This is a genomic window from Thalassotalea coralli, assembly GCF_055786205.1.
In genome coordinates this window covers 57,672-114,622 of record NZ_JBVVBK010000005.1, presented here as the reverse complement: position 1 = coordinate 114,622, position 56,951 = coordinate 57,672, and the positions used below count along the sequence as shown (strand labels likewise).

Below are 56,951 nucleotides of genomic sequence, written 5' to 3'. Positions count from 1 at the left end.
GCACATTATAATAACGAAGAGTATGTTGAACTCTATAAATAAAAGTCACCAGACTTGCTGGTGACTTTTAGTAAACATATTAGCTTTCGTATTTACGCTTCCTAACAAACAACCCGACCAACCCCAAGGTCACGATTGAAAGCGTTGTTGGCTCAGGAATAAAGTTAGTCGCATCTTGAGTTTTGAGCCCTGCATAGGTTACTTGTGATTGCGAAAAGTTGTAAAAACCAAATGCGCCATCTGAAAAAGTGCCAATTTCGTCAATTTCTTTGACGCCGTCAACGAATACTTGAATATTGGTTGATGTAAAAACTAAGTCAAAAGTATATTCTTGCCCATTTACCCAACCACTTGAACCTAAACTACTTCCTCGTGCAAGTTCGGTGACTTTATTATTATGAACCCATGCTGAAGCGTTATCTAAAGCACCATTGACCCGTGACAAAGACAAGCCAGCTTTACCCGTCCCACCATACGGGCTCCAAAATTGGTCGCGTTGCTTCCAGTCTATTAACCAATATTCGGCAGTCGCAGAAGTAAGCTCTCCACTTTGAAAGCCTAATACAAAGCCTATAAAGTCGTCATCTCCTGCATTGTTTACTTCGATGGTTCCACTCAGTGCTTGTCCTTGTGCTAAAGAACCTGACTCGAAAAAAACAGTAGGATCTCCATTAATTGTTTGTAAAACAGAGTTGTTGTCGCCTGCGACGTTCCAACTAGAACTACCACCTTGAGCTCCCCAAGTACTGAGGTCAACTGGAATAATTGAGCTTGATGCGTGGAACGGAATTAAAATAAGTGAAACACATGTGAAAACTATTTTTCGTAGTGCCATATCGATCCCTCACTAAATAAAATGAATGAGTTTTATCCTTTACGGTTACGCATAATATATGCCGACTTTTAACATGCTGATTTTTAGTTATTAATTAGTTAGTAATAAAGTTAAGTGTAAAAATTTCTGACACTTGTGCTAACACGCAGTACTAATTTTCTGCGCATCAGCAATAAATCAACAAAACATAAGGAAAGTTGTTTGTTTTTAAATTGAGCTAGTGTGAGCATTGCTCCCATATATAGTAGGGAGTTTGCCATGTTAAAATTGTTATTCAGCGTTTCGTTAGTTTTGCTCAGTTTTAGTAGCTTTAACTTAGTTGCACAGGAAAGCCTAAAAGTACTCAACAGAGAAGATACTGACATCACTAAAATTTTCGGAGCACGAGTATTTATTGAAAGTGAAATATTGCAAGAAAAGAGAGAATTACTAATACACACGCCCAAAGGCTATAAAAAGAATACTAACCGTTATCCTGTCATTTATGTTTTAGATGGTCAGCGTCACTTTTTCCATACCGTTACTGCCGTTCAATTTTTGGTTGATGCCGAAAAATTGCCTCCGAGTATTGTTGTTGGTATTTCGAATAATACGGGTCAACGAATGCGAGACACTAATTCAGGTCAAGCGAACTTTCAACGATTTTTGCGCTTAGAGGTGAAGCCATATATTAATAAGCGGCTTCGAACATCTGACGTTAGTACATTGTTTGGTCATTCAGCTATGGGGACAGTTGCTCTCAATACTGTTGCTTTGAACAAACAGATCTTTTCACGTTTTATTGTTTCTAGTGCCGCAATAGATGCAAACCAATCCGCACTAAATCAATCTCTTACTGCCAGTTTACAACAACAGGGTACTGATGCATCAATCTATTTGTCAGCAGGTGCTGCAAACAGAGAAGGCTCTGGTTTTGTCGAAGGTTTACAAAATATTGTTCAAGTATTAAACGAACATGCAAACAAGAATGTTAAATGGAAACATGAACGATTTTATGAGCAAAATCATTCGAGCGTTGCTTATTCGGCAATGTTTAACGGCCTTAGCTTTTTATTTGCTGACTTTGAAGCGCCGGCGATAACTGATTTTAAACAATTTCAAGCATATGGTGGACTATCCGCGCTAAAACAGTTTTTTAGCGTACGAGGGGAAAGGTATCAAAGTGATAAAAATATTCCTATTTCCATGATAACTAGACTGGCTTTTGCTTTTTGGGCAGAGCAAAAAACAGAAGAAGCAATTACGTTATTAAATACAAGTCTTGCCGCTTATAAAGATCCCACTCGTATCTATGGTGCGCTGGCGTTTATCTATGAACAACAAGCCGAGCTAGCTGATGCATTGGCTATGTATCAAAAGGCGCTTGAGTTTTCGGTGATCAATTCAATAAATCAAGAGAGTACCCAGTACTATCGTAATAAAACTATAGAATTAACAGGAGGCTAGATTGATAAGTCTTCTGTTGAGGAAACTGTTCATTTTTCTTCAATAAGCGTTACTGTTGAGTGGAGCGATTTAGCGTTTTCTCTTCTATACTTATCGATAGTTAGGAGAAAGTTAAAAGGATTTAATAATGAAAATTCTTGTTGTTGATGACATGGCCTCAATTCGCAACGTACTGCTTACCATGCTAAAAAGCATTGGATATACCGATAACGATGAAGCAACCAACGGAATTCAAGCGCTAAATCTCATGCGGAAGAATCAATATGATCTCTTGATTACCGATTACCACATGCCCAAATTAAATGGTATCCAGTTACTTAAACGAGTTAGGGAAGATGAGCAGTTAAAGCATACTCGCGTCTTGATGGTTACGTGTGAAGGTCAGCGTGAGAAAATTCAATCTATTATTGCCGCGAAAGTAAATGGTTTTATCCTAAAGCCATTTACCACCAATACCCTGAAAAATCAGCTTAGCAAAATTTCAAACAAGGCACCCGCTTAATTGGTAAACATAGCGCTTTTGTCATAATACGCACTTTGGTAATTTCTTTACTATAATCTTAGCAATATCCTTATGTTAGGAATGATAATGAGTGCCGATAACATTGTAGAGTTTCGATTTCTCGCCGAGCCCACCGATGTAAACTTTGGTGGCAAGGTTCATGGTGGTATGGTGATGAAATGGATAGATCAAGCATCATACGCTTGTGCAGCACAATGGAGTAAAAAATATTGTGTGACGGTTTCAGCCAATGGCATTCGATTTATTCGTCCTATCCTTGTAGGTCAGATGATAACCGTGACTGCACGTATTGTTTATACTGGCAAAACCAGCATGCATATTTATGTCGTTGTTCATGCAGGTAATTTGAAAGAAAGTAAACCTGTAGTGACTAATCGTTGCTTTATCACCTTCATGGCTATTGACGAAAGCGGCTTTCCTGTAAAAGTGCCAGAATATAAACCAACATCAAAAGAAGATGAATTATTAGCAGAAGTCGCTTCACATGCAAAAGAGTTTGCTAAGAAGTTAGATAGCGACTTTGAACATACTCTTGGCTGGAAATAAGGTAATACTCTAGCTTAATACTGAACCGCACAAGGTTGAGTAACTGTACCTTCTTCTTCCAGCTATTGGGCTATAAGTTACCGTGTTTATTAGTTTATAAAGCAGCACAGTACAATATAAGGAACGAGGAAAAATACCCAAATAAACAACTTATAGCCAGCAAGAAAATAGAAATAAGCTTTCCTTAAATCTTTTTCTTCAAGGCTGAATAATTTACCATGAATACCGACCATAAACTTGTCTGCCACTATCATCAACATAGTGGTAACGGCCAGCAACCCGATATGTATTATCGTTGCGTATCCTAAGAAGCTCTGTAGGGTAGTTAACTCCATAACATCCTCCATTTCGTTTATACATAAATAGCGAACTCGGTATTAGCCTAGCGTATTTTGTGATTAACAATGATAAGCTAGATCAAATTCCTATTAATTCACCTCGTTTTTATCGATTTAACATACATGGCTAAACCTAACAAAAAGTTACCAGAACGATCAGTCGCGATTATATGCACTAAATGCCGTTACAAACTGTTAGATTATAAAAAGGGCGGAAAGGGCGCTTTAATTAAGTGTTTCATTGCACGCATTACTGCAGATCATACTAACGAAGCAGGATACTGCCCTAGTTGCCATCAACAATTTGCTCGAGAGGCGATGGTAAGAGGGATGCCGGCATTAAAAATTATTGGCAATAAGGCTGTGGCAAAGTAACTAGTTTGCTGAAAAAATATGCAAGTTGCTGTTATCGGAACAAATTCTTACAAGATTAATGCCCAAGCATAGTGACCATAAATAGATCTGTGGTATTCTCACTGTCAGTTAAATTCGTGGTTACTTTAATTGTTAGCAGATAGATATCATTGACCACGCTAAATGTCAGCGCGTATTCGGAAAATACATGTTTCAACCCGTTAGTTTATTTATTGGATATAGGTATAGTCGAAGCCGCAATCGTTCTGGTTTTGTCTCCTTTATTACTTTTTTCTCAGTTGCTGGCATTATGTTAGGTGTTGCCGCCTTGATAACCGTTGTGTCGGTAATGAATGGCTTTGAAGGAGAGTTGAAGAAACGCATATTAGGCATAGTACCGCATGTTGTTGTTAGCGTAGACAAGCCAAGTTTCAATAAAACTAATCGCGACTCATTACTCGCAGCTGAGAAAATACTTGAAAAAGACCCGCAAACATTATCAATAACGCCGTTTATCGAGCAGCAAGCGCTAGTGGTTTCTAATACGAGTCTATTAGGTGTGCAACTTCAGGGAATTCAAGCTGACAATGTGCCTTACAATATGGCCAAGCACAATATGGTTGCAGGAAGTTTTGAACAACTTGCACTTGAATCATACACAGCGGTAATTGGGGAATCTCTTGCGCGGAAATTAGATATTAGAGTCGGCGAGTCCATTCGATTAGTACTACCAGCTACAACGCGCTTTACGCCAATGGGGCGCATTCCCGCACAACGGGTTTTTAAAGTAGTGGGCTTTTTTAATGCCGGTTCGCAAGTAGATGATAGTGTCGTCTATGTTGATCACGCCAGTGCAGCTAAATTGTTAAGGCGAAAAGGTGACGGATTTCAAAAATTTCGCGTTTACTTGTACGACGCATTTGAGGCGAGTCATTATATCCAAAGAAACCAGAGCGTTATGCCTGATGGCATTGATATGAATTCCTGGCAAAAATCTCAAGGCACGTTATTTTCTGCGGTAAAAATGGAAAAAAACATGATGCGCTTGATGTTAAGTTTAATTGTTGCCGTTGCTGCATTTAATATTGTTTCTGCTTTGGTAATGGTGGTCATTGATAAGCGTGGTGAAATAGCGATTTTGAGAACCTGTGGAATGAGCAGAGGAGCGATTACCCGAGTGTTTATTAGTCAAGGTGTGATTAATGGCGTTTGGGGTACAATATTAGGCGTGATTTTTGGCATTTTACTCGCTACTTTTTTGAATCCGCTATTGTCCATGTTCGGCCTAAATATTCTAGGGGCTGGTTATGCTAGCCAGCAGCTGCCAATGGATTTACGTAGTTTAGACGTCGTTATCATTGCGCTAGCGGCGTTAACCATGACATTTCTAGCAACCTTGTATCCTGCATATCAGGCATCAAGAACACAACCCGCTGAGGTATTAAGAAATGAGTAGCAGTTTACAATGTCTGCAAATCGAAAAGACTTATGTACAAGGTAAACAACAAACCTCGGTATTAACGGGTTTAAATTTGACTGTTCAATCTGGCGAATTGTTAGCTATTGTCGGAAGTTCAGGTTGCGGTAAAAGTACCTTTTTGCATATTGCTGGCGGTTTGGATTCACCTTCATCGGGACGGGTCATTATTGAAGGGCAAGATATTCATGACCTAAATGATAAGCAGTTAGCGGATTTTCGTAATCAACACATAGGATTTATTTACCAATTTCATCATCTCATGATGGAGTTCAGTGCGATAGAAAATGTTGCAATGCCTTTGCTTATCAGAGGCCTTAAGCCCAAAGAAGCTCAAGCTAAAGCTGAAGCAATGTTGGCAATGGTGAAGTTGTCGCATCGTTTGGAACATAGGCCAGCTGAGTTGTCGGGTGGAGAACGCCAACGGGTTGCAATCGCGAGAGCCTTAGTAACTGAACCATCACTAGTCCTAGCGGATGAGCCAACAGGCAATTTGGATTTTGATACTGCCGAGCAAATTTATCAATTGCTAAGAGAGTTGAATAATTCGCTAAATACCAGTTTTGTTATTGTGACTCATGATAGAGCCCTAGCGAATAGAATGGATAGACAATTGCAATTAGATCACGGACAGCTAACGCCATTAGTTGCTAGTGAGAGTTGATAGCATGCAATCTAATTTGAGTTTATTTATTGTTGGTCGATACCTCGCGCACCGTCGCGGAAAGGGTTTTTCTTCTTTTATATCGGCTTCATCCACCATAGGCATTGCTATTGGCGTGATGACCTTGATTATTGTCTTAAGCGCAATGAACGGCTTTGAGAAAGCGTTAGCCAAAAACTTTTTGTCGGCTGTACCACACGCTGAACTTATTGGCGTTAATCAACCCGTTAGTCAATGGCAAACCATGGCAGCACAAGTACAAACATTAGAACATGTTTCCTCAGTAGCGCCATTAATAAAAATGCAAGGCATGCTGCAAAAAAGCGACAAACTTATAGGTAGTGAAGTAAGAGGGGTTGATGCTTCTCTTGAATCAAGGGTGTCTTCAATACCCAATTATATAACTAAGGGGAGTTGGCAAGACATCGAAGAAGAAAGAGCTGTGGTATTAGGGGCAGGCATTGCTGATAAGTTAGGAGTGTCAATTGGTGATACCGTGCAACTTTTATCGCCTCCGCAAGGAGATAGTTCTGTTAACGGATTTGTCCGTGCTTTAAAAAAACATAACTTAGAAGTTGCTGCTATTTTTACCTTTGGCGGTGAACTTGATAACAGCCAAGCCTTTGTTTCTTTGCAAACGGCTCGAGAGATCAAAGGTTTGATTAATAATCAAGTCGACGGGATCAGACTACAAGTTGACGATGTCTTTATGGCGCCTAAAGTTGCTTCAACTGCGGCTTATTCTCAAGACCACTACGTTTATATTCATAATTGGACCCACAGCCAAGGCCATTTGTACAATGATATTCAATTAGTGCGAATGATCATGTTTATTGTTTTGGTGATTGTGATAGCCGTTGCTAGCTTTAACATCGTATCTACTTTGATCATGGTGGTTAACGAGAAAAAAAGCGATATTGCGATTTTAAAAACCATGGGCGCTCACCGTCGAACAATTATGTTTACTTTTATCTTTCAAGGTTTGACTAACGGCATAATGGGAACCGCTATTGGCGGCGGCTTAGGTGTTTTAATTGCCGCTAACTTAACCGCTATTATTAGTTGGGTAGAAGGATTTTTCGCTATTTCTGTGCTATCTGCAGATATCTATTTTATCGACTACATTCCTAGTGAAGTTTATACAGGTGATGTTGTATTAACCTTGTGTACTGCATTGTCTTTATCGTTAATTGCCACCATATATCCGTCATGGCAAGCAACCAAGCTAAACCCAGCAGAATTATTGGGTCAAGTGTAAGCACTTAAATCATATAATTCGCGTCGTGATGTAATCCTTTATTGCAATAGCTTCGTATAAGTTTCTAATTTGCGAATTCAAAAGTTAGAGACTTATATGTGGTTAAATTTAATAGGTTTTAATCTTTGCTGGCTAGGGTTAGTCCTACTTGGCAATAATTTCATTCCCATCGCATTCGTCTGGTTAGTTGCTCACCTTTATCTTGTAAAGCAACCGTTTAAAGAAATAACCGTTATATTATCGGTTGCAACCATTGGAATCGTTGTCGACAGCTTTTTAACGCTGATTGGTGTTTTTGATTTTTCGAGCGCTAACCACACAGCTATTTTACCCTTTTGGCTGATGATGTTATGGCTGTGCTTTGCCGCAACTATAGATCACGGTTTGAAATTTCTTAAGAAAAGTAAACTACTCATTAGTGGCGCAGCTTTACTCGGACCCCCGTTAAGCTATTTGGCGGGGCAAAAGCTATCAGCAGTATCGTTTGGCTTTTCTCATGCGAAGACCATGCTGACCTTGGCATTAGTTTGGCTGGCTCTTTTGCATCTATTCTTTGCTTTATCAAACAAAATCGTTAAACACGAGGTTATTTATGAACAAAGTTAGCTTTTACTTAGTTTTACTTATAACCACATTAGCACTTCTGCCACACTCAATTTATGCGAAGAACGTCGAGTTTCTCAATACTGTTGTTGAGCAGCAATTAAGTAACACAGCGTTTAAAAAGGTAGGAGAAGCGAAATTTCGGGTGCTGTTCTGGGACATATATAAAAGTCGTTTGTTAACCTCAAATGGCACATATTCTGAAAAGGCACCTCAGGTCCCAGTATTGTTTGAAATTCGATATCTGCGCGACATAACGAGCAAAGATCTAATCGAAAGAACGGTAGAGCAGTGGCAGCATGTTGGCAAAAAAGAGCCGGAATACAGCGAATTTGTTCAACAACTTGAGGAGTTATGGCCGAATATAAAAAAAGGTGATCAGTTATCTTTACTCGCCGGAAATAACGGCAGCGAGTTTTTCTATAATGGTGAGTCGATAGGCGTTATTGAGTCTCGAGAGTTCGGGGCGTTGTTCCTCTCTATTTGGCTATCAGAAAAGACCAGTCAACCCAAATTACGTAAGCAACTGTTAGGTAAAACGAGCTGATGAAAAACTATTTATACTCTGTATTTTTTACGTTTACTTTAGTGGTGTTCTTAAGTGGATGCAGTAGCGACTTGCGAGACTACGAAGCGACGACGCCTAAATTTGATATTAAAAACTACTTTACTGGTATCGTCGTCGCTTGGGGAATGTTGCAAGATAGACAACAAAAAGTTACTCGAAGGTTTTGCGTAAATATTGTCGGAAGCTGGCAGGGCGATAAAGGCATTTTGGATGAAACTTTTTATTTCGACGATGGTGAACGACAAACAAGAATATGGCAATTGGAAAAGCTGCCAGATGGGCGATATCAAGGAACAGCTGGCGATGTTATCGGGACAGCAAGTGGTGCACACAAAGGATTCGCGTTTTTTTGGCAATACACCTTGTCTGTGCCTATTGATGGAGAGCAATGGCAATTTACGCTAGACGATTGGATGTATCAAATGGATGAAACCCGTCTTTTTAATCGTACTAAAATGAAAAAGTTTGGTCTTACGGTTGCTGAAATTACCTTGTTTTTTGAGAAAAAAGATACATTAACATCTTGCTCTGAAAAATCTTTCTCTTGAGGATAGACCTCTAAAATAAACAGTTAACGGTCGAATAACTGGTGAAGAGCACCAGGCAACTCTGTATATTGGAAGGTAAAGCCATTTGCCAAAAGGACTTTAGGTACTACGTGTTGACCGAAAAGTAGTAAATCAGACATTTCGCCAAAAACAAGCTTCAACACCCAAGGTGGTGTTATCATGAAACTTGGTCTGTTCAGGGTTCGGGCTAAAGTTTGGCTAAACTCTTTATTAGATACCGGTGTTGGAGCCGTCATGTTAATAGGGCCGCTTATGTCGCTATCCATAGCAAACATAATGGCACTTACCATATCATCTATATGAATCCACGACATTATTTGCTCTCCTTGCCCAATAGGGCCACCTAGCCCTAACTTGAAGGGGAGCAACATTTTTCCTAAGGCACCTCCGGTTTCGGCGAGAACGACTCCTGTTCTCAATAAACATACACGAGTTACTGTAGATGCTTGAAGGGCTATACTTTCCCATTTTTCACACACCTCACGACTAAACTCTTGATGAAAATCGGTAAAGTCTTCGTCAACGACTTTTACCCCTTGTCGGCCGTAAATACCTATGGCACTTCCTGACAAAAACGATTTTGGTGGAGAAGGTGAGTGTAGGATCAACTCCGTCAACTTTTCAGTAATGCGCCACCTGCTATCGCAGATCCTTTGTTTTTGATTTGTACTCCACCTTTTATCCGCAATAGGTTCGCCAGCAAGATTGATAATGCAATTTTGTTGGTTGATTAAGTCTTGTGATAGCTCGGTAACAATATTGATGCGGGTCCCAAATAGAGATTGAGCTTTGCTTGGCGAACGGGTAAGAACCGTGATGAGTGAATCATTTTTTGCCAGTAGTGCATTGATCAGTACCTGGCCAATTAACCCTGTACCACCAGTAATAAGCAATTTGTTCATGAATACCTCCAAAACTTAGCTTTTGCTAACGTCAACTTCAGGAAATTAAACCTAAAACCTATCTGTTTTCTCTGATATTTGTTGTACACAAACTAGTCTAATACGCCTAACTTTTAAGTGTAGATCACTAGAAAAAAATAAAGTTACTTTTACTCAAAACGTATGATCTGTGTACGAAAAGTAGCCGTAACTTCCGATGAACATTTAATTAGAAGGACAGGCACGTGAAGAATATTAAACTGATAATTTTTACAACGATTAGCATGCTGTTTTTACAAGCATGTGGTAGTGATGACGACAACCATAACGATATAGTCGTTACTCCTACTCCAGCAGAACCAACAACTATTGTCGACGCGGCAGTAGCCAATGGAAGTTTCACAACGTTAGTGGCTGCACTGCAGGAAACCGGCTTAGATGATACCCTTGCAGATACAAACAGTACTTATACTGTTTTTGCGCCAACAGATGATGCGTTTGCGTTGCTAGGACAAGATACAATTGATGCTTTATTGGCAGACCCAGACACGTTATCCAATATTTTAACTTACCATGTGATTTCTGGCTCAGTGGATGCGGCAACAGCTATCGGCGCTGCTGGAACCACGATTGAGATGGTCAACGGTGACATGGTGGGATTGTCGCTTTCTGGCGATTCTTTATTAGTGAACGGCTCTACTGTGATTACAACTGATTTACAAACCGATAATGGCATTATTCATGTAATCGATGCTGTATTAATGCCACCTGCAGCAAAAGGTGAACCAACGATGAACATCGTTGAAACTGCGCTTAGCAACCCTGAATTTTCTACTTTAGTGAGTTTACTTCAGGCGACAGACCTTGTTGATGCATTATCTGACATGTCAGCAATGTTTACTGTTTTCGCACCAACTAATGCCGCTTTTGCGATGATAGACCAGTCAACACTCGATACACTTGCTGCTAACCCAGAAGTGCTAAAAAGTATTCTTTTACAACATGTGGTTCAAGGTGAAGTACCGTCATATACGGCATACTCTCTTAATGGACAGTCTGCAACTACCTTGTCGGGCGCCGACATTGCTATCGCGATAAACCCTGACACAGACATGTTGAGTTTTGGTGGCGCACCAATTTCAGCAGCTGACATTTATACGTCAAATGGTGTTATTCACGTCATTGATTCTGTTGTTATTGGCGATGTTGAAATTCCTGCAATGGAGACTACTGTCGTAGATATTGCCGTTGGCAATGAGAACTTTACAACATTGGTAAGTCTGTTGCAGGCGACAGAACTTGATGCAGTATTAGCTAACCCAGATGGTACTTTTACTGTATTTGCTCCAACTAATGCCGCATTTGACCAAGTTGATCCTGATTTACTCGCTGCCTTAGCAGCGGACCCAGAGATGTTGTTTCAAGTACTACTGTACCATGTGATTACAACAGGCAAAATTATGAAAGATGGAGCCGTCGCAGCAGCAAGTTCTGCAGAAAACATGGTGACCATGGCAAGCGGTGACATGGTTAGTTTATCGCTAACAGGTGAAACGTTATTTGTTAACCAATCAGCTGTATCAGCGACAGATCTTATGGCTGATAATGGCGTGATACACGTTGTTGACCAAGTCATTTTACCACCACAAATGAAAGGTGGTGAAACCATGAATGTTGTAGAAACAGCAATTGCTATTCCTGACTTTTCTACCTTAGTAACAGCTGTATCTACAGCTGGCCTAGTAGATACTTTATCTGATGCAGATGCTTCATTTACTGTATTTGCACCAACTAACGCTGCTTTCGATAAAGTTGATGATATGGCGCTAAGTGGTCTTTTAGCTGATAACACAGCCTTGACGGGTGTATTGCTAAAACATGTTGTTGCTATGGAGATCAATTCAATCGCAGCCTATGCGGCCAACGGTAAAATGGTAGAAACTGTAGGTGGTGACATGTTGTCTGTTGATATCGTCAATTTTGCCGGCACAGCAAACGAAGCAGGTGACGAAGTTGCTTACCACGCTGAAATGCAAATGTTAATTGGCGGTATGAACTCAGGCGACCATGCAGGCAAAACTCTGTATGTATTTGATGATGATTTAGGGATGACTGGTAGTGCTTGTAACGATACTTGCGCGACAAACTGGCCACCAGTATTAGTGGCTGACGGCGATGTTTCAAATATTCCTGGTTTGTCATTAATTACGCGTGATGACGGTATGATGCAAGCCGCATTTCAAGGGCGTCCGTTGTACTTTTATGTTGGTGATATGGCTGCTGGTGATATGAATGGACAAGGCTTAGGTGATAAGTGGTGGACAGTTAAGCAAGCTCAAACCGCATTACGAGTGCAAGGTTCAATTGTTACAGCGACTGATGTTTATACAACCAACGGCGTTATTCATGTGATAGACACTGTAATTACTCAATAGTATTTAAACTACTCCAGTTAGGCGTGACATCCATACTCAATCGTGTCCCCGTCACGCCGTTTGCCCCTTAAATTTTGAATCTAATTAAAGGGGCTTTTTTATTTCTTAGATATATGATCATAGTCCATCGTTAGTACGTAATGATTCTTTGAGTTAATGATGTAAGGCTTTTGATGAATATTCCAATTTTCCCATTACCTGTGTTTTTATTACCAGATGGAATGACCCGGTTAAGAATTTTTGAACCTAGATACTTGCGTATGGTTAAGCTTGCTACGGGCAATCAAGGCTTTGCTATTGTGTTACACGCTCAAGATGAAGGCGTTGTGCAACTAAAGTGGGCAAGCTGGGTAGACATTATTGATTTTGATCAGGAAGAGTCAGGTATGTTGACCATTGATGTGCAGTGTAAAAGTTTAGTGTCGCTAAGTAACGTTACTCAAGACAAGGATGGTTTGCGATTCGCTGATATTCAACAAATTCCTCATTGGCCAATAGTAAGTAAAAGTGAAATAGCTTCAATGTTAACCACTTCTTTGGAAAAGGTGTTTGAGCAAAACCCTCTGCTAAGGGCTTTATATCGAGGCGAATTTAAATCTGATGTAAATTGGGTTTATTCTCGTTGGTTAGAGTTGCTACCGGTAAGCCTTTCGGAAAAGCAGATTTTTTCAAACGCGAATAGCTTTGAGCAAGCGGAAGTGTTACTCAATGATATCATCGTCGAAAAAAACTTTGCGTAAAAGTGATCTTCTTCTAATAGCATGGCGTATAGAGCAGTAGAACGATTTAAATGGAAGAAAACATGCCAGCGGTTCATCAAGAGTTGCCAAATGTTCGTCATACTGCTAAATCTAACAGTATGACAAACAACATAAATCACTGCGAACTAGCCAAATGTTTGGTTTTAGTTGCAGAGCAAAGAGATAAAACGGCTTTTACTGAGCTGTTTAAATTCTTTGCTCCAAAAATTCAGCGCATCGCAGCTGGCAAATTCACTTCTCAAGCGCAAGCGATGGAAGTGGTTCAAGAAACTATGTCTAACGTGTGGCGAAAAGCCCACCTATTCGACGCTGACAAAGGTGCTGCCACCACTTGGGTTTACACCGTGATGCGTAACGTTACTTTCGATATGTTGCGTAAAGTAAAATCAAACAGAGAAGATATGCTCAGTGAAGACATCTGGCCTCTGGTTGAAAGTAATGTCGAAGAAACCGAAGCGTTTGATGATCATTTAGAACAACAAACTATTATGGAAGCATTAAAGGAGCTTCCTGAAAATCAACAGCAGGTGATAAAAGGCTTTTATTTCATGGAGATGTCGCAAGAACAACTTGCACAGCACTTAAACCTTCCGTTAGGCACCGTAAAATCAAGATTAAGACTTGCTTTAGCAAAGTTAAAAGTTCATTTAGGAGGCAAGTATGATTAGTCACCACCCGAAGCTAGAGTTGTTGCAAGCTTTTGTGCAAGGTGAATTGCCAGCATCGTTATCTGCGGGCATCGCAATTCACGCTGATATGTGCCCTGAGTGCCAACACAAAATTGCCCAACTTACTGAACAATACGCAGAGAGTGATTTCGAAGAGAACTTTTTACATAAGTTTGCGATTGATGAACAGCAAGATATGGATGCGATAGCAGACATAGATTTTGACTCTATGATTGAAAGTATTACCGATGATGTGTCGACGTTCACCGCTAAAGAAACGTCGCCAAAGAATATCGAATTTAAAGGCGAGCAATTTGTTTTACCAAAGCAACTCCATAACATGGATATTGCAAGCCCATTTAATGTTGGCAAGCTAGCGCGCAGCAAAGTGTCGTTAGACGAAGGTGAAATTCATACCAATTTACTACACATTGAGCCTGGTGGTAGCGTTCCACACCATACCCATAAAGGATTTGAGTTAACCGTATTACTGGCAGGTACATTTTCTGACGAATCGGGTGATTACGTTCCAGGTGACTTTATTATGCTTGATGGTAAACACAAGCATCAGCCTTTTTCAGAGGAAGGATGTTTATGTTATACGGTAGCGAACGATTCGCTCCACTTTACCCAAGGCTTAAGTCAATTGTTAAACCCAATCGGTAGCTTTATTTATTAAAACGCAACGTTTTTTGAGTAGTTAATACAGTGTAATGGAGGCTGACAATGAATGTTGAAAAGCGTGATATTAAAATAGGTATAAGTGCTTGCTTAGTCGGCGAAGAAGTGAGATTTGACGCGAGTAGTAAGCCTTCAAAATTCTGTTTGAATGAGTTAGGAGAACACGTTACGTTCAAAGCGTTTTGTCCTGAAGTTGCTATAGGTTTACCTATTCCTCGTCCGACGATCCGACTCATTAAAAAAGATGATGTTATTCAGGTGTCTCGTCCTGATGGCAGTGGCGATGTAACTGAAGCATTGGCGCTATACGGAAAAAAAGTGGCAAAGCTAGCGCAAGAGTTTAGTGGTTATGTATTTTGTGCTAAAAGTCCGAGCTGCGGAATGGAACGAGTAAAAACTTATGCACCAGAAGGTCAGATGCTAAAAGCCGACGGAGTTGGTGTGTTTGCTGAGCAAATCATGAAGGCTAACCCATTATTGCCTTGCGAAGAAAATGGCCGCTTAAACGACCCTATAATCAGAGAAAATTTCGTTGCGCGCATTTACGCTTACCATGATTGGAAGACGTTGGAAGCGTCAGGCATTACTAAGCACAAGCTGACTACGTTCCACAGCAAATATAAATATACGGTAATGAGTCATGATTTAGTGGCTTACAAAGAGCTAGGTCAATTATTAGCTAGAAGTGATATGGCGATAGAAGAGCAAGCTGCGCAATACATTTTAGGTTTGATGACAGCGCTTAAGACCAAAGCGACCCGCAAAAAACATGCAAATACCTTAGCACATATCCAAGGGTATTTTTCAAAGCATTTAACTGCGGTACAGCGCCAAGAGTTATGTGAAAATATCGATGCATATCGCACAGGATTAGTGCCTTTAGTTGTCCCTTTAACGCTGATTAAGCATTATTTATTGGAGTTTCCTAAAGCCTATTTGGCAAAACAGGTATATTTAAATCCATACCCTGAGCAATTAAAACTTAGATATGGTTACTAATCTCTTGGTTTATTAATTAATAGCATTCGGTCAGGAGTTTTTTATCTAGTGATCCTCTGGTTTCGCAATGATTTACGGGTAGTAGACAACCCGGCATTGCATTATTTTTTGTCTGATATTCATTCTCGAACGAATGAAACCCTTGCGCCTTTGCCTACAGCAAAGGCGATTTTTTTGTTTCCTCGAAAGCAGTGGCAAAGCCATCATATGGCGCCGATTAAAGTCGAATTGATTGAACGCCATGTTGAATTGTTACAAGCTCAACTTAATGAGATAGGGATAGCGTTAGACGTTGCGGAAGTTGATAGTTATCAAGGACAAGTTGATTACATTAAAAGTCATTTTGCTGATGAAGAGATTGTTGTTAATCAAGAGCTTGAAATTAATGAAGTTAATAGAGATAGACAGCTAATTGAGTCTGGGATCACACTAACAAGTTTTGAAAGCGATGTTGTTGTACCCAAGGGAAAATTGGTTAATCAATCAGGAGAAATGTATAAGGTTTTCACGCCATTTAGAAAAGCATGGCTTAGCTATGTAAGGCAATCAGGTGTTGATTTTATTCCTAAGCCAGATATTAGTATCGATAATCTTACTCATGCTCAATTGGGGCAACAAAGCCAATATGTTGCGACGAACAAGTTATCTAAAGCGTGGCCTTTGTCAGATACAATACTCAATGATGTTATCCCTAATTTTCTGAGTGATAAAGTCAGCGATTATCAACAACACCGAGATTTTCCTAGTCTTAAGGCAACATCAGGTTTATCAGCCTATCTAGCTATTGGGGCTATTAGTCCTCGTTACCTTGTTATGCTGTTACTTAATCGTTTTCCTGACTTACTTAGCGACGACTCAATTCCTGCATTTAGTTGGCTAAATGAGTTGATTTGGCGTGAGTTTTATCGGCATTTATTATATTTCCAGCCTGAATTAGCTTACGGTCGAGTGTTTCAATCGAAATACCAGCATTTGCCGTGGCCTAATAATATGGAGTGGTTTGAGAAGTGGTGTCAGGGAAAAACTGGCTATCCGCTTGTAGATGCTGCTATGCGCCAGTTAAATCAAACCGGCTGGATGCACAATCGATTAAGAATGGTTGTTGCCAGCTTTTTAACCAAGCATTTACTAATAGATTGGCGATTTGGTGAGCGTTACTTTATGTCGAAGCTCATTGATGGAGATTTTGCTGCTAATAATGGTGGTTGGCAGTGGGCTGCATCTACTGGTTGTGACGCTCAGCCTTATTTTCGGATTTTTAATCCTATTAGACAAAGTGAGCGATTTGATCCCGAAGGGCACTTTATTCGTAAGTATTTGCCAGAGCTTGCGGAATTATCGAATAAAGACATTCATTTTCCCCACAAGCATATCGAAAAACATAAAGGTGTAGATTATTGGCCTGCCATTGTAGAGCACAAGGTAGCGAGAGAAAACGCATTAGCATTTTATAAAGCATGTTAATTGGCTAAGCTGTACTTGATTGAATATACTAAGGTTTATAGAGGGTAAATATGTTGGAACCTGTCATGAGCAACAAGGTTGGACTCGCGCCAAATCAACCTGTTTGGTTGACTAACTTTGTTGAACAGTATCAAAAGCTGAGCGTAGACAATCTCGAGTTGTTAAGCACGATTTACCATTCTGATGTTGTGTTTCAAGACCCTATTCATGAAATAAAAGGCTTTGAGGCGTTAAACGATTACTTTAAAAATCTCTATCAAAATTTGGCTGCCTGCTATTTTGTCGTCAATAAGGTACTTTGTGATGACGACCAAGCGGCTGTCTATTGGACTATGACTTACGTACACCCAAAGTTAGCCAATGGTAAAGCCGTTTCAGTTGAAGGACATTCTTTGCTAAAAGGCGCTGATAACAAGGTCATTTATCATAGAGATTACTTAGACGTAGGTGCTATGGTCTATGAACATGTTCCAGTCATTGGAAAGGCGGTTCGGTGGCTTAAAAATAGGATGGCAGGCTAATGCCAAGTCGAAAGGTGTTAATTACCGGTGCTACTTCGGGTATCGGCTATGCGTTAGCTAAGTATTATTCCCTTAAAGGCTTTAACGTCATTGCTTGTGGCAGAAATGAAGAAAAACTACAAGAGATGTTAGATGCAGGCCTTGCGGAGCAAGTAATTGCGTTTGATATTACCGACCAAGAAGCTGTCCATAAAGCTTCATTAAACATCGCCGATATAGATTTACTCATTTTGAATGCTGGCGACTGTTTATATATTGATGACGCTCTTCATTTTGACGCTAAATTATTTGCCAAGATTATCAATATAAATCTTGTGGCAATTGGCTACTTGTTGGAATCTTTATTAACTAAAATAGTGAAAGGCGGAAGAATCGTATTAGTAAGCTCTAGTGCGACAATCATGCCTTTTCCACGAGCAGAAGCCTATGGCGCATCTAAAGCGGGTTTAGATTACCTCGCTAATAGCCTCAGATTAGATCTTCTTGCTCACGAAATTGATGTTACTTTAGTTCACCCTGGCTTTGTTAAAACACCTTTAACAGATAAAAACACTTTCGATATGCCTTTTATTATGACTGCTGAACAGGCGGCACAGCGCATTATACAAGGTGTTGAAAACGGCAATAACTACCTAGCTTTTCCCAAACGATTAATTTGGTTTTTACGAGTAATGAAATGGCTGCCGAGCAGTGTGTGGCAAACGATGATGTTAAGGAGTTCATAACGTTGAAAAATATAGCTGTAATTGGATCTGGGATATCAGGATTAACGTCGGCTTATTTGCTGTCTCAAAAACACAAGGTCACGCTGTTCGAAAAAGATTCTCGTTTAGGCGGACACACTGCAACTGTGGATGTTGAACTGGATGGAAATCAATACGCAGTAGATACTGGCTTTATTGTTTTCAACGATAGAACCTATCCAAATTTTCTGGCGCTGTTAAAGGAACTTGGTGTTGGCCGTCAAGAAACTGAAATGAGTTTTTCAGTGCATAACCAACTTACAGGGTTAGAATACAATGGTCACAATTTAGATACCTTGTTTGCGCAAAGACGCAATATATTTAATCCCAAGTTTTGGGGCCTAGTGAAAGAAATATTGCGCTTTAACAAAGAATGTAAAGCCGCTTATGAAAAAGACAGCTTTGCGCTGGGGTATTCATTAGGGCAATTTTTAGAAGACTACCAATTTAGTCGCTATTTTTGTCATCATTATATTTTGCCGATGGGGGCAGCTATTTGGTCGACGTCGCTAGCTGATATGGAAACCTTCGAATTCCGCTTTTTTGTTCGTTTTTTCTATCACCATGGACTACTCAATATTGCAGACCGTCCTCAGTGGTATGTCATACCGGGAGGATCTCGTGAATACATAGGTCCTCTAACGGAACCTTTCAAAGAAAGCATTTGTTTGAATGCGGATATTAGTAAAGTGAAACGTCTAGAAGGTGGTGTTGAACTAACCTTTAGCAATGGCGAGCAACAGCATTTTGACGAAGTCGTTTTTGCATGCCATTCAGATCAAGCCTTAGCTATGCTGGGTGATGCAAGCGATGATGAAAGAAACATTTTAAAGGCGATGCCATATAGCAAAAACTCTGTGGTGCTGCACACCGATACTAGGATGTTACCTGAGAGAAAAAAAGCATGGGCCAGCTGGAACTATCTGCTGAGTCATCATAATGATAAGCCTGCTAGCGTCACCTACAATATGAACATCTTACAGGGAATAACGAGTGAGCATACTTTTTGTGTCACGTTAAATCAGCAGCAGGATATTGCTAAAGATAAAATTTTGCGTGAATTCACCTACCACCACCCAAGTTTTTCCGTCAGCTTTATGCAAGCTCAACAACAGCGCGACAAAATTTGTGGTGTTCAGCATACACACTTTGTAGGTGCTTATTGGTACAACGGGTTTCATGAAGATGGCGTTCGTTCAGCTGTTGATGTAGCTGCTCGATTTGATTGTTTTTTGAAAGAACAAAGCTAATGGATATGGGAAAGCTGCTCCCTGACTGTATTTATCGTGGAACTGTGTTTCACAAGCGCTTTACGCCCAAGGTTCATCAGTTTCGTTATTCGCTTTTTATGCTGCTATTAGATCCAGCTAAGCACCAAGATAAAAAAGAGAGCAGAGGCATATTTGGTTATCAATGGTGGCGACCACTACGTTTTGTTGAAAAAGATTACTTTCGCGGTGAACCAGGTAACTTAGAGCAGCGTATTACTAATAAAGTTAAGGCGTTAGGTGGGGACAAACCTGTTTCATCTATCAAAATGTTGGTTCAGGTGCGCTGTTTTGGTTTGTATTTTAGCCCAGCAAATTTTTATTTCTGTTATGGCCAAGAAGGTCGTTGCTTATATATGTTAACCGAAGTGAGCAACACCCCTTGGAATGAACGTCATTATTATTTGGTTGATTTAGAGAAAAAAAATACCTCGAAGAAGAACTTTCAGGTATCACCCTTTATGGATTTGGATATGCGTTATTTTTGGTCTGTACAAGCGCCAAGTAACGAAAGTAAATCCCTCAAAATAGGTATCACTAATCGACGAGATGAGGGTAGTTATGCAACTAACAAAGTGTTTCATGCGCAGCTGAACCTAACTAAGCAGCCATTAACTAAAAAATCGTTATGGAAAGTGTGGTGTCACTTTCCAGTAATGACCGGAAAAATAGTGTTAGGCATTTATTGGCAGGCATTAAAAATATTTGCCAAACGAATTCCTTTTATCGGTTACCAAAAAGCAACTCATGAAGAGCAAAGTGTGAATCTTCATCAGGAGAGTACTCGTGGAACAAATCGCTGAAATAAACGTGAAGGGCAGTGAATCTTGGTTTGACAAACGTTGTCGCCAGCTAATTTTTCGCTTATTTGACAACATCAATAGTGGCCAAATTGTTATACAAGAAGGGAGCGAGTCATTTACTTTTCCCGCTAATGCCTGCCAGGAAAAAGCGGATGATTTGGTAGGTGTATTAACTATTCTTGATAAAAGCGTTTATCGCGATTTTGTCAAAGGTGGCAGTATAGGTGCAGCCGAAGCATTTATAGAAGGAAAGTGGTCAACACCTGATTTAACCTCGGTTATCACCATTTTCGCTAAAGCTCAGCAACAACTTGATCAATTAGAGAAGCAAGGAGCTTGGTGGCATAAAATTAAAAATACCCTGTTCCACTTGCGTAATAACAACTCTATCAAAGGCTCTAAGAAAAATATTCTTGCCCATTATGATCTAGGCAACGAGCTATATACGCGTTTTCTTGACCCTGAAATGATGTATTCGAGTGCGATTTACCCAAGTGAAAAAGCGAGTTTGGCAGAAGCTCAACTTCATAAGTTAGACACGATTTGCCAACGCCTTGAATTAAACAGTGACGATCATTTATTAGAAATTGGCACTGGTTGGGGTGGACTCGCCATTTACGCTGCGAAAAACTATGGCTGTAAAGTAACGACAACTACGATTTCTGATGCTCAACATGAGTATGCTAAAAATAGAATCGAGGCGTTAGGGCTTTCGGACAAAATTACTTTATTGAAAAAAGACTATCGAGAGCTAACAGGAAGTTTTGACAAGCTTGTGTCTATTGAAATGATAGAGGCGGTTGGTTTTAAGTATTTACCTAGCTTTTTTCAGCAATGTCAGGCTCGATTAAAGCCAGGTGGAAAGTTACTAATCCAGAGTATAACTATAGCCGACCAACGTTTTGACTATTATCGTAAGAATGTTGATTTTATTCAGCGTTACATTTTCCCAGGTGGCTTTTTACCTTCGGTAACTGTACTGAATCAGCATTTAACTAACTTTACCGATTGTGTTGTTGAGCAGATTGATGACATCGGGATAGATTACGCTAATACATTACGAGATTGGCGAGAAAACTTTTTAGACTCATGGTCTGAACTTAACCAAATTGGCTACGACGAACAGTTCAAACGCTTGTGGCTTTACTATCTTGGCTATTGTGAAGGAGCATTTAGGGCAAGAAGTATTAGCACAGTACACTTAGTTGCTAGGAAGTGACATAGTGACTAGATAAAAATAATCCAAATAAAAAGGGCTAACATAATGTTAGCCCTTTTTATTTTATCAATGATAATCAAGCGTTTATTCTCTGTTGTTTCCGCGCTTTTTCCATTCTTTCGCAACTGAATAGCGCCATAACCAATGGATACCGAAGTATCCGATAATAGAGAAGGTTACTGCTAACGCACCACAGCCTATTAAAAATGCTGGGCCTATTGTTGAGACACTATCTACCACCCACTGCCAGCTTGCTTCGAAAACAAACTCTTGTTGAGGAGCGCCAACAATCCATGTGCCGACAACATAACAAAAGTAAAAAATTGCCGGCATAGTAAGCGGGTTTGTTATCCAAACCAAGGCAATTGATAACGGTAAATTTGCATGTACTATAATTGCTAAAGCTGCCGCGAGTAACATTTGAAATGGGATCGGAATAAAAGCGGAAAACAAGCCGACGGCAAAAGCTTTTGCTACGGAGCGTCGGTTGAGGTGCCATAAATTTCCATTGTGGATCAAGTCACCAAAAATTTGTAAGTGCTTATTGCTCTTAATCGTATGGTGATCTGGCATTATTTTTTTGATGGTTTTTTTAGGCATACCTGTTTAACTATAAGGAAATTCAATCACTATGGATTGGTGGTTACTGTCATTTGTATTTGGCGCGCTATTGTCACTGTTTTTGCCAATCGTGCCAAGTACATTTTATGTTGTTTTGTTTACAGTTATAAGTATTGTGTGTGCTTTTATTGTAAGCAAACGCAAATACTCCTTTGTTTTTGCTGGTATAGCGTGGATGTTATTTCACGGTGCCAGCTATCACAGTATATGGCAAGATAACCAGCTTGAACCTAAAGTTGTTGCTTATACATCATGGCAAGTCGTTGGCGATATTTCTAATATTCCTCAATATGTGAATGGGTCATGGAAGTTTGAGTTTCTAATTCATTCTCTGAAAGGAAAGCCACTCAACCGAAAGGTAAAAGTTAGGCTAACTTGGCAGCAACAAGAATACAAGCTTCAGCACGGTCAAAGATGGCAGTTTACGGCAAAGTTTAAACCAGCCCATGGACTAGCTAATGAAGGAGGTTTTAAATATAAAACTTACCTTCGCCATAAAGGCATTCACGCTACAGGCTATGTAAAAAGTAAACTGCCAGCCAACTTACTACTTAAACCTGTTTCTCTTCGCCAGAGGCTTTTTGATAACTACGTGGCTTTGTTAAGCAGTAATAATATTCCTGACAGCACAAAAGCGCTTATTGAAACCTTGGCGTTTGGTGAAAGAGCGCAATTATCAAAACAGCAATGGCAGGTGCTAACAGCCACGAGTACTCAGCATTTAATGGCAATTTCAGGGCTGCACTTAGGTTTAGTCGCGTTATTTGGCTTTTTAATTGCTAATGTAGGGCTAAAGTTACTTAGCATGCTAATTCCACACAAGGTTGCTCTTGTTCAGTTTAATGGTCTAAAAGTAGCAATATATTGTTCTGTACTCTTAGCCTGTTTTTATGGTTATTTATCAGGTTTTGCCGTGCCAACTTTGCGAGCTATTGTTATGCTTTTAGTGCTGTGGTGGCTCAGACTAAATGCATTGTCAGTCTCAAAATTGCGAGGATTAAGCGTAGTATTGTTTTTCTTATGCTTGCTTTGGCCGTTTAGTTTGTTTTCCATTAGCTTTTGGTTGTCAATTTATGCAGTTTGTTTAATTTTGCTCAGTCATTGGTTGTGGCACAAAAAACTGAGAGAGCCGGCTACAGTTGACAATACGTCTTTCTTTGCACAATGCTGGCATTACATAAAAGCGCTAATGTGGATGCAAGTAACCTTAGTGATTTTTATGTTACCTATTTCGGCAAGTGTTAGTCACCACATTAGCTTTGCCGCAATTGTCGCTAACCTGATTGCGGTGCCGTGGGTAAGCTTTATTGTGCTCCCATTAATTTTATGCTCTATGACTATAAATATGCTTAGCCCTGAGTTAACTTCCTATATTGTTGGCGCGCTAGCGTGGTCGTTAGAAGTTCTTTGGCAATGGTTAGCATTTCTTTCTAAGTTTTCCTGGTCACTTGTTGCAGTAAGCGCTTCCTGGGTTGCTTTTCTTGCTCTAGTTGTGATCGCTTTCTTTACGGGCACGATTTTTCTAAAGCGAAGAGGATATATAGCTTGTTTGCTTCTTGCAGTATCAAGTGTTTCTTTTGCCTATTGGCAAAGAAACCATGTGGAAAATCAAGAAAGTTGGCAAGTGACAGTGCTTGATGTAGGTCAAGGTCTGGCAGTGTTAATCGAGGTTAATTCACAAGTAATGCTTTACGATACTGGTGCTGCCTTTCCCTCTGGATTTAATATGGTGGACGCCGCTATTTTTCCGTATTTTAGGGCTACAGGAGTAGATAAACTTGATCGACTCGTCTTAAGTCATGATGATAATGACCACGCTGGCGGCATAGACCAACTTACAAAGGGCATTAATATTGAAAGTCGTTACTACAATGACCAAGGTTTAGCGACCCCGTGTGTCGCTGGACAATCTTTCACTTTTGCCCATTTAACGGTTAAAACGTTACATCCGAAAGAAATCGCTTTTGATGATAATGATGACTCTTGTGTACTGAAAGTCACCGATGGCAACATCAGTGTTTTGTTACCTGGTGATATATCAAGCAACATCGAAAAAGCGTTAGTTCGCCAATATGGCAAAGGCCTGCAGTCCAATATTTTAATTGCAAGCCATCATGGCTCAAAGTCTTCTTCTGCACCTGAGTTTATTAATGCCGTAGCTCCTGAACACGTTGTCTTTAGTGCTGGCTTTTACAATCGCTGGAAAATGCCAACGGATGAAGTCGTTGGTCGCTTTAAAAGGTATGGATTAGTGCGAGCGGTAGAGGACAAAACACAAGATGTAAAGGTGAAAACCTATCAAACGGCTGAACAGGGCATGGTGCGTTTTATCATTAGAAAAGGGGACGTTAAAGTAAAAACCTACCGTGACAATTATTGGCCGTTTTGGTTTGCAAATTAACTAGGGCTTGGTTGACAGGAAAAAACTCGTTAAAATAGCCATTCTTTTAGCAAGTTAAGCAAAGAAAATCCATGTCACAAGAGACTCCAGTTTCTCAACTTTCATCTTCACCACAAAATGATAACGATACCTGGCATAATTTTAAGCGCCTGATGGGGTACGCGAAGGTTTATAAGCAGGCTGGTATTGCCGCAATCATTTTTATGCTGGGTTATGCAGCCGTAGATGTCTTTTTCTTATCTAAGTTACCAGCACTCATTGATGAAGGATTAATGGGAACCAACCCTGAATTTATGAAGTGGGCACCTTTGTTTGTTATCGTCTGCTTTATCGTTCGTGGCGTGTGCCATTTTCTTTCTAATTATTGCCTTGCATGGGTGGGGAATAATGTTGTTGCCGATCTTAGACAAAGTATTTTTGGTCACGTGATGGCAATGCCGGTTGCCTTTCATGACAAGGTTTCAACAGGTACGTTAATCTCTAAATTAACATTTGATACTGAGCAAGTGCTACAGGCGACGAGTAAGTCGCTATTAACGCTTGTACAGCAAGGTGCATTTGTCATTGGTTTACTGTTTTTGATGTTTTGGAATAGTTGGCAGCTGTCGTTAATTTTTCTGCTAATAGTGCCTATCGTTGCGGTCATTGTGACGATTGTTTCTAAGCGCTTTCGCAAAGTGAGTAAGAATATTCAAAATTCGATGGGAGAAGTAACAAAAGCAGCTGAACAAACGTTTAATGGTCACAAAGTGGTACTTACTTTTGACGGTCAAGACCGTGAAAACGAGCGCTTTTTACAGATTAATCGCCATAATCGTCAACAGCGAATGAAACTCGTTGCGACAAAGGCGGCAAGTGTGCCACTCATTCAAATTATTGCCTCATTTGCCTTGGCGTTCGTATTGTATGTTGCAACTTGGGAGTCAATGGTAGAGCAGCTCACGCCAGGCATATTCACCAGTGTTGTTACTTATATGACTATGCTGTTAAGGCCTTTGAAGTTACTGACAGATGTTAATAGTGAGTTTCAAAAAGGTATGGCAGCTTGTACTAGTATTTTCGCTCTGTTAGATGAGGAAAAAGAGAAAGATACAGGCAATAAACCTATCGAAAGAGCAAAAGGTGAGTTGTCATTTTCTCATGTTGATTTTGCCTACCCAGGTGAAGATAAGCTGTCGCTGGATGATGTAAATTTTTCTGCTAAGCCGGGGGAAACCGTTGCTTTTGTTGGTCGCTCTGGTAGTGGTAAAACTACCGCAAGCTCACTCTTATTGCGTTTCTATAGAGCTTCTAAAGGGGAGGTCTTGATTGACGGCAACAACATCAATGACTACAAATTAAAAGACTTGCGCCGTCAGTTCGCGTACGTGTCTCAACATGTGGTGCTGTTTAATGACTCTCTGGCAAATAATATTGCCTACGGTAAACCTGACGCGACCAGAGAAGAGATTATTGACGCCGCAACTAAAGCGCATGTTATTGAATTTGCCGAAACCTTATCTGAAGGGTTAGATACTAACATTGGCGACAATGGCTCGCTATTATCTGGTGGACAACGCCAGCGAGTTGCGATTGCTCGCGCCATATTGTGTGATGCACCTTTCTTGATTTTAGATGAAGCAACGAGTGCTTTGGACACTGAGTCTGAACGTCATATCCAAGAAGCATTAACTGAACTTCAAAAGGATCGCACGTCTATTGTGATTGCGCATCGCTTATCTACCATTGAAAGTGCAGACAAAATTATTGTCATGGAGCAGGGAAAGATTATTGAGCAAGGCAATCATCAAGGTTTGCTCGAGCAAGATGGCGCGTATGCGCAATTACATAAATTTCAGTTTGGCTAACAGCTAATATGCGTTTAATTGAAAAAGTTTGGTTCGATAAACACCCTGCAAAATGGGTACTAATTCCTTTGCTAGCACCACTTACTTTGTTGTTTTGGTCAATTTCTTCTATTAGAAAGTTGTTGTATCGTGCCGGCTTTAAGCAATCTTATAAAGCGCCTGTTCCAGTGATTGTTGTTGGCAATATAAGTGTTGGCGGCAATGGTAAAACCCCTATGGTTTTGTGGCTTGTTGATTACTTTCAGCAAAAAGGCATTTCCGTAGGTGTTATTAGCCGAGGGTACGGAGGTGTTGCTCCGTTCTATCCTTATCAAGTTGAAATGGAATCGACCCCTGAACAATGTGGTGATGAACCATTATTGATTTTTCGAAGAACAGGTGTTCCCGTTGTTATTGGTGCTGATAGAGATGCCTCTATTCGCAAATTAGTTGATATGGGTTGTCAGGTAGTTGTCAGCGACGATGGTTTACAACACTATAAGATGGCTCGAACGTTAGAACTTGTCATCGTTGACGGTCAGCGTTTATTCGGCAATGGCTTATTGTTGCCTGCTGGCCCTCTTAGAGAGCTTCCCAGCAGATTGTCTTCAGTCGATGCTGTCATTTTTAATGGTAGTATGCAAAGTTGTGATAACAACATACTGCCATCATGTTCGGTAGCAATGTCGCTGATAGGACAAGAAGTTGTTAATGTGGCGACAAAGGAACGGCTTTCTGTCGATGAATTTTTGATTAAGTACCCTAAAGTACAAGCTTTGGCTGGGATAGGTAATCCGCAACGTTTTTTTGATACACTTAACGATAAAGGATTTGAGCTTAGTGAAAGTGTCGGCTTTATCGACCATAAAGCGTTTTCTGCAACTGACTTTGATTGTTTTTCTGAGCAAATGCCATTGTTAATGACAGAAAAGGATGCGGTTAAGTGTTATAGTTTTGCCAAAGAAAATTGGTGGCTTCTTCCTGTTGATACTTGTTTTTCTCCAGAACACCAACAACAGCTTAGCCAATTGATTGAGCATAAATTGAATTTATAAAATAAATAGAGTGACCTTATGGCCTTTGATACCAAACTATTAGATATACTTGCTTGCCCTGTTTGCAAAGGAAAGCTGGACTATAAAAAAGAGCAACAAGCACTTTTCTGTTATTTTGATCGCTTAGCTTACAGTATCCAGGAAGATATTCCTGTTTTGCTAGAAAGTGAAGCGCGAGAGCTTACGGAAGAAGAAAGAGAAAATAGGTAACGATTATGTCATTTGTTGTCGTTATTCCTGCACGTTATCAGTCTTCTAGGCTACCGGGTAAGGTATTAGCAGACATAGGCGGAAAGCCTATGATCCAATGGGTAGTAGAAAAGGCTACAGCAAGTGGTGCTAGCAAAGTCATCGTTGCCACTGACAATGATGAAGTCGCTGCCGCAGTTAAAAAATTTGGTGGTGAGGTGTGTTTAACGCGAGCTGATCATCAATCGGGTACTGAAAGATTAGCTGAAGTTGTAGAGCATTATAATTTTTCACCAGATCAGGTTATTGTTAATGTCCAAGGCGATGAGCCCTTTATTCCTAGTGCTAATATCGCTCAGGTAGCACATAACTTAGCGGAGCAGTCTTTAGCTCGAATGGCGACGCTAGCCGTGCCAATTACGACGGCGGAAGAAGCTTTTAATGCAAATGCCGTTAAAGTGGTAATGAATAAAGCAGGGTACGCAATGTATTTTTCTCGTGCCACAATACCTTACGACAGAGAGCGATTTCTTATCAATCAAGATCACAGCTCAATAGGTGATTTTTATTACCGACATATTGGCATATATGCCTATCGTGCCGGCTTTATTACCGACTATGTTAGCTGGCCTGCAAGCGAGCTGGAGAAAATCGAATCTCTAGAGCAGCTTCGAGTGTTATGGCAAGGCGAGCAAATACATGTTGCTGTGGCTGATTCAAACCTTCCTGTAGAAGGTGTCGATACGCCAGAAGATCTAGAGAAAGCGCGCTCATACGCAGCGTCATTATCCTAAGAGAACTTCTAAGACAATGTGCCTTCGGTTATCCCGAAGGCATGGCTAATATAGTGGCAATGTCCTTTTCTTCTTCAAATTGCTTAAAACCTTTCTCTTGAGTGGTTCTAGCATAAACTGCCATGCGATCAGCGAGCTCGTTGCCTTCGATATTGGCATGGCCTTTTACATGTGAAATAGTCACTTTACTTTTTAGCGTCTGGTATAGCGCAAAACACGGTTGAATTATTTCAGGGTTTTTTATTGGCTGCCCATCAGCTTTTTTCCAGCCTTTTTTCTGCCAACCAGCAGCCCATTTAGTAATGCAATCTATACCATATTTAGAATCACTTAAGACTTGTACGCTGCTAACTTGGGTAAGGTATTTTTCAGCTAACTTCAGTCCTTGAAGAAGGCCTAGCAGCTCAGCGGTATTGTTGGTGCCATTAGCATCATAAAAGCCATACCACAAACTGTGTAGAGATTTCTTTTGGTAAATGACAAGTCCTGTTCCTGCTTTACCAGGGTTGGGTGAGCATGCGCCATCGGTAAAAATGTTAATATCGCAGGCAAACAAATCTCCTTTGCTTCCTGTGTTAGCTTTCTTGCTTGAACTGGCCTTGTCACTCGAACTAGCACTAGGAGATTTTGAAGAGCCACCTTTTGCTAAAGAGCGCTTCATTAATGCTTTTGTGTAGGTATCAGCAAAAGCTGCTTCCGCTTCTTCTTTACTTGCAAAGCCCATATATTGCGCGTTTGCTTGTCCTGCAATCAGTGATTGAACTTGTGGCCAGTTGTCGAAAACGCCCGTTTGCGCACCTTGCCAGATTACGTAGTATTTTTTAGCCATATTTTCGCTACAAATTTATTTTGGCAGATAATAACGATAAATAGGCGAGTGACCAAGATAAGTTATGAAAAAAAGTGATAATTCGCGGTTAGACAATTATCTGAGTTACTGCTAACAATTAATATAATCCACTGATTAATTTATCGCCGCAGGGCTTTTTGCCGTCAGGCTGATTTTGATAAGGATTCACATGAGAAAGGTTTTTATCAGTACTGTGATATTGTCATTTGTGTTTGCCTTTTCTTGGGCAAGCACCGAGACTAAAGGGTTTTCTTCCATATTTGAGGCGTTGGCTAACCCTAAGCGCAGTCAAGTTGATTTTGACCTAGATCCGTTAAGAAAACCTGAGAAAGTCCTGCAGTTCTTCGAAGTCTCTCCTGATATGAAAGTACTCGATGTTTTTGCCGGTGGAGGGTATTACACGGAAATACTGAGTTATTTAGTGGGTGAAGGGGGGCATGTCACAATGCACAACCATAGTTTATGGTACCCGTACTTTGAGAGTGAATCGAAAACAAGGCTAGCAAATAACCGATTAACTAATGTTAGTGTAACGACGCAAGATGTTAATAATACTGTTTTCAATAAAGAGCACTTTGATGTCGCTGTGATTATTCTAGGCTTGCATGATTTATATTTAGAAGGACAAACAGCAGAAGGCGGCAAGGCTTTTAATGTGCCTTTGTTTCTTCAAGCGGTATTTAAAGCAATTAAGCCTGGCGGTGTACTCGGAATAATTGAGCACCAAAGTATTTCTTCCCAGCCGCCACAAGAGTCTGCTTTTTTACACCGACTCGATAGCCAGGTGATTGTGAGCTTGTTAGAGCAGGCGGGTTTTGAATTAGAAGCACAGTCTGCAATGTTAGAAAATAAAAATGATGATCGAATATTAAGTGCGTTAGATCCGAGAATAAGACGCAAAACGGATAGGGCAGTGTTGAAGTTTCGAAAACCTTTGCCCGATAATCATATGTCGGGCAAAAGTTCTATTCATTAGCTTAACTTTGTTTTTGGGCTTTAAATATAAGCCAGCATCCAACCAAAAAGAACGGAATACTCAACATTTGTCCTGTATTTAGTGCCAATGTAATGTCGTAAGCCGCTTGCTGTTCTTTGAAAAACTCAATGATAAACCGTGCGGTAAAGGTCATCACTAAAAAGGTACCAAGCAAAAAGCCTTGTTTGTTTTTTACGTCGGTTTTTTTGAAAATAACAGTTAGTGTTAGTGCGATTAGTAAATAAGCTATTGCTTCATAGAGTTGCGCTGCATGGCGAGGGATATTGTCAACACGAGAAAAGATGATAGCCCAAGGTACATCGGTTTTTTTTCCTAGGATTTCGGCGTTAACAAAGTTTGCGCTTCTAACGAATATACCAAATACAGCCGTAGCCATCGCTAATCTATCTAGCAACCACATAAAGGGGTATTGGTATTTTTTACAGAAAAAGTAAGCAGCAATAATTGCGCCCAATCCACCTCCGTGGCTTGCTAATCCCCCTTCGTGAATAGCTAAAATTTTAAGTGGGTTCGATAAATAATAATCAGGATCATAAAATAGGCAATGACCTAATCTTGCACCAATTATGATGCCAGCCACTACCCATAACAGGAGGTTATCTAGCGTTTCTTGATTTTTATTCTCTTGTACAAAAAGCCACTTCATATAATAGAGGCCGGCAAAAATTGCACTTGCAAATAACACACCGTACCAATGAATGGTTAACGGGCCTACCGATAAGAATACAGGGTCTATATTCCAAACAAAATATTCCACTAAAGTTCCTTTCACTTTAACTGAATTTTAAAAGTCTCAATATATCAGAGATTTCAGGGATGACGCAGGTATTTTTAAGGCGTGTTGATCTTTCGAGGCTATTTTTGCAGTAATTACGCATGTTTTTATACAAGACAAAGCTTATGCCATGTGGTTATTCCACATAAATAAGCGATAACGCAGTAGAAAGGCATGATAAATGCTGTCCTTTGGATTCGTTTAAATGCACTTTTCTCATTGTTACTTGCTCTGGGCATAGAATAACTATGCGTATCGCAAGTGCCGCGATAAAAATACATTTAACTCGAACAAAGTTTAACCATGAAAGTTCAACACGCTCTAGTTAAACCATAGAGAAACTATTTACACGAAATAACAACACTTTTAGCTAAACAACAAACTTAACGTCAGTAGGATAGGCGTGATAACGGTGGTTGTGACATTTATCGCCATAACTTGCGGGTGATCGGCAATTGACAGGCCGAATTTTTTCAATTGTTTGAAAACATATAGATTAATCGCAAGTGGCGCTACCGCAATAGCAGAAAAAATCGGTAAGTTAGTAGCGTAGATTTGTGAGGTTAGCAAAGCCATTGCCAATAAGTTTGTTGCTAGAAACAAATAGCTCGCAGCTTTTTCACCATAGGCAATAACAAAGTGATTTCTCCCTACTTTTTTGTCTGCTTTTGTGTCTGGAAATTGATTGACTAATAGTAAGTTTGAAATAACGATGCTTGTGATAACTACTGCCGTTAATTCTGTATCGCCAATCGATGCATTTTGTGTGATCAAGGTACCAATGACCATTAGCGTGCCAAAGCCAACTCCAGGTGATACATAGCACACAAGGGGGAGTTTATTTATCCAACGAGTGTAAGTCACTATGATAACTAGCCCTAGTACGCCGATGGGAACGATATTGACACCGTCCATGTTCAGCCAAAAATATAAGCCAATAGCGAAGGTGACTAATATGCTGATGATTGCCCACGTTTTAACAGATCGTGATAGTTCAGGGCTCTCTTTTAATAGTCCACTACCTCCACTAAACGGTGTAGGCTTGGTGATTAAGTCTAAGCCACTGTAAAAGTCTTGATATTCATTGATAGTATTGACGGCAATTGCTGCGGTAATAGAGCCTATCAAGGCAAGCAAAGCATATAATCCGTCGATTAGAATTCCTTGTCGATGGCACAAGGCGAGTGCTAAGGCGACACACGCGGGAGATAAAATAAGAAATGGTGGTCGCCATGAGCGAATACTGCGTTGCCATTTTTCCATAAATGCTGCCGCCAAATTTATCTAATTAAATTTACGACCACCAGTATAGCTGTTTGATTTAAAAATTAAATGAAAATCAGCTAGTAACGCTTATATGTGTTTGCCTCTTTCCCAATCACTATTATTCAGTAACCTTTCACCCGCATCGACAGCGCCATCTTCCATCGTTGTCCCCATAGAATCATTCCAGCGATTTAAATAGCCAAATAATGAAATAACGCCAAGGATTTCTACAATGTCTTCTTCGCTCCAATATTGGCGAAGGTTTTCGCTGATGGTTTGATCGACAGCATTTGGAACACTTGACGCAGCAAGGGCAAATTCAAATGCGGATTTCTCAGCATCAGTATATAGGTTACTGTCTCTAAAGGACCAAATGTTTTCTAACCGTTCTTCACTTCCGCCATATCTTTCAGCAGCTAAAATAGTATGTGCTTGGCAATATCTACAGCCTGTATTTGCACTAGTAAGGTAGCCGATCAGGCGCTTCTGCTCTGAAGTGACTTTACCGGCATTTGCCATAACCGCTTTGTTTAGATTAATAAACGCTTTGGCGATTACTGGTCGACGCTGCATCGTTAATACACTATTTGGGCAGAATCCTAGCGTCTCGTTAAAAAACCTTGCGAGTTCAGCAACTTCTTCATTTGCGTCGCTAGCTAAAGGGGTAATAAGTGGCATGTTAGTTTCCTGTTGTTGTTTATTTATTCAATGAGTGTAATTAAGTTATGTTGCATATGCAACATAAATTGGTGGTTGTTAACTTGCTAACTGTTTTTTAAAGATAAAAGTGTTAAAGTTGTCAGTAACTTAGTAATTTGAATAATCATGATTGACAAAAAACCTAGAAGACAAGCTTTTCAGCTAACCACTGATTTAGATCAGCCGTTTGATCTCGATAGTCATTTACCTTTTAAAATCGCTGTCGTCAGTAACTTGCTCGCTTTAAACAGAGATTGGAAAATTCGCCAAGCTTGCCAACTTGATCCTAGAGAGATGCGAGTATTGATTAATATTGGTTCTTATATGCCGATTAAATCTGCAGACATCGCGTATCAGTCTCGACTTGATTCATATACCGTTAGCCGTGCGGTTAAAAAGCTATTGCAACTAGAGCTTATTGAAACTCAGCCAGATGCCCATAAGAAAAATGTGAAAAACTTGGTATTGAAGGAAAAAGGCGAAGCGCTATACCGAGACGTTACAAGAGAAATGAAGCAACGTGATAAAGTGCTAAACAGTGTGCTCTCGGAAGAAGAACTAGTAGTATTTAATCAACTTCTTGATAAAATTGAATATCAATCAGAAGCAATGTTAGCAGAGCAAGCGCTTGAAATGATTTCCAATGGTGAAGAAGCTCCTGCTGATCAAAAAGAGTTGATTCGTTGGTATAAGAAAAGCCAAGGTCGTTAAATTAAACTTGCTAGTTTACGAAACTAAAGAGTTTAAAGACGTGGCTTTATGGTAAAGCCAACCTTGGTGCAAGGTGACGCCGTTTTTAATCAAGTATTGTGCCTGTTCTTCTGTTTCTACACCTTCTGCCACTATCTCTAAATCGAGATTTTTAGCAAGTTCAATTAAGCCATCGAGTATTTTTCTTAACTGAGATTGAGTGCCTATTGAAGAGACAAAGCTTTGGTCTATTTTTAAAATATCAAAGGGAAGTTGTTTTAAATATTGAATGCCAGCGTAGCCAGTGCCAAAGTCATCAATCGCAAGCTTAATACCAAGCGATTTTAAATATTGAATCGCATCTACTACTCGAGCATCATCTAATTCCACTAGCTCTGTTTCAGTAAGCTCTAATACTAACCGTGGAATAGAACGCTTTAATATCGCAATTTCTTTTAGAAATTCAGCGCACTTAAAGTGCGCACCAGTAATATTTATATTAATTTTTAAATCTTTATGTCGGTTTAAAAGCGTTGGAATTTCTATAGTTAAATTTCGAATAACGGCCAGCGTTAATTCTACAGATAAACCATTTTTTTCAATGTCTGGTAAAAAGCGATTAGGTGTTAATAATCCTTCTACAGGGTGAACTTGCCTTGCTAAGGTTTCTGCGCCGACATATTTTTGTTGATTAGAGTCCCAAATAAGCTGGTAAAAGTTAACAAATTGACCTGTTTGCATTGCGTGAAGGAGTTTACTTTTTCGGCTTTTGTATACTTCTTGGTAGCTAGTCACCAATAAAAATAACCCCGCGAAACTGACTACAAGAATTATTAGTGTGGTAATGGAAGGTAGCACTTTTTTACCGTATAAAACGTCGTCTTTAATGGCCAAGATAAAGGCTAGTTCTGGTAATTGCGCTAAAGGCTCTGCCATTAAAAAATGTGTTGTTAGGTTGTCTAACTGTTGTTGCTTTAACGTTACACTGCTATCAATCGGCAAAAGTGAACTGTTGTTAATTGGTAGACTGTAATTACCAACGAGAGATAGTGGTACTCCAGTTTTTGCGTCAATTATTGCCGCAAAGGTAAATTCTTCGTTAACGCCTGCAATGCGGCTTTGCAAAATAGATTGTGGAAGTAGGGCGTTTAGTTCATATCCATCTTTGCGAGTGCGAGAAATAACTAAAGCCGCCTCGCCTACGAGTGTTGTATGTATAGGACCAAAAAAGCGCATCTGACCAGGGTTAATGGGTTTGGGGCTAGCAGTTACCCGCGGTGGTACCACTTTTCCCCAGCTAGCGCATATAAGTTGTCCTTGCGGGTTAACTAAACCAAACTCTGCCACCATGGGCATTTGAAAGTGTGCTCTTCTAAAAATCGATAAGTCGCTATCTAGACACGATGGCGACAAAGTTTCGTTGTATTCAAAATAGTCTGATAGCTGGGTAAGTACTACGTCAATTTCTTGCTTGAACCAATTAAACTCAGTTTGTACAAGCTTTTCTTGGGCAATTTTGTTTTCAGTGATCTCTCGAGGGTAGAGCAAAACAAAGATGAGAAATGTGCCAACACTAGCGATAACTGACGCTTTTACTTTACTACGCACAAAGGACACTGATATACCTTTTAAGAATTGCTATTCGAATAAACTTTTGAGTGTTTAATCAAATTGTAATTATTTTTATTTATATCAGATAGTAATCGATCTATGTGACAGTTTTGTTACAGTGTTTTAAATAGACAATGATGGCTATAACTAATATGACGATAAAAGGAATACTTGATAGAACAACAGCTTGCCAACCAAAAGAGAATAACACCCAGCCGGCGAGTAGCGAGGCGGTTGCTTGACTGGCAAAGATGACGAATTCATTTAGTGCTTGTACTTGATGTCTTTCATTGTTTTCATAGGTTTGCGGCAACAAAGAAGTCCCAGTTAAAAATAGAAAGTTCCAGCCTACGCCTAGAAGAAGAAGTGCCCACCAATAATGCATAACTTCGTGTCCACTAAATGCGACCAAAGCAACTAACCCGTAAATAACGACGCCGCTGATAAATAAGCTTTTTAAACCATACTTGCTAACTAAAAAACCTGTGAAAAGCGATGGTAAAAACATGGCCGCGATATGTGTTTGTATTACCCACTTAGTATCATTTAACGAATGGCCGTCCATGTTGTGCATGCTCAAGGGGGTTGCAGTCATCAAGTAACTCATTAAAGCAAAGCCTAGAGCTGCAGTGGTAATGGCAACAAAAAATAGCGGTTGTTTTGCAATGGTGCTTAGTGGGCGTCCAGAGCTGTTTTCATCAGCAGTTGATGGTGTTGGATCTTTAAATTGGGTCATCATTGCCATAGCGACAAGGTTCAATGCCGCTAATAACAAGAAGGAGCCAGTATACCCATGTGCTGAACTTATCCAGTCTTTAGCTACAACGGCAATCTCAGGGCCTAAGAAAGCAGAAAATATGCCGCTAAGCATTAAAACCGAAAGCACCTTAGGGACGTCACTAGGCGTTCTTGTGCTTTCTATACCTGCGAATCGCAGTTGTTGAATAAAGGCAGTACACATTCCCAATAGCAAAGAGGCGATAGTGAATAGAATAAAGTGCCCGTCTATCGTTGCCTGTGCAGCGATTAAACAGCCAATTAACCCCAATAAAAATCCAAAGTAAGTAGCTTTTTTCCTTCCCCATTTCTTGGCAAGCATTGCTGCAGGAACTGCAGCTGAAGCTACCCCTAAGATCATCACAGTTACCGGCAAGGTTGCCAGCGACGGGTCCGGCGCGATTTGTGATGCTAAAATCCCTCCAATAAAAACGATAACGGGAGACGCGGCCATCACTAGTGGCTGCAGTAGAAAAAGCACCCAAATATTTTTAGGCAAAGCATAAAGTCGAGACAAAACAGCCGTGGTAAACAAGAGCAATATGAAAGCGATAAACAAGTGACTGATCATGAGGTTCTTTATTAGGGGAAGGTCAAAAGCTTATTCTAAGCTAAAAAGTGGTAAAGTCAGCAACTTTATGCTGATTGATACGTTTACAGTGTTATTCAACTTCTTGTAGACTAGCAAAAAATTTTTCACACGATAATTATGAAATTTAGTCCTTTAGTACAAGAGCTTATTCTCGCATTTAAATGTTTGCCCGGCGTGGGAGCCAAATCAGCGCAGCGCATGGCGTTTCATTTATTGGAACGTAATCGTGTAGGCGGTGAAAAGTTATCAGATGCTTTGAGCAATGCGATGCAAAACGTCCAACATTGTCGTCAATGTCGTAACTTTACTGAACTGGAGTTATGTGACATTTGTGATAATCCGAGAAGGAGTGAGCAAGGGCAGCTTTGTGTCGTTGAATCTCCAGCAGATGTTATTGCAATAGAGCAAACAGGCGAATTTCAAGGCCGTTATTTTGTGTTGATGGGGCATTTATCACCCATCGATGGTATTGGTCCTGAAGATATAGGGTTGGATGTACTTGAGCAGCAATTTAGTGACAACAGTTTAAATGAGGTTATTCTTGCAACTAACCCTACTGTTGAAGGAGAAGCTACCGCACATTTTATTGCAGAGCTTGCTAAGAAACACGAAGTCAATGTGTCGAGAATTGCGCATGGGGTGCCCGTTGGTGGTGAATTAGAGTTTGTTGATGGCAATACATTGTCACATGCACTTTCTGGCAGAAAACAGTACTAAGGATTTATCGAGGCGTTAATCTCGGTTTAGGTTTCTTTTAGCCAGTTAATGCCATCATTGTGATTAGTGAAAAAAACGATTTCGGCAGACAAAAACCAATTGCCGATTTTGGTAGCCCACTCTTGCCAGCCTTCTCGGCCTATTAGTGCGACCTTTTTAAACTGTTTACCATGACTTAAACCAAGTTTAAAGTCATCCCATGCAGCTCGTAGTTCCCAACCTTCCAACGCTGTACAATCTATCAGGGCGCTAATAGACGGAGATTCAATGCCAAGCAAAGCTGATTCAAGCATAGGTGTAATGATTAAGTAGTCTTCATGAGTTAGCTTCCCCTTTACTTCCATCGACATAAACAGTTGGTTACCTGTTCTCTCAATGCCAATTGTTATTCCATGTTTTTGCATAACAACTCCTTAGAAAATAACGTAAAGATCTATCAATAATACAACCAATAAAGTTTAGCTGAGTTCAGGGTGTTTATTATACAAAAATTGTATAAAGTTTGTGTTATTTTCGTTGAAGAATTTTATGCAAGCTGATATACATGGTGTAAAATTAAGCAATAGATATTAGTGCATTTGTACAAATGTACTTCTTTCCTTTGATTGAGCGGTTGGTAAAGGACTACATGACCAAATATTTTGTATTTTTAGTTTCAAAAGCGTCGCATACTTGCAAGTTTCTCCTTGCTATTGGCTTTTTGCTGCTTGATCCATTTGGTTTAGTTACCGCATCAGATAATGCTTCAGCTAACTTTATCAATCGGATGAAGTCCACCCTATATAGCAATGAAGCGCAAAAAGAAATCATTGTTGTTTTAATTGATGAGCAATACTTGAAGCATACCGAGTCAAGTTGGCCTTTACCGTATAACCAACAAATTAGATTGTTTAGAAAGATACTGCATTACGAACCCAAAGCTATGTTTATCGATTTAGTGTATTCACAAGATAGAAGCGAAGGGCGCGATAAGCTAAGTCGTTTACCTAGAATTTTGGAGCGCTATGAGAAGCTTAACGGTACTAAAACTTTTTTAGCTCTTTCTGATGATGGTGTAACTAATATCCCTCAAGCGCTGAGTGAGCAAAAATATTGGGCTGATATCGCTTGGAGGGGCTTCGGTGATCAATATCCGCTAAATACCAATGGTTTAAATACTGCAGCTCTGGCTCTTTATGAAGAGTACTGTAGCCAAACGGGTAAATGTCAGTTTCAGCGAAACAGCTTTAACGCGCCAATGTCTATTCAGTGGGGAGAAAAAGTAGCTGACTTTCAGAGTAAATTAACGCCGAACGAAGATTGCCAGCGCAATACGTCGATTATTCGAATGTTCCTTTCCGACTTATTTTGGCGCATTAGTGGCGAAAAGATTCAAGAATGTCCTTACAGTCAAACGATGATGGCATCTTCTTTGATTGGTAGTGACGAGGACGCAGAAACGTTATTTAATGCCGCTTTTAAAGATAAAATTGTCTTGATAGGCGCTAATATCAGTGGTGCTCAGGATAAAGTGGTTTCGCCAGTTCATGGCTTAACACCGGGCGTTTTTCTTCACGCAATGGCATTAGATAATTTGATAACTTACGGTGAAAATTATCTCAGAGACTCGCCAAGCGTGTTCGATACAGACATTAATTGGATAGACTTAGTTGAGTTGCTGTTCGTTTTACTCATTTTTAAACTTCGTTGGGCAAAACAAGCGTCTGCGCCAGCAGATTTGAATTTTGTTATTCATAAAGATACTAATAACGCTAATGACGATGCAACATGTTTGTCACACTGTTTAATAGAGGGAAAAAGCAAGCCTGAATTCGATAGAGAGTACCGTTTATCAGATAGAGAAAAGTACATTTTAAATGAACAATACAAACCACTCATATTAACTGCAAAGTTTACGCCAGCAGAATCTAAGCCTGAATCGAAAAATGCGCTAGTGCGCCGCTTATCTCGTTGGAAGCGAGGCTATTCTAAAGCATTAATTCCATATGTTGAACACAGCATGCTTACGATTATTGGTTCACTATTTCTTTTCACAGCATATTTAGCACTTTTCACTGAATACCGAGTGATTAATTTTATTGGATTGTTTTTTCTTGCCGTATCGCTGATACCCAACGATACGCTGGAAGATTTTTATCATTTTTTAACGATTAAAATAACGAAAGGTAAGGAGGGAGTCTCATGACTATTACCACAAAACGACTTGTGCGAGTGAGTAAATTGTTAGCTGTATCACTTTCATTATTTATGTTCAATTCATATGCTGAAACATTAAAAATCATTGAATATGTCTACCCGTCAATAGCTTTACTCGATAAAGAGGCGAGCTTAATTAAAAAAGTTGATGTCGCGACTTTGCCAAAGGCGCCGGTAGAGGTCTTGCTGATTGATACTGATTTGGAAATCGTAAAAATTAAAGACAAGTCAGGCAATGAAGTTTGGCTCGACACCATGGATGTTAAGCTTAACAAAGGCAAGGGTGTTGTTATGCCTTGTGTTGCTCTTAACAAAAATGAAGACAAAAGTAGTATGCAAGCAGGTACGTTAGGTTACGGTAAAAGCTGTTCTAAGGAGAAATAAGATGAAAAAATTATTGGCACTTAGTTCGCTATCAGTAGCATTATTACTAGGTGGTTGCAAAACAGTTAGTGGTTTAGGGGATGCGGCATCCAATCTATTTGGTAATGATTACTATGATGGATTTGAGGGTAAGTTTGTCGATGTTTCTAAGCTTAACGACTACAAAGAGCTAGAAGATAAATATACAGGAACAGGCACAGCATTAAGCTATTCTGGTAATGAAGTACCTGCTCATCATGTACGAATTAATAACATTGTCGAATCGCCTAAGTTAAATGCATATTTCCAGAAGATGACCGACGATATTATATCTCATTGGCCAGGTACACCGGTAAAGGCAAAAGTGCATATTATTGATAGTTTTGCCTTTGCGCCTTCAGTCGATTCTTGGGGAAATATTTATATTCCAATCAGCATGCTGGTTAACATTGAGAGTGAAGATGAAGCGGTTACTTTAATGGCTCACGAAATTAGTCATTTATTACTGCGACATCACGAGCGCACTGCTGCTTTTGATGAACAACGAAAGACTATCAATACCATTGCATCAGGTGTTGTTGCTGCAAATGTCGCTAAAGACACCAAAGTGGTTAAACGCGGTAATAAATACGATTTGGATTATCAGCCTTCAAAACACGGCAGTAAAAACATTACCAAAGCTGCCGTTTACTCTGGGCTTATTAATAGTATTTCCGACAATGTTTGGAGTACCGCTTGGGGAAGAACCCAAGAAAATGAAGCTGATTTATTAGGAATGGACTTGGCCATTGCTATGGGGTATTCACCGCGTGCAAGTAGAGACACCTTGGAGCGTCTAGCTAATTTTCAAGGGCAGCAAGAAAGCTTGTTAGATAACTTTTGGGGTGAGCAGAAAAAAGTGCTTACCGGTGCTATTGAGGATATGAATGTTAATGGCTTCACTGAAGGATTAAATAACACAGTAGAAAAAGGATTGGGTACATTGATAGCGTCAGCGGGCCAGTGGTTTAAAGAGTCGCATATGTCTCCTGAGAAACGCGATATTCAATTACGCAAATATGCGACACGCGAGTATGACGACAAAATACGTCAACGAGTCAAGAAAAAACAATGGCGACAGTTTATTAACCAACCTGAAATCCTTGAGGTAATCAAAGGTTATCGAGTGACGTACCAAGTGAATCAATTGCTGTCTGAGCAAAAAGTGTCTGAAGCGAACCAAGTAGCAAAACAGCTTACTCGGTTAAGCATTAATAGACAGCCTGGCATTCGAGATGTTATGTATAACCTCCGCCGCACCCAAGGAAATCTGGACAAAGCCTATCAAAATTTAGAGCTTGTTCGTGGTTGGGAGAACGCCTCTCGAGGTATGTACACTAAAATGATTGAGTATCTTATCCAGAAGAAAGATTTTGATCGTGCCATGAAATTCATTGTTCAAGCTGAAGATGTTTTTAAATCAGAAGAGTTATTTATTTATGAAAAGGCGATGGTTTATTTTCAGTTAGATCAACACGATGAAGGCGTTGCGGCGCTTAAGCAGTGTGCGAACTACGAAAATAGCAAAGAAATGTGTAAAACCTACTTACAACAACTTAACGCGTAAGTTGAAAAAGCTCACTAGAGCCTGACTCTTCAGGCTCTAGCCACCAATTAAAATTTATTCTTGAATCTTAAATTAACCATCCCCATATCCCTTTTAACTTGAGGATTTAATCCTGCGAATGTAAACGAAATTAGTATAAAAAGGAGATGGCTCAGATGTCTGAGACAGGTCAACCAGAAGTTCATGGCTTTCAAACAGAAGTAAAACAATTACTTCAATTAATGATCCACTCGCTTTACAGCAATAAAGAAATCTTTTTACGAGAATTAGTGTCTAATGCTGCCGATGCTTCAGATAAACTTCGTTTTGAAGCATTGAAAAATGCCGACCTTTATGAAGGTGACGGCGAATTACGTGTTCGAGTAAGTGCTGATAAAGATACAAACACTGTGACAATATCGGACAACGGTATTGGTATGACTCATGACCAAATCGTAGAGCACTTAGGTACTATTGCAAAGTCGGGGACAGCTGAGTTTTTCTCAAAACTATCGGGTGACCAAGCATCTGATTCACAATTAATAGGCCAATTTGGTGTTGGTTTTTACTCTGCATTTATTGTTGCTGATAAAGTCACTGTGCGTTCTCGTGCTGCTGGTGTTTCTGCGGGCGAAGGTGTTGAGTGGCAGAGTGAAGGTGAAGGTCAATTCACTACGCGTCAAATCGAAAAATCTAACCGTGGTACTGATATTATTCTTCATCTTAAAGAAGATGAGAATGAGTTCCTAGATGACTGGCGTTTGCGTTCTATCGTAACCAAATACTCTGATCATATTTCTGTATCAGTTGAAATGTTATCGCAAGAAATTCCTGCCGTTGAAGCGCAAGAAGAAGTAAAAGATGACGAAGGAAACGTAGTTACGCCCGCTATCGAAGCGCGCGATGCTGTTCCACCACAATGGGAACCAGTAAACAAAGCAACAGCTCTTTGGACACGTGAAAAATCTGAAGTGTCAGAAGATGAATACAAAGAGTTTTACAAGCATGTTTCTCATGACTTTGCCGACCCATTACTTTGGGAACACAACAAGGTTGAAGGTAAAACTGAATATACTTCATTACTTTATGTGCCAAGCAAAGCGCCTTTTGACCTATACAATCGTGAAAAGCAACACGGCTTAAAGCTCTATGTGCAACGCGTATTTATTATGGATGACGCCGAGCAATTTATGCCAACGTACTTACGTTTTGTTAAGGGTTTATTAGACTCAAATGATTTACCGCTAAACGTTTCTCGTGAGATTTTACAAGACAATAAGGTAACGCAGGCAATCCGCAAAGGTTGTACTAAGCGTGTCCTTAAAATGTTGGAGAAGCTTGGCAATAAAGACAAAGAGCAGTATCAATCGTTTTGGAACGAGTTTGGTCAGGTGCTTAAAGAAGGTCCTGCTGAAGATATGGCAAACAAAGAGCAAATTGGTAAGCTGTTGCGCTTTGCTTCTAGCCATGAAGATTCAAGTGTGCAAAATGTATCGCTTCCTGAATACGTAGAGCGTATGAAAGAAGGCCAAGACAAAATTTTCTACGTTGTTGCAGATAGCTTTGAAGCGGCTAAGAATAGCCCGCATTTAGAAGTATTCCGCAAGAAAGGCATTGAAGTGTTATTACTTTCTGATCGCATCGATGAGTGGTTAGTAAGCCACTTAACCGAGTTTGATGGTAAGCAATTGCAGTCTGTAGCGCGTGGTGGAGTTGACCTAAGCGACATGGAAGATGAAGAGTCAAAAGAAGCACAAGAGAAACTTGAGCAAGAATTTGATTCAGTTACTAAGCGTATGCAAGATGTATTAGGCGATAAAGTTAAGGAAGTAAAAATTTCAAATCGCTTAACGGATTCGCCTGCCGTTATCGTTACCGCTGATGACGACATGAGCATTCAAATGCAGAAACTTATGGCGCAAGTTGGACAAGAAGTTCCTGAAGTGAAGCCTATTTTTGAAATTAATGCTGAGCATGATCTTGTTAAGCACGTAGCTGATGAAACTGATGATGAAAAGTTTGGGCAGTGGGTAGACGTGCTGTTTGAGCAAGCAACACTTGCTGAGCGTGGTAGCTTAAAAGATCCTGCTTCTTTCGTGGCAAGATTAAACAAACTAATGATGAGCTTAACCAAGTAAATTATTAGACTTTAGTAGAAAAAGGAGCAAATAAGCTCCTTTTTTTATGTTTAATAGCCAATTGTTACTTGTTTGCATACGGGCTAAATTGTATAGTGTTGCACTTCTATATGACGACAATATGATAGTTGCTTTGGCGGTTAAATTTTTAGCAAAATTAGCCTAAGTTAAACCGCCAAAGTAAGTATATTAAACATACAGGGCAATAAGTATATGCGCATTATTTTGTTAGGTGCTCCGGGCGCTGGTAAAGGTACTCAAGCACAATTTTTAATGGCTAAGTACGGTATTCCTCAAATTTCTACCGGCGATATGTTACGCGCCGCTATTAAAGCAGGAACTGAACTTGGTAAGAAAGCGAAAGAAGTAATGGACGCTGGTCAGCTTGTTTCTGATGAGTTAATCATAGGCCTAGTAAAAGAACGTATTGCGCAAGACGACTGTCAAGCAGGCTTTTTACTAGATGGCTTTCCTCGTACGATTCCTCAAGCTGATGCGATGAAGGAAAATGGCGTATCAGTTGATAACGTGATTGAATTTGACGTGCCAGATGAAGTTATCGTAGAGCGTATGGCTGGACGTCGTGTTCATCCGGGTTCTGGTCGTGTTTACCACATTGTTTATAATCCGCCTAAAACTGACGGTAAAGATGACGAAACCGGTGAAGACCTAGTTATTCGTCCTGATGATGAAGAAGCAACGGTTCGCAAGCGTTTAGGTATTTATCATGAGCAAACTAAGCCACTTGTTGACTACTATCAAGCTGAATCAAAAGCAGGTAACTGCGGTTACATCACTATCGATGGTACTCAAGCCGTTGATACTGTTAGCCAACAATTAGCAGAACAGTTAGGTTAATTCTTAACTCCTTGTTCTAAAAAGCCCGCTATATGCGGGCTTTTGTCGTTTTTGGCCTTTAATTGTCATAAGTCACCGTTGGCTTTTGGTTAAATGTTTTTAATAATGAAAAGAGCAACTTAATACAAAGGAACCTACATGGGATTAACAAGTGTCGGCTTTTACGCTGCAATATTAGGGTTAATGTACATCGCGTTAGCTTTTAGAATTATAAAGCTTAGATATAAATACAAGACTGGAATAGGGGATGGTGGCCATGCCGAGTTAGCTCAAGCTATCAGGGTGCATGGCAATTTTGCTGAATATACACCATTAGCTCTTATTTTATTAGCTCTTGCAGCTTATAGTGGTTCACATCCGATTTTAGTTCATGCTTGTGGCGCTGCGTTTACTATCGGCCGAGTGTTACATGCTATCGCTATTACCCATTCAAAAGGCCCGAGTAAGTTTCGCTTTTGGGGTATGATATCTAGCTTTATTGTTATTGCTATTTTGTCTGTTGAAAACATCAGATTATTCTTAACGGCAATGCTTTAGGCTTCCTGCAGGCTACAACTGTTATGACGGTAACTTCATGCCTATATGAGGTATACCGTCTTCTAAATAAGGTTCACTGCAAACAATAAACCCGTGTTGCCCGTAATAATCAGTTAAATGTTCTTGTGCAGAAATCTTAATCTCCAATCCTGGGAATTTAGCCTGACAGGCGTCAATGCCACGTTTAATCAACGGATGACCTAGACCGTTTCCTCTTGCGTATTGCGCAGTTAACACACGCCCAATTGATGGCTGCTCAGGATAGCTAGTACCGGGCGGGAGAATACGCAGATATGCTGTCATTTTGCTTTCTTGATAAAGAAATACGTGCAGTGTTTCTGGGTGACGATCTAAATCATCTAAGTCTGGGTAGTAGCAGGTTTGCTCAACCACGAAAACGTCAATTCTAAGCTTAAGCAAGTCATATAATTCATTGCAATTGAGTTGATTAAATGGCTTACATTGCCAATCTAAACAGGAAGTCATAAACCACCAGTGTTAAAACAAGATTATTGCCATTTCATCACTGGTAGTTTTATTTGTCTAGTCGAATAACGAATACCAAACTAATGTAATTGGTATTAAGCAGCGTTATTGCAATATTTGCAAAAAGCCTCGATAGCTTTTCTTTTCTAAGTATCTAAGAATTTCTTTCTTGTATTCAGCGATTTTGATATCTGGAAATTCAGCGGCTAATACATCTTCTAAAGATTGAGGATCCAAAAATAGAATGTAGCCTAGCGGCAAATAGGAAGGATCAAAGTCTTTTTTATAGATGACAGTACGAATTTGAGAACTAGAGTAATACTGGCGAGTGCCGTATTGTTTTTCTAATAAAGGTAAAAGTTTGCTGCCGTACTTCTTTATTGACCAATATTTAAACATAGCTATTCCTTAGCAATGAAAAGTCCGTGTATGGTAGGTGCCGTATATTACAGATTAGTTAAAAAATAATCAATGATTTTTGACTAGATGGTTAGGGTGCTATCGTCAAAATAAAAGTTATTTATTGATTACTTTGATTTTATTTTCATCGATAAAAAAGCCAGCTTGTGAGTATGCTTTAGTTATGCGTTTTTGCTGCCTTAGAATCGCTAACCCCTTTTCTATCGCTATATAAGCTTCTTGTCCTAATGGGTGTTTAGTACTAATAACAAAGTGACGACTGCCCTTTAATAGGATGCCGACATTTGGCGCTGGCACTAGGTGAACTTTGTCCATAGTAAATGAACGGTCAGCGGTTGAATGAAAGGCCATCAACATAAAGTCTACCCAGCCTAGATTAACCATTCTTGCCATGCTAAGCCATTCGTCTTCTTCTATTAGCTCCTTTAATGGAAGCTCTTCTAATGTTGCCCAATCTGTTCGCCATTTTTTAGTAGATACAGAGGTAAATTGTTCTAAATCGGCAAGATTTTGGATTGCCAAAACCGCTTTGTTTTTAGGGTTAGTATAAATGCCCGCAATATATTCTCCGTAGCGAATAACGGGTTTTGAAACGTATACATCGTTACCTAAAGCGGTAGCATCGGTAAGCCAATATGAGTCGAAACTGATCAATAATTTACCCGCAGATAACATTTTAGTATTTCTAAAGTTTAACTTGCCTGGGGCATAGCTAAATTTATAGTGAAAACCGCCTAGCTTTAGCGCTTGTTGTGCAATGATCATGTCGACAACATCTCGGCGAATCGTTTTACCTGAAAAATTGGTAATTTCCGTTGGATCTCGCCCATTAAGAAAGTTTTGATAATCTTCATACACGTCGTCGCGTATATAAATGAGAATGTTTTCAGAGGAGTCTTGTGCGCTGACAGTACTACTGAGCAATAAGAAGAAATAGCTAATAAGAAAATAGAAAGTAGTACGTAACATCAAGTGACCTTCTCAATACAACTGCGAAAATCCCTGTTATTTACTCCTTACTGTAATTAGAACGCTTTAAACGTTAATAGCATTCATCTTCAGTGTAATGACATTGTTAATGCAAAGCAAAGTTTACTTTGGTCTATGCTTATTACAAAGGTAAACTTTACTTCACAATAGGGAGAGGTTACTTATGTCTTGATTGAAGTTTTTCCATCACCTCTGAAAGTTCTATGTTTTTATCTCTCAGCAGTACTAAAGTGTGATAGAACAAATCTGCACACTCGCCGAGTAAGTCTTCTTTGGTTTCTGCGACAGCCGCTAAAGCCACCTCAACACCTTCTTCCCCAACTTTTTGTGCGATTTTTGTTGTGCCTTTAGCAAACAACTTTGCCGTGTAACTTTCTGGTGGAGCGCTTTCATGACGTTCAGCGATAACTTGCTCGAGCTGGCTCAAAAAGTTTTGTGTCGTTAGCTTCTGTTCTGGAAAGCAAGATTCCGTACCCAAGTGGCATGTTGGACCATAAGGTAGGCAAGAAATCAACAGGCTATCTTTATCACAGTCTGCCAACACTTGACTAACCTGTAGAAAGTTTCCTGATGTTTCACCTTTACACCATAAGCCTTCTTTTGAACGACTAAAGAACGTGGCTTTGCCAGTTTCTAGCGTGTAGTTAAGTGCCTCTTGATTCATAAATCCTTGCATCAAAATAGCACCTGTTTTGTGGTGCTGGATTATGGCAGGGATCATATTGTCCATTTTATCCCATGCTAGAGTATTTAAGTTATCTTGATTTACTATCATGTTCTGATGACCACCTGCTGTTGCAATAATTCTTGTTTTAACTCATCCATATTGATGATGCCTTTGTGGAAGACGCTGGCTGCCAGAGCACCGTCAACATCTGCTTTTTTAAACACGTCAGTAAAGTGAACAATTTCACCTGCTCCGCCAGAGGCGATCAGTGGAATGTTACATGCTTCTCTTGCAAGTTTTAGTTGCTCTATGTCGTACCCGTTGCGCACACCATCTTGATTCATGCAGTTTAAGACAATTTCTCCGGCACCGCGTGCTTGAACTTCTTTAATCCAATCAAAGGTAGTCCAACTAGTCTTGGTCGTTTTACTTTCATCGCCTGTAAACTGATACACTTGATACTGGCCTGTTTCTTTGTTGCAAAAGCTATCGATACCTACAACAATGCATTGTTGACCAAATATATCGGCGAGCCTTGAAATAAGATCAGGATCAGCAAGAGCAGGGGAGTTTATGCTGATTTTATCTGCTCCCATCTTCAATATTTGCTGTGCGTCTTGCTCGGTTTTAATACCCCCAGCAACACAAAAAGGAATATCGATAACTTCTGCAATTCGACTTACCCAGCTTTTATCGACTACTCGGTCATCTGAACTAGCGGTAATATCGTAAAACACTAACTCGTCAGCACCAGCTTCTGCGTATTTTTCTGCCAAAGGGACAATATCACCAATAATTTCATGGTTGCGAAACTGAACGCCCTTTACCACTAGGCCATCACGAACATCAAGACAGGGAATTATGCGTTTGGCCAACATGCGATTGCCTCCTCAAGGGTAAACTTACCTTCCAGTAATGAGCGACCGAGAATAACGCCAGCAACACCCGTCGGGATCAGCGCTTTAATGTCGTCTAATGAGCCTATACCACCTGAAGCTTGCCAGTGAATATCTGGGTACGCTTGGCAAAGCTCTTGGTAAAGACTAACGTTGGTTCCTGTTAATGTGCCGTCTTTACTGATGTCAGTGCACAGTACGTGCTTTATGCCAACATTTTGGTAGGCCGCTAACAATTCTTCAAGAACAACACCGCTTTCTTTAATCCAACCGTGAGTTGGTAAGGTTTTTTTACCGTCTGCATCTATTTTTATATCGAGTGCTAACACTATTTTGTCACTGCCATATTTTTCAACCCAACTTGCCACAAGCGCAGGCTCTTTGATGGCGAGGCTACCAATAACAACACGGTTTGCACCAAGCTCTAGTAGCTCGATAACGTCTTGTTCACTTCGCACACCACCACCTACTTGTGTGATCATCTCTGGGTGATTTACTACAGTTTTTAATGTGGCAAGCTGACGCTTAGTGCTATCTTTTGCACCGTCTAAGTCAACAAAGTGCATCACGGTTGCGCCAGCTTCAAAATAAGCTTGTTGGCGCTCTTGCACTGTGTAGTTGTAATTTGTTTTTTGTTGGTAGTCGCCTTGATATAAGCGAACTACTTCGCCATTTATCAAGTCTATTGCCGGTATCATCATTTTGTTAAATCTCTTTTATCCGTTACTTACTGGCCAGATTACATCGCTAGAAAATTTTCAATAATTTTGCTTCCCAGCTTACTTGAGCGCTCAGGGTGAAACTGACAGCCTATGAAATTATCTTTAGCAATTGCCGCTGAAAACGGCTGCCCATATTCACATGTTGCGACGGTATATTCTGAAACTGGCGCGGCAAAACTATGAACGAAATACACGTACTCACCGTTGTCAATTCCAGCGAAAACCGGATGGTCAGTTATATTCGCTAAGGTGTTCCAGCCCATATGTGGTAAGCGTAATCCTTCAGCTTGTAAGGGCCTTACTTCAGTTGGTATTAAATCTAAGCATTGAACTGTGTCCTCTTTTGCGCCTTCAACAGAGGAAGTTGTCATTAACTGCATACCTAAACAAAAACCTAGTGTTGGTTGCGTGAGTCCTTGCAGTGTTTCAACTAGGTTTTTAGCGACAATGTTTTCCATTGCGTGTCGTGCGCTGCCTACACCAGGTAATATGACTTTGTCAGCACGTTTAATCTGGTCTAGGTCATCTGTAATCGTTGCCTGATAGCCTAGTTTCGCCACAGCAAAAGCAACTGATGATAGGTTGGCACAGCCAGTATCAACAATAACAATTTGTTGGTTTTTCTTTGTCATTACAAGGTGCCTTTCGAGCTTGGTAAAACATCGCCTTTTACTTCAATCGCTTGTCGTAAAGCGCGGCCAAATACTTTGAATAAACTTTCCACTTGGTGGTGGCAGTTACCTTCGGTAGTACTTAGGTGTAGAGTAATCGCCATTGAATCAGCTAAAGAACGGAAAAAGTGCGACACCATTTGTGTCGACATTTTACCAACGTGTGAATCAGTAAACTTAGCATCGAACTCCAACCACGGGCGACCAGATAAGTCGATAGCACATTCTGCACGGCACTCGTCCATAGGCAATACAAAGCCAAAACGGCCAATACCACGTTTATCGCCCAAGGCTTCTTTAAGTGTTTGGCCTAGCGCTAAGGCGGTGTCTTCAACACTGTGGTGATCATCAATGTGGTAATCGCCATCAACAGATACTTGCATTGAAAAACCACCGTGGGTCGCAATTTGCTCTAACATGTGGTCAAAAAAGCCTAAGCCAGTTTTTATGCTTACATCGCCGACTTTATCTAAGTTAACCGAGACATTAATATCTGTTTCTTTGGTGGTACGAGTAATACTTGCGGTTCTAGGGCTGTTAAGTAGTGCTTCTTGAATATCATTCCATGTCAGTGATTCGCGATTGTATTTAAAGCCACGAATGCCCATATTGGCAGCTAACTGCATGTCAGTTTCTCTGTCACCAATAACAAAAGAGTTAGTAAAATTAACTTTACCTTGCTGCAAGTAGTCGCTGACTAAACCAAGTTTTGGCTTGCGACAAGAGCAGTTGTCTTCTTCGAAGTGAGGACACAATAATACTTCATCAAAAGTAATACCTTGAGATGTAAATAAATCCATCATTTTGTCATGCGGTAAATCAAAATCTGCCTGTGGATAGCTATCGGAACCAAGTCCATCTTGGTTTGACACCATCACTAGTCGGTAGCCCTTCTTTTGTAAAGCGAGCAATACTGGAATAACGTCAGGCTCGAATACTAACTTTTCTAACGTATCAACTTGTTTATCTGTAATTGGCTCTTCAATTAAAGTGCCGTCTCTATCAATAAATAAAATGTTTTGCTGTGACATGGTCTTACTCTTGTACTACTAACGTGGCGCGATCCGCCATGTAATTTTCTATTGTTTGCTTTAAGGCAGAAAGTTCTCTTTCACTACCAATACTAACCCGTAAACAGTTTTCTAATTGAGGCTGCTTTGATTGATCTCTTATTAGGATCCCTTGCTGCTCCAACTCGATAAAAATTTCGTCTTTTAGTTGATTGGTTGCACATTGGAACAGAACAAAATTAGCATTTGATTCAAATACTTTAGTACACCAACTCTGTTCTCTTAACCAATTTGACAGTAATTCTCGTTGCACATTGACTTCTTGAACACGAATATTTACTTGCGCTAAACCTTTTAAAGACAATACTTCGCTGGCAATTTCGGCAACCGGAGCCGGAATAGGGTAAGGGGCTATTACTTTACTCATCATCTCGATGATACTTTTACTGGCTAAAGTAAAACCACAGCGAATACCCGCTAATGCAAAGGCTTTTGACAAAGTTCGCAACACAACTAGATTTTCGTATGTGTCCAACCAGTTAGCTACGGTCTGCTCTGGTGCGAAGTCTATGTAGGCTTCATCAACAACAACTAGCGCAGAGTCGGCAAACATCTCAATGGTTTGCTTAATGTCTTCTGCATTAAGTAAATTACCTGTTGGGTTACCAGGCGAGCAAAGAAATACCACATTGACTTTACCCACTTGCTGTTTTAACCCTGCCAAATCTAGTTGATTGTTAACCAAAGGTACTTTATTTATGCCTGCACCGTGGTTTTCCGCGCTGATTGCGTACATACCATAGGTTGGTGGGCAAATTAGGATGTTGTCTTTATAAGCCGTACAAAATGTACGAATTAATAATTCAATGCCTTCGTCAGCGCCACGCGTTGCTAAAATGTTTTCAATCGGTAAGCCTGAGTAAGCTGAGTATGCATCCATTAAATTCGTTGGCTGAAAATCAGGGTAGCGGTTAACACAGTCACTGTTAACTTGGTAAATACCAGGTCCAGAAGCTTCATTAGCATTAAGCCAAATTTTAGAATTAAACTCTCCGTTACCCGCATATAAGCGGCGTGCAGACTGATAAGGCACCATATCCAATAACTCTTTGCGAGCGAGTTTATTTATTAAGCTCATCCTGCTTCCTCCAATCGAATAGTCACCGCTCGTTTGTGGCCATCTAAACCTTCAGCGTCCGTTAGTTCGCAAATACAGTCGGCAATATTCGCCAGCCCTTGGCGACTAATACTTTGTACAGTATAGCGACGTGAAAAGTCCGCTAACGATAAGCTAGAAACTACTTTAGAATAGCCATAAGTCGGTAAAACGTGGTTAGTGCCACTAGCGTAATCACCGGCAGATTCTGGCGTGAAAGCACCTACAAAAATAGAACCCGCGTTTCTTAAATTTGCTAATAATGATTGTGCATTATCGGTCTGAACAATTAAGTGTTCAGGACCATAAGCGTTAGATACCTCACACGCTTGTGCGAGATCTTGTGTGAGTATCAATCTGCTTTGGCTGAGTGCCTGTAAAGCGATGTCTTTGCGAGACAGAACTGCGACTTGTTCAGCTAATGCTGTGTTAACTCTATCAATTAGGTCTTCGCTATCAGACAGTAAAATGACTTGGCTATCAGGGCCGTGCTCCGCTTGCGAAAGTAAGTCTGCTGCGACAAATGCTGGATTTGCTTGCGCATCCGCTATCACTAGCACTTCTGAAGGGCCTGCTGGCATATCGATAGCAAAGCCTGCCACCTGTTGTGCTAATTGCTTTTTCGCTTCAGTGACAAACTTATTGCCTGGACCAAATATTTTATTTACTGGCTCAATAGATTCAGTACCAAAAGCCAGTGCAGCACACGCTTGCGCGCCGCCAATGGCATAAATTTCTTTTATGCCACAAAGTTTAGCTGCTGCAAGAACTTCTGGCGCTACGTTGCCATTAGCATCCGGTGGGCTAACTAATACTTTACGTTGGCACTCTGCTAGCTCTGCGGGAACACCTAACATTAATACGGTAGAAGGTAGTGGTGCACTGCCAGCAGGAATGTATAAACCGACACTTTCAATCGCTTCGGTCTTTAATGTACACACCACGCCTGGCGCCGTTTCTACTTCGATATCTTTTGGTTTTTGAGCGGCGTGAAAACGCTTTATTTGCCCATAAGCTTTTTCAATAGCCGCTAATCTTGACTCAGATAAGCAAGCTATCGCTTGTTCTACTTGTTCTTCTGACACTCTCAACGATGAAAGAGCTACGCCGTCAAATCGCTGCGTGAAGTCATATAGCGCTTTGTCACCTTTACGTCTTACTTCATTTAGAATGTTGGCAACTTGCGTCGATAACAAATCACTTTCGGCCATTGCTGGACGCGAAAGGGCATTTTGACGCTCTTGTCGGTTTAACAGTTGCCAATTGATTTTACTGATTGTCATTTTTACCCCATCATCTTTTCAATTGGCATAACCAAGATAGAGTTACAGCCTAACGCATTAAGTTGTTCCATGGTTTCCCAGAAAAAGGTTTCTGTAGCGACAACGTGTACTGCAACCAAATCGTCACGCTCTGCCAGTGGTAAAATAGTAGGCGTCTCCTTGCCAGGCATAAGCGCGCTGACTTCAGCGATTTTATCTTTGGGAGCGTGTAGCATAATGTACTTGCTCTCTTTCGCTTTCATTACACCTTGAATACGCGGAAGTAAGGTATCCAAAATCTCTTGTTTTTCTTGTGCTAGTGGCGTTGCGGTTTGAATAAGAGACGCTTTTGAGCGAAATATTTCTTCAACTTCCACCAAACCGTTCGCTTCAAGGGTTGCACCTGTTGACACTAAATCACAAATCCCGTCTGCTAAACCGACGCGTGGCGCAACTTCAACGGAACCTTTCAATAGACAAAAATCAATGTTGATTCCGTTTGCTTCAGCATAGCGTTTCAGTAACTGTGGGTACGTAGTGGCAAATCTTAAACCGTCTAGGCTTTTGATACCTGTGTATTCAAATTCTTCGGGCATGGCAATTGATAAACGACAGCCACCAAAATTCAACGCCGTTGTTTTAATGTACTCTGAATTATTACCTAATAATTGGCGTTCTAAGGCCGTCTCTTCCAACGTATTGTCGCCGACAATGCCTAAATCGCAGACTCCATCCATAACAAGGCCTGGAATGTCTGAACTTCTTACTCGCATAATGTCGATGGGCATATTAGCGACATGAGCCAGTAACCTGCGATCAGCAACGTTTATTTTAAGGCCACAACGTTTTAAAAGTGCTTGAGTATCCTCACTCAAACGTCCTGATTTTTGCATGGCGATGCGAAGTCTAGTTTCTGTTGTCATGTCAATATTCCTAAAGTTTTAAAATCCAGTTAATAATGCAGTGTTTAGCTGTTGTTTAGTCCTGTATATACAATTCATAGCCCGTAAAAACGACAAAACCCCCGAGAGAGTTGGACTCTTTCGGGGGTTTTGCTAAACAACTTTTGCTACTGCCACTGAAAGGTCCATAAACCCCTCAGCGAACAAACCTGAGCGGCTAATTCGTATGATGGTGATGATGAATTACAGTCAGGTTTGTAGTCATAATATCTATTAAATCTCATTTTAGTGCTTGAACTATTCAAGCAAAAATTAGTTAGTTGAATTAATTTCTCTCATTTAAAATTGATTAGAGCAATTCAACTAATTGTATACACTTGCGCTAACCATACTGCTAATTTTGTCAATGAGCAAGCACTTGTTGCCATTTATTTATGCAATATCGATCTAAAATATTAACTTTTACGTTATTTTGCCGATAATATGGCTAATAAGTAATTAGCAAAACTATCGCTAGCCCTTTGAACTAGGATATCGAGATGGACATTTTTACCACGGCATTAACTAAAGTAAGAACTGTACCTATTAAGCCTGAAAAGCTGAGGGTAAAATCGTTACACAAGGAAACTGCTGCGAAATCTGTGTCAGAAGATCTCGACCACCTTGAAGAGCATAATTTGTACTTTGTTAAAGAGAAAAACGCTGATAGTGAGCACGGAGGAAGTTCTGATAATGAACCACATGATAGTCGCTCATCGTATCAGACTAAAGAAGAGCAATTGACACATCCTCAGGTAGAAGCTGACGAGGAGAACCTTCTTCTGCACAGAGAAGATATTACGCGCCCTAAGAAAGAACAAAATAAGCCTGATGAAGACACGCCTCATTTAGATATTTATATTTAAATCTACTTGTGTGTTAAATGAATTCGCGGAAAAGCGCTGACAGTTATTTTCCATGAAGATATACTAGCGCCACTTTTCCTAATAAAATTATCCATGTCAAACTCAGTAGAACACGCATTTTCTGAAAGCGGAATTTTAGCGAGTACTGTAGAACATTACTCACCCCGTCAACCTCAAATAGACATGGCGCTAGCTGTAGATAAAGCCATTTCAAATCAAGGAAGCTTAGTTGTGGAAGCGGGTACGGGCACAGGAAAAACGTTCGCCTATCTAATTCCTGCTTTGTTGTCAGAGAAAAAAGTCATTGTCTCTACTGGGACTAAGAATCTGCAAGAGCAACTTTTTCATAAAGATATGCCGTTGCTCAAGCAAAATATCGCCTCAGGTGCAAAAATCGTGTTGCTTAAAGGTCGAGCTAATTATTTGTGTTTATATCGTTTAGCACTTTATCAACAAGAAAGAGGCCAGCTTGACGCCCAAATGCTTGCAGACTTTGTTAAAATCCAGTCTTGGTCGACGCAAACTAAAACTGGCGATATTGGTGAATTAACTGATGTTGCTGACGATTCGGGAATTTATCCTTATGTGACCAGCACTGTCGATAACTGCTTAGCCAAAGACTGCCCTAACATTGACGATTGTTATTTAGTTAACGCCCGAAAAAAGGCCATTGAAGCAGATGTCGTTGTGGTAAATCACCATTTGTTTTTTGCCGATATGGCGTTGAAAGACACTGGCTTTGGCGAGTTAATTCCGCAAGCTGATGTCGTTATATTTGACGAAGCACACCAAATTCCAGATGTTGCCAGTGAATATTTTGGCGATGCTTTTTCTACGCGCCAAGTCACAGAATTGACAAGCGATGTTCTGCAGTTATATCGAACCAGTCTGCAAGATGTAAAACAATTGGGCAAAGCTTGTGAAAAAGTCCAAAAAACTGCACAAGAATTTAGACTGGCGTTCAACCATGATCCAGAGCGTGGTAATTGGCGAGAGAAATTACAATTAATACGGTTTAAAAAAGTCTTTGAACAGTTAAAAACAGATCTAGATTTTTTATATCAAGTCATAAAATTGTGTCTTTCAAGAAGCGAAGCGATAGATAATTGCTTTGATAGGTTGGTTAACATACTGGCAAAATATGACATGATGGCAAATACCGAGTCATTTGGAATGAGCTTTTGGTATGAAACCACTCGCCAGCACGTGGTATTGCACTTAACGCCGCTTAGCGTAGCAGATAAATTTCAGCAACACATGAGCAGTCGCGATGCAGGATGGATATTTACCTCCGCTACTTTAGCTGTTGATGGTGGGTTTAATCACTTTACCCAATTGTTAGGGTTAAAAAACGCTGACTCGCTTATGTTGGATAGTCCTTTCGATTACCTTAATCAATCACAACTTGTTATTCCTCGTTATTTACCGCAAGCAAACAGTCCTGAACGAGCTGCTGCTATCGCTAATTTAGCTGTCCCGCTGATTCAAGCGAGTGGGGGAGCGTGCTTTTTACTGTTTACTAGTTACAGAATGCTCAATCAAGTTGCCGATATTTTGGCAGAAGAGTTAGATAATCCTTTATTGGTGCAAGGACGAATGGCTAAGCGAACGATGTTAGATGATTTCGTCCAACAAAAAGACGCTGTGCTTTTAGCAACTGCTAGTTTTTGGGAAGGCGTTGATGTTAGAGGTAAGAAACTAAC

59 protein-coding genes and 1 other annotated feature (1 of these 60 only partly in view) are annotated in these 56,951 nt (G+C 40.2%); of the genes, 37 read left to right on the top strand and 22 right to left on the bottom strand.

The genetic code is table 11. The features are described from left to right. Positions 1–79 precede the first annotated feature (79 nt). Positions 80–835, bottom strand: a complete 756-nt coding sequence (locus tag ACOB80_RS13635) for a PEP-CTERM sorting domain-containing protein (RefSeq protein WP_473166400.1) — start codon at positions 833–835, stop codon at positions 80–82. A 258-nt stretch (positions 836–1,093) separates the two neighbouring features. Between ACOB80_RS13635 and ACOB80_RS13630 the strand changes: the two genes are divergently transcribed. The 3 genes from ACOB80_RS13630 to ACOB80_RS13620 all read left to right on the top strand — a co-directional run bounded on the left by ACOB80_RS13630 (position 1,094) and on the right by ACOB80_RS13620 (position 3,350). After that, entirely contained in the window at positions 1,094–2,281 is a 1,188-nt protein-coding gene (locus ACOB80_RS13630; protein ID WP_473166399.1) for an alpha/beta hydrolase-fold protein, read from the top strand. A 127-nt stretch (positions 2,282–2,408) separates the two neighbouring features. Next, entirely contained in the window at positions 2,409–2,783 is a 375-nt protein-coding gene (locus ACOB80_RS13625; protein WP_473166398.1) for a response regulator, read from the top strand. Between the two features lie 87 nt (positions 2,784–2,870). After that, positions 2,871–3,350, top strand: a complete 480-nt coding sequence (locus tag ACOB80_RS13620; RefSeq protein WP_473166397.1) for an acyl-CoA thioesterase — start codon at positions 2,871–2,873, stop codon at positions 3,348–3,350. A gap of 89 nt (positions 3,351–3,439) precedes the next feature. Here ACOB80_RS13620 and ACOB80_RS13615 read toward each other — a convergent pair whose 3' ends face one another. Beyond that, the gene (locus ACOB80_RS13615; RefSeq protein ID WP_473166396.1) at positions 3,440–3,685 is read right to left on the bottom strand and encodes a DUF6868 family protein; all 246 of its coding nucleotides are present in this window, start codon (positions 3,683–3,685) and stop codon (positions 3,440–3,442) included. Positions 3,686–3,811: 126 nt separating this feature from the next. On the opposite strand from ACOB80_RS13615, the gene ACOB80_RS13610 reads away from it, so the two are divergent. The 7 genes from ACOB80_RS13610 (at position 3,812) to ACOB80_RS13580 (ending at position 9,160) form a co-directional block, all read left to right on the top strand. Then, positions 3,812–4,063, top strand: coding sequence for a hypothetical protein (locus ACOB80_RS13610; protein ID WP_473166395.1), 252 nt, complete (start codon positions 3,812–3,814; stop codon positions 4,061–4,063). A gap of 187 nt (positions 4,064–4,250) precedes the next feature. Further along, entirely contained in the window at positions 4,251–5,498 is a 1,248-nt protein-coding gene (locus ACOB80_RS13605; RefSeq protein ID WP_473166394.1) for a lipoprotein-releasing ABC transporter permease subunit, read from the top strand. Further along, positions 5,491–6,183, top strand: a complete 693-nt coding sequence (gene lolD, locus ACOB80_RS13600; RefSeq protein WP_473166393.1) for a lipoprotein-releasing ABC transporter ATP-binding protein LolD — start codon at positions 5,491–5,493, stop codon at positions 6,181–6,183. Before ACOB80_RS13605 ends, lolD begins: the two co-directional genes overlap by 8 nt. Before the next feature lie 4 nt (positions 6,184–6,187). After that, entirely contained in the window at positions 6,188–7,441 is a 1,254-nt protein-coding gene (locus ACOB80_RS13595; RefSeq protein WP_473166392.1) for a lipoprotein-releasing ABC transporter permease subunit, read from the top strand. A gap of 96 nt (positions 7,442–7,537) precedes the next feature. Next, complete coding sequence (locus tag ACOB80_RS13590) at positions 7,538–8,047, top strand: DUF2878 domain-containing protein (protein ID WP_473166391.1); 510 nt, start codon at positions 7,538–7,540, stop codon at positions 8,045–8,047. After that, a complete protein-coding gene (locus ACOB80_RS13585; protein ID WP_473166390.1) occupies positions 8,034–8,591 on the top strand; it encodes a chalcone isomerase family protein in 558 nt (185 codons plus the stop codon). The genes ACOB80_RS13590 and ACOB80_RS13585 overlap by 14 nt, the downstream gene beginning before the upstream one ends. After that, positions 8,591–9,160 carry a DUF3833 domain-containing protein gene (locus ACOB80_RS13580; protein ID WP_473166389.1) on the top strand — a complete coding sequence of 190 codons (570 nt, stop codon included), beginning with the start codon at positions 8,591–8,593 and terminating at the stop codon, positions 9,158–9,160. Before ACOB80_RS13585 ends, ACOB80_RS13580 begins: the two co-directional genes overlap by 1 nt. A gap of 23 nt (positions 9,161–9,183) precedes the next feature. On the opposite strand, the gene ACOB80_RS13575 is transcribed toward ACOB80_RS13580, so the two are convergent. Continuing rightward, positions 9,184–10,083, bottom strand: coding sequence for a TIGR01777 family oxidoreductase (locus ACOB80_RS13575; protein ID WP_473166388.1), 900 nt, complete (start codon positions 10,081–10,083; stop codon positions 9,184–9,186). 224 nt (positions 10,084–10,307) lie between these two features. Between ACOB80_RS13575 and ACOB80_RS13570 the strand changes: the two genes are divergently transcribed. The 11 genes from ACOB80_RS13570 to ACOB80_RS13520 all read left to right on the top strand — a co-directional run bounded on the left by ACOB80_RS13570 (position 10,308) and on the right by ACOB80_RS13520 (position 21,624). After that, complete coding sequence (locus tag ACOB80_RS13570; protein ID WP_473166387.1) at positions 10,308–12,497, top strand: fasciclin domain-containing protein; 2,190 nt, start codon at positions 10,308–10,310, stop codon at positions 12,495–12,497. A 173-nt stretch (positions 12,498–12,670) separates the two neighbouring features. Further along, the gene (locus ACOB80_RS13565; RefSeq protein ID WP_473166386.1) at positions 12,671–13,237 is read left to right on the top strand and encodes an LON peptidase substrate-binding domain-containing protein; all 567 of its coding nucleotides are present in this window, start codon (positions 12,671–12,673) and stop codon (positions 13,235–13,237) included. A 62-nt stretch (positions 13,238–13,299) separates the two neighbouring features. After that, positions 13,300–13,926, top strand: a complete 627-nt coding sequence (locus tag ACOB80_RS13560; RefSeq protein ID WP_473166385.1) for a sigma-70 family RNA polymerase sigma factor — start codon at positions 13,300–13,302, stop codon at positions 13,924–13,926. Further along, the gene (locus ACOB80_RS13555) at positions 13,919–14,605 is read left to right on the top strand and encodes a ChrR family anti-sigma-E factor (protein WP_473166384.1); all 687 of its coding nucleotides are present in this window, start codon (positions 13,919–13,921) and stop codon (positions 14,603–14,605) included. The genes ACOB80_RS13560 and ACOB80_RS13555 overlap by 8 nt, the downstream gene beginning before the upstream one ends. Positions 14,606–14,652: 47 nt before the next feature. Further along, entirely contained in the window at positions 14,653–15,606 is a 954-nt protein-coding gene (locus ACOB80_RS13550) for a YbgA family protein (protein ID WP_473166383.1), read from the top strand. 48 nt (positions 15,607–15,654) lie between these two features. Further along, positions 15,655–17,070 carry a deoxyribodipyrimidine photo-lyase gene (phrB, locus tag ACOB80_RS13545; protein WP_473166382.1) on the top strand — a complete coding sequence of 472 codons (1,416 nt, stop codon included), beginning with the start codon at positions 15,655–15,657 and terminating at the stop codon, positions 17,068–17,070. A gap of 65 nt (positions 17,071–17,135) precedes the next feature. Next, positions 17,136–17,591 (top strand): nuclear transport factor 2 family protein, encoded by a 456-nt coding sequence (locus tag ACOB80_RS13540; RefSeq protein ID WP_473166381.1) that lies wholly within the window; start codon positions 17,136–17,138, stop codon positions 17,589–17,591. After that, positions 17,591–18,316, top strand: coding sequence for an SDR family NAD(P)-dependent oxidoreductase (locus ACOB80_RS13535; protein WP_473166380.1), 726 nt, complete (start codon positions 17,591–17,593; stop codon positions 18,314–18,316). The genes ACOB80_RS13540 and ACOB80_RS13535 overlap by 1 nt, the downstream gene beginning before the upstream one ends. A gap of 2 nt (positions 18,317–18,318) precedes the next feature. Beyond that, on the top strand, positions 18,319–19,584 hold the full coding sequence (locus ACOB80_RS13530; RefSeq protein WP_473166379.1) for an NAD(P)/FAD-dependent oxidoreductase: 1,266 nt from the start codon (positions 18,319–18,321) through the stop codon (positions 19,582–19,584). Next, positions 19,584–20,405, top strand: a complete 822-nt coding sequence (locus ACOB80_RS13525; RefSeq protein WP_473166378.1) for a DUF1365 domain-containing protein — start codon at positions 19,584–19,586, stop codon at positions 20,403–20,405. The genes ACOB80_RS13530 and ACOB80_RS13525 overlap by 1 nt, the downstream gene beginning before the upstream one ends. Next, complete coding sequence (locus tag ACOB80_RS13520; protein WP_473166377.1) at positions 20,389–21,624, top strand: class I SAM-dependent methyltransferase; 1,236 nt, start codon at positions 20,389–20,391, stop codon at positions 21,622–21,624. Before ACOB80_RS13525 ends, ACOB80_RS13520 begins: the two co-directional genes overlap by 17 nt. 84 nt (positions 21,625–21,708) lie before the next feature. Here ACOB80_RS13520 and ACOB80_RS13515 read toward each other — a convergent pair whose 3' ends face one another. Beyond that, entirely contained in the window at positions 21,709–22,224 is a 516-nt protein-coding gene (locus ACOB80_RS13515) for a DUF2062 domain-containing protein (RefSeq protein ID WP_473166376.1), read from the bottom strand. 31 nt (positions 22,225–22,255) lie between these two features. Here ACOB80_RS13515 and ACOB80_RS13510 point away from each other — a divergent pair, with 31 nt between their 5' ends. From ACOB80_RS13510 to kdsB, 5 genes are all read left to right on the top strand, one after another. Then, complete coding sequence (locus ACOB80_RS13510; RefSeq protein ID WP_473166375.1) at positions 22,256–24,646, top strand: DNA internalization-related competence protein ComEC/Rec2; 2,391 nt, start codon at positions 22,256–22,258, stop codon at positions 24,644–24,646. Between the two features lie 152 nt (positions 24,647–24,798). After that, a complete protein-coding gene (gene msbA, locus ACOB80_RS13505) occupies positions 24,799–26,493 on the top strand; it encodes a lipid A export permease/ATP-binding protein MsbA (RefSeq protein ID WP_473166655.1) in 1,695 nt (564 codons plus the stop codon). 8 nt (positions 26,494–26,501) lie between these two features. After that, complete coding sequence (gene lpxK / locus ACOB80_RS13500; protein WP_473166374.1) at positions 26,502–27,527, top strand: tetraacyldisaccharide 4'-kinase; 1,026 nt, start codon at positions 26,502–26,504, stop codon at positions 27,525–27,527. An 18-nt stretch (positions 27,528–27,545) separates the two neighbouring features. Further along, on the top strand, positions 27,546–27,737 hold the full coding sequence (locus ACOB80_RS13495) for a Trm112 family protein (RefSeq protein WP_473166373.1): 192 nt from the start codon (positions 27,546–27,548) through the stop codon (positions 27,735–27,737). A 5-nt stretch (positions 27,738–27,742) separates the two neighbouring features. Continuing rightward, positions 27,743–28,510, top strand: a complete 768-nt coding sequence (gene kdsB / locus ACOB80_RS13490; protein ID WP_473166372.1) for a 3-deoxy-manno-octulosonate cytidylyltransferase — start codon at positions 27,743–27,745, stop codon at positions 28,508–28,510. A 28-nt stretch (positions 28,511–28,538) separates the two neighbouring features. On the opposite strand, the gene ACOB80_RS13485 is transcribed toward kdsB, so the two are convergent. Continuing rightward, positions 28,539–29,339, bottom strand: a complete 801-nt coding sequence (locus ACOB80_RS13485; protein ID WP_473166371.1) for a ribonuclease H family protein — start codon at positions 29,337–29,339, stop codon at positions 28,539–28,541. A gap of 190 nt (positions 29,340–29,529) precedes the next feature. On the opposite strand from ACOB80_RS13485, the gene ACOB80_RS13480 reads away from it, so the two are divergent. After that, on the top strand, positions 29,530–30,336 hold the full coding sequence (locus ACOB80_RS13480; protein ID WP_473166370.1) for a class I SAM-dependent methyltransferase: 807 nt from the start codon (positions 29,530–29,532) through the stop codon (positions 30,334–30,336). Position 30,337: 1 nt separating this feature from the next. Here ACOB80_RS13480 and lgt read toward each other — a convergent pair whose 3' ends face one another. From lgt to ACOB80_RS13465, 3 genes are all read right to left on the bottom strand, one after another. Next, positions 30,338–31,114 (bottom strand): prolipoprotein diacylglyceryl transferase, encoded by a 777-nt coding sequence (lgt, locus tag ACOB80_RS13475; protein WP_473166369.1) that lies wholly within the window; start codon positions 31,112–31,114, stop codon positions 30,338–30,340. A 384-nt stretch (positions 31,115–31,498) separates the two neighbouring features. Then, on the bottom strand, positions 31,499–32,395 hold the full coding sequence (locus ACOB80_RS13470) for a prenyltransferase (protein ID WP_473166368.1): 897 nt from the start codon (positions 32,393–32,395) through the stop codon (positions 31,499–31,501). Positions 32,396–32,485: 90 nt separating this feature from the next. Beyond that, positions 32,486–33,076 (bottom strand): carboxymuconolactone decarboxylase family protein, encoded by a 591-nt coding sequence (locus tag ACOB80_RS13465; protein ID WP_473166367.1) that lies wholly within the window; start codon positions 33,074–33,076, stop codon positions 32,486–32,488. Between the two features lie 147 nt (positions 33,077–33,223). Here ACOB80_RS13465 and ACOB80_RS13460 point away from each other — a divergent pair, with 147 nt between their 5' ends. Further along, positions 33,224–33,808 carry a MarR family winged helix-turn-helix transcriptional regulator gene (locus ACOB80_RS13460; RefSeq protein WP_473166366.1) on the top strand — a complete coding sequence of 195 codons (585 nt, stop codon included), beginning with the start codon at positions 33,224–33,226 and terminating at the stop codon, positions 33,806–33,808. A 15-nt stretch (positions 33,809–33,823) separates the two neighbouring features. Here the strand turns inward: ACOB80_RS13460 and ACOB80_RS13455 are convergent, their stop codons facing one another. Both ACOB80_RS13455 and ACOB80_RS13450 read right to left on the bottom strand, forming a co-directional pair. Next, the gene (locus ACOB80_RS13455; protein WP_473166365.1) at positions 33,824–35,404 is read right to left on the bottom strand and encodes an EAL domain-containing protein; all 1,581 of its coding nucleotides are present in this window, start codon (positions 35,402–35,404) and stop codon (positions 33,824–33,826) included. A gap of 91 nt (positions 35,405–35,495) precedes the next feature. Further along, positions 35,496–36,746 carry an MFS transporter gene (locus ACOB80_RS13450; protein ID WP_473166364.1) on the bottom strand — a complete coding sequence of 417 codons (1,251 nt, stop codon included), beginning with the start codon at positions 36,744–36,746 and terminating at the stop codon, positions 35,496–35,498. Positions 36,747–36,884: 138 nt separating this feature from the next. On the opposite strand from ACOB80_RS13450, the gene recR reads away from it, so the two are divergent. Continuing rightward, positions 36,885–37,484: a recombination mediator RecR gene (gene recR, locus ACOB80_RS13445; protein ID WP_473166363.1), complete on the top strand. Its 600-nt coding sequence runs from the start codon at positions 36,885–36,887 to the stop codon at positions 37,482–37,484. Between the two features lie 26 nt (positions 37,485–37,510). Here the strand turns inward: recR and ACOB80_RS13440 are convergent, their stop codons facing one another. Beyond that, positions 37,511–37,888 carry a SpoIIAA family protein gene (locus ACOB80_RS13440; protein WP_473166362.1) on the bottom strand — a complete coding sequence of 126 codons (378 nt, stop codon included), beginning with the start codon at positions 37,886–37,888 and terminating at the stop codon, positions 37,511–37,513. Positions 37,889–38,112: 224 nt separating this feature from the next. Between ACOB80_RS13440 and ACOB80_RS13435 the strand changes: the two genes are divergently transcribed. The 6 genes from ACOB80_RS13435 to ACOB80_RS13410 all read left to right on the top strand — a co-directional run bounded on the left by ACOB80_RS13435 (position 38,113) and on the right by ACOB80_RS13410 (position 45,161). Beyond that, positions 38,113–39,669, top strand: a complete 1,557-nt coding sequence (locus ACOB80_RS13435) for a CHASE2 domain-containing protein (RefSeq protein WP_473166361.1) — start codon at positions 38,113–38,115, stop codon at positions 39,667–39,669. Continuing rightward, positions 39,666–40,064, top strand: coding sequence for a hypothetical protein (locus ACOB80_RS13430; protein ID WP_473166360.1), 399 nt, complete (start codon positions 39,666–39,668; stop codon positions 40,062–40,064). Before ACOB80_RS13435 ends, ACOB80_RS13430 begins: the two co-directional genes overlap by 4 nt. A gap of 1 nt (position 40,065) precedes the next feature. After that, positions 40,066–41,649: a M48 family metalloprotease gene (locus ACOB80_RS13425; RefSeq protein WP_473166359.1), complete on the top strand. Its 1,584-nt coding sequence runs from the start codon at positions 40,066–40,068 to the stop codon at positions 41,647–41,649. A gap of 155 nt (positions 41,650–41,804) precedes the next feature. Beyond that, a complete protein-coding gene (gene htpG / locus ACOB80_RS13420; RefSeq protein ID WP_473166358.1) occupies positions 41,805–43,766 on the top strand; it encodes a molecular chaperone HtpG in 1,962 nt (653 codons plus the stop codon). Positions 43,767–43,979: 213 nt separating this feature from the next. Beyond that, complete coding sequence (gene adk, locus ACOB80_RS13415; protein WP_473166357.1) at positions 43,980–44,624, top strand: adenylate kinase; 645 nt, start codon at positions 43,980–43,982, stop codon at positions 44,622–44,624. A 138-nt stretch (positions 44,625–44,762) separates the two neighbouring features. Beyond that, complete coding sequence (locus tag ACOB80_RS13410; protein ID WP_473166356.1) at positions 44,763–45,161, top strand: MAPEG family protein; 399 nt, start codon at positions 44,763–44,765, stop codon at positions 45,159–45,161. A gap of 21 nt (positions 45,162–45,182) precedes the next feature. Here the strand turns inward: ACOB80_RS13410 and ACOB80_RS13405 are convergent, their stop codons facing one another. From ACOB80_RS13405 to hisG, 11 genes are all read right to left on the bottom strand, one after another. Then, positions 45,183–45,647, bottom strand: a complete 465-nt coding sequence (locus ACOB80_RS13405) for a GNAT family N-acetyltransferase (RefSeq protein ID WP_473166355.1) — start codon at positions 45,645–45,647, stop codon at positions 45,183–45,185. A gap of 105 nt (positions 45,648–45,752) precedes the next feature. Next, positions 45,753–46,046: a DUF6559 family protein gene (locus ACOB80_RS13400; RefSeq protein WP_473166354.1), complete on the bottom strand. Its 294-nt coding sequence runs from the start codon at positions 46,044–46,046 to the stop codon at positions 45,753–45,755. A 117-nt stretch (positions 46,047–46,163) separates the two neighbouring features. After that, entirely contained in the window at positions 46,164–47,036 is an 873-nt protein-coding gene (locus ACOB80_RS13395) for a hypothetical protein (protein WP_473166353.1), read from the bottom strand. A 178-nt stretch (positions 47,037–47,214) separates the two neighbouring features. After that, positions 47,215–47,832: a bifunctional phosphoribosyl-AMP cyclohydrolase/phosphoribosyl-ATP diphosphatase HisIE gene (gene hisIE, locus ACOB80_RS13390; protein WP_473166352.1), complete on the bottom strand. Its 618-nt coding sequence runs from the start codon at positions 47,830–47,832 to the stop codon at positions 47,215–47,217. After that, positions 47,829–48,602: an imidazole glycerol phosphate synthase subunit HisF gene (gene hisF / locus ACOB80_RS13385; protein WP_473166351.1), complete on the bottom strand. Its 774-nt coding sequence runs from the start codon at positions 48,600–48,602 to the stop codon at positions 47,829–47,831. The genes hisIE and hisF overlap by 4 nt, the downstream gene beginning before the upstream one ends. Then, complete coding sequence (hisA, locus tag ACOB80_RS13380; RefSeq protein WP_473166350.1) at positions 48,584–49,321, bottom strand: 1-(5-phosphoribosyl)-5-[(5-phosphoribosylamino)methylideneamino]imidazole-4-carboxamide isomerase; 738 nt, start codon at positions 49,319–49,321, stop codon at positions 48,584–48,586. The genes hisF and hisA overlap by 19 nt, the downstream gene beginning before the upstream one ends. 38 nt (positions 49,322–49,359) lie before the next feature. Continuing rightward, a complete protein-coding gene (gene hisH / locus ACOB80_RS13375; RefSeq protein WP_473166349.1) occupies positions 49,360–49,974 on the bottom strand; it encodes an imidazole glycerol phosphate synthase subunit HisH in 615 nt (204 codons plus the stop codon). After that, a complete protein-coding gene (gene hisB, locus ACOB80_RS13370) occupies positions 49,974–51,044 on the bottom strand; it encodes a bifunctional histidinol-phosphatase/imidazoleglycerol-phosphate dehydratase HisB (RefSeq protein WP_473166348.1) in 1,071 nt (356 codons plus the stop codon). The genes hisH and hisB overlap by 1 nt, the downstream gene beginning before the upstream one ends. A gap of 4 nt (positions 51,045–51,048) precedes the next feature. After that, positions 51,049–52,161, bottom strand: coding sequence for a histidinol-phosphate transaminase (hisC, locus tag ACOB80_RS13365; RefSeq protein WP_473166347.1), 1,113 nt, complete (start codon positions 52,159–52,161; stop codon positions 51,049–51,051). Beyond that, entirely contained in the window at positions 52,158–53,462 is a 1,305-nt protein-coding gene (gene hisD, locus ACOB80_RS13360) for a histidinol dehydrogenase (RefSeq protein ID WP_473166346.1), read from the bottom strand. Before hisD ends, hisC begins: the two co-directional genes overlap by 4 nt. 2 nt (positions 53,463–53,464) lie before the next feature. Then, on the bottom strand, positions 53,465–54,364 hold the full coding sequence (gene hisG / locus ACOB80_RS13355; RefSeq protein ID WP_473166345.1) for an ATP phosphoribosyltransferase: 900 nt from the start codon (positions 54,362–54,364) through the stop codon (positions 53,465–53,467). 89 nt (positions 54,365–54,453) lie between these two features. Beyond that, positions 54,454–54,585, bottom strand: a sequence feature (His leader region). Between the two features lie 297 nt (positions 54,586–54,882). Here hisG and ACOB80_RS13350 point away from each other — a divergent pair. Then, complete coding sequence (locus ACOB80_RS13350; RefSeq protein WP_473166344.1) at positions 54,883–55,248, top strand: hypothetical protein; 366 nt, start codon at positions 54,883–54,885, stop codon at positions 55,246–55,248. Between the two features lie 93 nt (positions 55,249–55,341). Next, positions 55,342–56,951, top strand: partial view of a DNA repair helicase YoaA gene (yoaA, locus tag ACOB80_RS13345; RefSeq protein WP_473166343.1) — the 5' portion only. The gene runs 337 nt beyond the window's last position; 1,610 of the gene's 1,947 nt are visible here — the first part of the coding sequence; its start codon is at positions 55,342–55,344; its stop codon lies off the right edge, out of view.

What these genes read in the sequence shown, in the direction of transcription:
- ACOB80_RS13635 (WP_473166400.1), bottom strand. Translation starts at nt 835, where the DNA reads ATGGCACTACGAAAAATAGTTTTCACATGTGTTTCACTTATTTTAATT.
- ACOB80_RS13630 (WP_473166399.1), top strand. Translation starts at nt 1,094, where the DNA reads ATGTTAAAATTGTTATTCAGCGTTTCGTTAGTTTTGCTCAGTTTTAGT.
- ACOB80_RS13625 (WP_473166398.1), top strand. Translation starts at nt 2,409, where the DNA reads ATGAAAATTCTTGTTGTTGATGACATGGCCTCAATTCGCAACGTACTG.
- ACOB80_RS13620 (WP_473166397.1), top strand. Translation starts at nt 2,871, where the DNA reads ATGAGTGCCGATAACATTGTAGAGTTTCGATTTCTCGCCGAGCCCACC.
- ACOB80_RS13615 (WP_473166396.1), bottom strand. Translation starts at nt 3,685, where the DNA reads ATGGAGTTAACTACCCTACAGAGCTTCTTAGGATACGCAACGATAATA.
- ACOB80_RS13610 (WP_473166395.1), top strand. Translation starts at nt 3,812, where the DNA reads ATGGCTAAACCTAACAAAAAGTTACCAGAACGATCAGTCGCGATTATA.
- ACOB80_RS13605 (WP_473166394.1), top strand. Translation starts at nt 4,251, where the DNA reads ATGTTTCAACCCGTTAGTTTATTTATTGGATATAGGTATAGTCGAAGC.
- lolD (WP_473166393.1), top strand. Translation starts at nt 5,491, where the DNA reads ATGAGTAGCAGTTTACAATGTCTGCAAATCGAAAAGACTTATGTACAA.
- ACOB80_RS13595 (WP_473166392.1), top strand. Translation starts at nt 6,188, where the DNA reads ATGCAATCTAATTTGAGTTTATTTATTGTTGGTCGATACCTCGCGCAC.
- ACOB80_RS13590 (WP_473166391.1), top strand. Translation starts at nt 7,538, where the DNA reads ATGTGGTTAAATTTAATAGGTTTTAATCTTTGCTGGCTAGGGTTAGTC.
- ACOB80_RS13585 (WP_473166390.1), top strand. Translation starts at nt 8,034, where the DNA reads ATGAACAAAGTTAGCTTTTACTTAGTTTTACTTATAACCACATTAGCA.
- ACOB80_RS13580 (WP_473166389.1), top strand. Translation starts at nt 8,591, where the DNA reads ATGAAAAACTATTTATACTCTGTATTTTTTACGTTTACTTTAGTGGTG.
- ACOB80_RS13575 (WP_473166388.1), bottom strand. Translation starts at nt 10,083, where the DNA reads ATGAACAAATTGCTTATTACTGGTGGTACAGGGTTAATTGGCCAGGTA.
- ACOB80_RS13565 (WP_473166386.1), top strand. Translation starts at nt 12,671, where the DNA reads ATGAATATTCCAATTTTCCCATTACCTGTGTTTTTATTACCAGATGGA.
- ACOB80_RS13560 (WP_473166385.1), top strand. Translation starts at nt 13,300, where the DNA reads ATGCCAGCGGTTCATCAAGAGTTGCCAAATGTTCGTCATACTGCTAAA.
- ACOB80_RS13555 (WP_473166384.1), top strand. Translation starts at nt 13,919, where the DNA reads ATGATTAGTCACCACCCGAAGCTAGAGTTGTTGCAAGCTTTTGTGCAA.
- ACOB80_RS13550 (WP_473166383.1), top strand. Translation starts at nt 14,653, where the DNA reads ATGAATGTTGAAAAGCGTGATATTAAAATAGGTATAAGTGCTTGCTTA.
- ACOB80_RS13540 (WP_473166381.1), top strand. Translation starts at nt 17,136, where the DNA reads ATGAGCAACAAGGTTGGACTCGCGCCAAATCAACCTGTTTGGTTGACT.
- ACOB80_RS13535 (WP_473166380.1), top strand. Translation starts at nt 17,591, where the DNA reads ATGCCAAGTCGAAAGGTGTTAATTACCGGTGCTACTTCGGGTATCGGC.
- ACOB80_RS13525 (WP_473166378.1), top strand. Translation starts at nt 19,584, where the DNA reads ATGGATATGGGAAAGCTGCTCCCTGACTGTATTTATCGTGGAACTGTG.
- ACOB80_RS13515 (WP_473166376.1), bottom strand. Translation starts at nt 22,224, where the DNA reads ATGCCTAAAAAAACCATCAAAAAAATAATGCCAGATCACCATACGATT.
- ACOB80_RS13510 (WP_473166375.1), top strand. Translation starts at nt 22,256, where the DNA reads ATGGATTGGTGGTTACTGTCATTTGTATTTGGCGCGCTATTGTCACTG.
- msbA (WP_473166655.1), top strand. Translation starts at nt 24,799, where the DNA reads ATGGGGTACGCGAAGGTTTATAAGCAGGCTGGTATTGCCGCAATCATT.
- lpxK (WP_473166374.1), top strand. Translation starts at nt 26,502, where the DNA reads ATGCGTTTAATTGAAAAAGTTTGGTTCGATAAACACCCTGCAAAATGG.
- ACOB80_RS13495 (WP_473166373.1), top strand. Translation starts at nt 27,546, where the DNA reads ATGGCCTTTGATACCAAACTATTAGATATACTTGCTTGCCCTGTTTGC.
- kdsB (WP_473166372.1), top strand. Translation starts at nt 27,743, where the DNA reads ATGTCATTTGTTGTCGTTATTCCTGCACGTTATCAGTCTTCTAGGCTA.
- ACOB80_RS13485 (WP_473166371.1), bottom strand. Translation starts at nt 29,339, where the DNA reads ATGGCTAAAAAATACTACGTAATCTGGCAAGGTGCGCAAACGGGCGTT.
- ACOB80_RS13480 (WP_473166370.1), top strand. Translation starts at nt 29,530, where the DNA reads ATGAGAAAGGTTTTTATCAGTACTGTGATATTGTCATTTGTGTTTGCC.
- ACOB80_RS13470 (WP_473166368.1), bottom strand. Translation starts at nt 32,395, where the DNA reads ATGGAAAAATGGCAACGCAGTATTCGCTCATGGCGACCACCATTTCTT.
- ACOB80_RS13465 (WP_473166367.1), bottom strand. Translation starts at nt 33,076, where the DNA reads ATGCCACTTATTACCCCTTTAGCTAGCGACGCAAATGAAGAAGTTGCT.
- ACOB80_RS13460 (WP_473166366.1), top strand. Translation starts at nt 33,224, where the DNA reads ATGATTGACAAAAAACCTAGAAGACAAGCTTTTCAGCTAACCACTGAT.
- ACOB80_RS13450 (WP_473166364.1), bottom strand. Translation starts at nt 36,746, where the DNA reads ATGATCAGTCACTTGTTTATCGCTTTCATATTGCTCTTGTTTACCACG.
- recR (WP_473166363.1), top strand. Translation starts at nt 36,885, where the DNA reads ATGAAATTTAGTCCTTTAGTACAAGAGCTTATTCTCGCATTTAAATGT.
- ACOB80_RS13440 (WP_473166362.1), bottom strand. Translation starts at nt 37,888, where the DNA reads ATGCAAAAACATGGAATAACAATTGGCATTGAGAGAACAGGTAACCAA.
- ACOB80_RS13435 (WP_473166361.1), top strand. Translation starts at nt 38,113, where the DNA reads ATGACCAAATATTTTGTATTTTTAGTTTCAAAAGCGTCGCATACTTGC.
- ACOB80_RS13430 (WP_473166360.1), top strand. Translation starts at nt 39,666, where the DNA reads ATGACTATTACCACAAAACGACTTGTGCGAGTGAGTAAATTGTTAGCT.
- ACOB80_RS13425 (WP_473166359.1), top strand. Translation starts at nt 40,066, where the DNA reads ATGAAAAAATTATTGGCACTTAGTTCGCTATCAGTAGCATTATTACTA.
- htpG (WP_473166358.1), top strand. Translation starts at nt 41,805, where the DNA reads ATGTCTGAGACAGGTCAACCAGAAGTTCATGGCTTTCAAACAGAAGTA.
- adk (WP_473166357.1), top strand. Translation starts at nt 43,980, where the DNA reads ATGCGCATTATTTTGTTAGGTGCTCCGGGCGCTGGTAAAGGTACTCAA.
- ACOB80_RS13410 (WP_473166356.1), top strand. Translation starts at nt 44,763, where the DNA reads ATGGGATTAACAAGTGTCGGCTTTTACGCTGCAATATTAGGGTTAATG.
- ACOB80_RS13405 (WP_473166355.1), bottom strand. Translation starts at nt 45,647, where the DNA reads ATGACTTCCTGTTTAGATTGGCAATGTAAGCCATTTAATCAACTCAAT.
- ACOB80_RS13400 (WP_473166354.1), bottom strand. Translation starts at nt 46,046, where the DNA reads ATGTTTAAATATTGGTCAATAAAGAAGTACGGCAGCAAACTTTTACCT.
- ACOB80_RS13395 (WP_473166353.1), bottom strand. Translation starts at nt 47,036, where the DNA reads ATGTTACGTACTACTTTCTATTTTCTTATTAGCTATTTCTTCTTATTG.
- hisIE (WP_473166352.1), bottom strand. Translation starts at nt 47,832, where the DNA reads ATGATAGTAAATCAAGATAACTTAAATACTCTAGCATGGGATAAAATG.
- hisF (WP_473166351.1), bottom strand. Translation starts at nt 48,602, where the DNA reads ATGTTGGCCAAACGCATAATTCCCTGTCTTGATGTTCGTGATGGCCTA.
- hisA (WP_473166350.1), bottom strand. Translation starts at nt 49,321, where the DNA reads ATGATGATACCGGCAATAGACTTGATAAATGGCGAAGTAGTTCGCTTA.
- hisH (WP_473166349.1), bottom strand. Translation starts at nt 49,974, where the DNA reads ATGACAAAGAAAAACCAACAAATTGTTATTGTTGATACTGGCTGTGCC.
- hisB (WP_473166348.1), bottom strand. Translation starts at nt 51,044, where the DNA reads ATGTCACAGCAAAACATTTTATTTATTGATAGAGACGGCACTTTAATT.
- hisC (WP_473166347.1), bottom strand. Translation starts at nt 52,161, where the DNA reads ATGAGCTTAATAAATAAACTCGCTCGCAAAGAGTTATTGGATATGGTG.
- hisD (WP_473166346.1), bottom strand. Translation starts at nt 53,462, where the DNA reads ATGACAATCAGTAAAATCAATTGGCAACTGTTAAACCGACAAGAGCGT.
- hisG (WP_473166345.1), bottom strand. Translation starts at nt 54,364, where the DNA reads ATGACAACAGAAACTAGACTTCGCATCGCCATGCAAAAATCAGGACGT.
- ACOB80_RS13350 (WP_473166344.1), top strand. Translation starts at nt 54,883, where the DNA reads ATGGACATTTTTACCACGGCATTAACTAAAGTAAGAACTGTACCTATT.